The sequence below is a fragment of the Pseudarthrobacter enclensis genome, from assembly GCF_001457025.1.
Lineage (GTDB): Bacteria > Actinomycetota > Actinomycetes > Actinomycetales > Micrococcaceae > Arthrobacter > Arthrobacter enclensis.
Window position 1 is genome coordinate 452,942 of sequence record NZ_KQ758601.1, and the last position, 57,671, is coordinate 510,612.

Sequence of the window (57,671 nt, forward strand, 5' to 3'; positions counted from 1 at the left end):
AGGTGCCGGGGTCCAAAGAGCAGTTCGTCCAGGACGTTGCCGGTGACAAACTGGTGTTCGGGCTCCTGGAACACGGTCCCGATCCGCTCAATCAGCTGCTCCGCTTTCCAGCGGCAGGGATCTATTCCCGCACCGCGGGCCAATGCAGTGGTGGCGGACACCGCGCCGTCCACCGGCTCCAGCAGGCCGGCCAGGGTCAGGGCGAAGGTCGATTTTCCGGCGCCGTTGGGGCCGGTAACAGTGAGCGCCTGCCCTGCCCGGACCTGGGCGGTGATGCCCTCCTGCACGGGAACGGGAGGTATCTTCCGGAAGCCCCTGCGCCGGGGACGCTGCCGGGAGACGGCCAGGGCCTCCGCGGCGAGCAGCAGATCGCCTGTTCCGGGAGGCACGTCGGCGGCCCTTGCCCGGGTGGCCGGAACGTATCCCGGCACCCACACGCCCGCAGAGATCAGCATGCTCCGGGCATCGGCAAGCACCTGGTCCGGCGGACCGTCCAGGAGCACGGCGGGATCTATGTGATTGCCGGGTTGGAGGACCACGATCCGGTCAACCAGGTCCTTCCACACAGATACCCGGTGTTCCACCACCACCAGCGTGGCCCCGGTCTTGTCCAGGCTCCGGGCCACCGCGTCACGGACCTCCAGCACGCCTGCAGGGTCCAGGTTGGCGGTGGGCTCGTCCAGGAGGACAAGCCCGGGCCGCATGGCGAGGATGCCCGCGAGCGCCAGGCGCTGCTTCTGGCCGCCGGACAACGCCGACGTCGGGTGGTCGAGCGGCAGGTGGGAAAGTCCGACGTCGGCCAGCGCCTCGTGCACCCGCGGCCAGATCGCCTCGCGGGGCACGGCGAGGTTTTCCGCGCCGAAGGCGACGTCGTCGCCTACCCGCGACAGGACCACCTGCGTCTCGGGGTCCTGCTGCATGAGGCCGGCACGGCCCCGCTGCCCCCGGGGGGATCCGCCGTCAACCAGCAGCGAACCGGACTCGTCGGACTCGCCTGCCTCGCCGTCGTCGTCCACGTCGCCCAGCACGCCGGCGAGCGCGTGGAGGAGCGTGGACTTACCCGCGCCCGACGGTCCGAGCAGGAGCACGCGCTCCCCCGGGCTGATGTCAAGGTCCAGGGCCTGGACGGCGGGCCTGGTCCGGCCGGCGTGCCGCCAGCCCCAGCCGCGGGCGGTGACTGCCGCAGGCCGCACCGTGTGGGGCGCTGCCGCGTGGGAAGGCGCGGCCATCAGGAGAAGACGGGCTCCGTTGCGGCCTTCCGCGAGGCGAACGGGGCCAGCACGCCGGTCCTGGCCAGGCCGCGGGTGGCAACCCAGGACAGGGCTCCGGCGATGATGGCACCCGAGACCATGGTGAAGACGATGTACGCGAGCTTGTCCCCGCCGGAGTAGGCGATGTTCCAGCCCCAGGGGGCGAAGGAATCGTTCAGGCCGCAGAACAGCCCTGCCGCGGCGCCGGCCAGCAGCGAGACGGGGAGGTTGAACCTGCGGTAGACGAAGATGGCGAAGATGATCTCGGCGCCCAGGCCCTGGACGAACCCGGAGAACAGCACTGATGCACCGTACTGCGAACCCATGAGCAGTTCCCCGGTGGCGGCCACGGTTTCGCAGAACAGCGCAGCGCCGGGCTTGCGGATAATGAGCATGCCCAGGACTGCCGGAATCATCCAGCCGCCGGCCAGCAGGCCGGTGAGGGGCGGATAGGCGGCGTTCATGGGTGCCGAGACGGCCGCAGCCCCCTGGGACCAGGCCCAGAAGATCACGCCGCCGGCGACGGCGATCAGCGCCGCCACGACGATGTCGACAACCCGCCAGGACCTGCCGGCGGTCTTCTTCAGTGATGCAGTGCTCATGTGATCCTCCTGGAAAAACAGGAGGGGAAAGTGTCAGCAGCTTGCGGCCGGTACGCCGCAGCCACGCACTTCGAGAACTCGACTCCCTTGCGCCGGTACTAACCGGATCAGGTTCGAGGGTCTGCGGCTGTCCGCACTCTCAGCGCCCGCCTGCTTTTCCCGGCTGGTGGGCCGGGGCGGTGGCGGCGCTCCCCTGTCGTTGTTTGTGTCGTTGATGATGCTGTGGATGGTGTTGCAGTGCCCTTCCGGGCGTGGTCAAGTTTACACCGGCGGGGAGTAGATTGTGGGCCATGACTGCCAATCCTCCACATGTGACTGAGTTCGACCCGGACTCCGATGCCGCGCAGCCGGAAGGCTCCCTCCAGGCCCTCATGGGCCGCGTCGAGGCCGAAACGCGTGAACTGCAATTCCCGGGCTTTTCGGCGGACGACGCCCTCAACCTCGGTCTCCTGCTGGTGGAGCTGGGCAAGGAACGGAACCTTCCCATTGCGATCGACATCACCAGGGGTGAGCAGGTCCTGTTCCATGTCGCACTGCCGGGCGCCACCCCGGACAACGAGTACTGGGTGCGCGCCAAGCAGCGCACCTCGGCCCGCTACGAGGTCCCGTCGCTGCTGGTGGGGCTGCGGGGAAGGGTCCGGGGCGGCCGGATCGAGGACAACGCCTGGTTTGACCAGTCCCGCTACGCCGCACACGGGGGCGCCTTTCCGGTCTATGTCACCGGCGTGGGCGCCGTGGCCACCGTGACGGTGTCCGGACTGCCGCAGGTGGCGGACCATGACCTGGTGGTGGAGGCGATGCGTGGAGTCCTGGGCCTGCCCGAGGCGGATGACGCGCCACAGTAGCCTGCCTCCTTCAGCCAAGGGGAGGGACGCAAAGGAAGCTTGCTTACTTTTTATTAGTAAACATGCTTACTATGTTGTCCCGGCAACACCCAGGAGCACAGGACATGGCATCAAGCACCCGAACCCGGCGTACGCGTTCGGGGCTGCAGTGGGCGGCGCTCGGGGCAGGCGCCCTGTTCCTGGCCGCGGGCGCCTTGGGGTTCGTCCCCGGCGCAACAAACAACCATCATGCCCTGGAGTTCGCCGGCCCCGGCTCCAAGGCAACACTGCTGGGCATCTTCCAGGTGTCCGTGCTCCACAACGTCCTGCACGGCATCTTTGGACTTGCCGGGGTCCTCGCCTTCAGGGCGCACCGCCATGCCCGCAGCTTTTTCGTGTACGGCGGCGTCGCCTACCTTGCCTTGTGGCTTTTCGGGCTCGTCGCGAGCGACGAAACACCGTTGAACATTCTCCCTGCAAATGACCCGGACAACATCCTGCATCTGGTTCTCGGGCTGGCCATGATTGTCGTGGCCATCGTCCTGTCGCCCCACACGCCGCGGCCCTCCCCTCACAAACAGCATCAAGGAGCATCATGAAACGCCCTGCGCCGAGGGGTCCCCTCAGCACCGCCCTGCTCACCGTCCTGTCCGGCGCTCCCGACGACGCCGCGGAGGACTTGGACATCCTGCACCGCCTGGCTGCTGCCCGCATTGGGGAGACCCCGGACATCATCGACGACGACGATGTCCAGCTGGCCCTCTTCTGCCTCTACGAGCTGCATTACTCCGGCCTCGACGGCGTGGACGACGCCTGGGAATGGGAACCTGAACTCCTCCGCGTACGCCGGCTGCTGGAGGGCCCGTTTGAGGCTGCCCTGCGGTGCGCGGCCGGAGACGCCGCGGAAGGCCTGGAGCTCGATTCGGCAGCAAACAGCGACCAGGTGGCCGATGCCCTGTTCAGGCTGGCAGCGAGCGACGCAGGGCCCAGCGTCTCCCGGTACGTTGCCCGCAAGGCCAGCCTCGAACAGCTCAAGGAGTTCCTGGTCCACAAATCGATCTACCAGCTGAAGGAGGCCGACCCGCACACCTGGGCAATCCCCCGGCTGACCGGCCGCGCCAAGGCAGCAATGGTGGAGATCCAGGCGGACGAGTACGGCGGGGGCCGGCCGGAGCGGATGCACAGCACGCTTTTTGCGCGGACCATGCGCGGCCTGGGCCTGGACGACCGGTACGGAACGTACGTCGACGCCGTGCCTGCACTGTCCCTGGCCGCGGTGAACCTGATGTCGCTGTGCGGACTGAACCGCCGGCTGCGGGGTGCCATCGCCGGCCACCTGGCCATCTACGAAATGACGTCCTCCCAGCCCAACCGCTTCTACGGCAACGGCTTCAGGCGGCACGGCTTCGGACCCGACGTCACCCACTACTTCGATGAGCACGTGGAAGCCGACGCCGTGCACGAACAGATCGCCGGCCGGGACCTTGCAGGAGGCCTCGTCGAAGCAGAGCCCGGGCTGCTGGCCGATGTCATCTTCGGCGCCACGGCCGCCATGGCCATCGATGCCAGGATGTCCGCCCACCTGGTGGGCTCATGGGAGAACGGCCGGTCCTCGTTGCGGACGGCAGGCCCGGCGGCGGCATGATCCACGAAGGGCTGCTGCCCGCCGAATACATCCTGCCGTTGCGCTGGACCGAGGACAGCGGCTTGTCCGAACTGGCCGGCTACCTGGGGAAGCTGGTCACGTGGATACCCGTTGCCGTCATTGACGGTTCGCCCTCCGCCTTGTTCAAGCGTCACCGCGAGCACTTCCCTCCCGGCATCCGGCACATCCGTCCGGCAGCAGGGCCGGCCCACGGCAACGGCAAGGTGGCCGCCGTGCTCACCGGAGTCCGTTCGGCACGGGCGGAACTGCTCATCCTGGCCGATGACGACGTCCGCTACACGCAAAAGTCCCTCGCCGACGTCGTCCATCACCTGGGCAGTGCAGACGTGGTCCGGCCGCAGAACTATTTCGACCCGCTGCCCTGGCACGCCGCGTGGGATACTGCCCGGACACTGATCAACCGCGCCTGGTCAGCCGACTTTCCCGGCACCCTGGGCCTGCGCCGCAGCGCACTGCTGGCCACGGGCGGCTATGAACCCGTCCTTTTCGAGAACCTGGAGCTGATCCGGACCATCCGGGCGGCCGGGGGGCGTGAAAAGATCCTGCCTGACGTGTTCATCGCCCGCAGGCCGCCCAGCGCCCGGCATTTCCTCACACAGCGTGTCCGCCAGGCCTACGATGACTTCGCCCAGCCCGCGCGGCTGCTGGTGGAGCTGGCACTGCTTCCCGCCGTGCTGTCCGCGATGCTGCTGCCCGCAGGCGCCCGGCGGATCATTTTCCCCGCGCTGGCAGTGGCGGCGGTTGCCGTCGCCGAGCTGGGAAGGCAGCGCCACCGTGGCACAGCCGCCTTCCCGCCCCGCACCGCATGGTTTGCCCCCTTGTGGGTGCTGGAACGGGCGGCCTGCGTCTGGGTGGCGCTGTGGTTCCGGCTCCGCGGCGGCGTTCACTACGCCGGCACCCGGATAGCCACGGCGGCCCATTCGACATCCGGACTCCGGCGGCACCACCGCGGAACGCTTCCCGGACCCGGTGCTGCCGCGGCCGCACCCACTATGCCTCGCGCCGGCCACGGCGCCGGACCTGAGAGGAACGCCTGTGAAGCAGGACCAGCCTGAGAGCTCCATTGTGGTTTGCCCGGACGGACCGTTGATCGTCCGGGGGGATTTCGAGATCGTGACGCCATCCGGGCTTCCCGTTCCCCGTGACCGCCAGACGGTGGCGCTGTGCCGGTGCGGCGCGTCCGCCATCAAGCCCTACTGCGACGGCACCCATAAGTTCACGAAGTTCCGCTCCGGACCCGCAGTGCAGGAAGGACCCGCCCCGGAAGACGGTTGACACCTTCCCCCGGTCACGGGAAGGATGAAGAGAAAGCGTTTTCTCGCGTGCCATCCCCCAGTAAGGAGGCCGGGTACCGTGCCCAGCCGGCAAGACCCCATCGACCGTGAGGCGCTCGTGCGGCGCCACAACGTGGAACAGGACTCGCTGGACCCACGGAGCCCGGTGTCCGTCGGGAACGGCGAGTTCTGCTTCACCATGGATCTGAGCGGCCTGCAGTCGCTGCCCTCCCTGTACCCCGTGGCCGCACGCGGGGAACTCACACCCGGGACCCTACTGGGCACCCAGGCGCAGTGGGGCTGGCACTCCATGCCGGTCCAGGAGGAGTACACCCTCGCCGGTTCCACCGTTCTCTACGATTCCCCGCGGGGTCCGGTCCCCTACGTGGACATGGTGGGCGCCATCGTGGACGGCCGGGAAGCAGGATCATCCCCCGCCGAAACCTGGCTGCGTGCCAATCCCCACCGGCTGGACCTGGGCCGGCTCGGGTTCGTCCTGCCGGACCGGGCATCGCCGGCCCTCACCGAGAACGACATTACGGACGCGCACCAGGTACTGGACCTCTGGACGGGGACGGCCACCAGCATCTTTACGCTGCAGGGCAGGCCGGTGAACGTCACCACGGCCTGCCATCCGCAGAGGGATGAGCTGGGCTTCCGGGTCCTCTCCCCTGCACTGGCCGACGGCCTGGCCGTGTCGCTGGCCTTCCCGTACGGCTCAGAGGCGTGGCACGACGCCGCCGACTGGTCCAGGCCCCAGGCGCACTCCACCACGTTGACGGCGGCACCGGCGCCTGACGGCGGCGGGCGGTGCTGGCTGGTCACCCGCACGCTGGACGGTTCGGGATACCAGGTGGCCGTCACCGGTGACGGGCTGCACGTGGAACCTGCGGGCCAGCATGGCGTGCTGATCAGTGCAGCCGACGGCAGGGACACGCTGGACTTCAGCGTCCACTTCATCAGCACCGGACAGGGCGACTGCCTGCCGCGGGGCAACGGAGGCATCGGGAGCGGGCCTGCGGCGGAGCCGCAGCAACCAGGCAGTGGGAGGGGCGGCGCGGCCCCGCCAACCGGGCCGGCCGCCCCGGCAGCCGGCAGCGCCGTCATCGCCGCGTCCCGCTCCGGCTGGCCCGGATTCTGGAAGTCCGGAGGCGCCGTCGACCTTTCCCTCACGGCCGATCCCCGCGCCGCTGAAATCGAGCGCCGGGTGATCCTCTCCCAGTACCTCACGGCCATCAACTGCTCCGGTTCGCTGCCGCCGCAGGAAACGGGCCTGGTATGCAACTCCTGGCGCGGACGCTTCCACCTGGAGATGCACTGGTGGCACGCCGCCCACTTTGCGCTGTGGAACCGGACCTCGCTGCTGCTTCCGGCGCTGCGCTGGTACGCGTCGGTCCTGGAGCCTGCGCGGCAGACGGCGAAGGCCCAAGGGTTCGACGGCGTCCGCTGGCCCAAGCAGGTCGGTCCGGACGGGCGCGAGAGCCCCAGCCCCATCGGCACCTTCCTGATCTGGCAGCAGCCGCACCCTATCCATCTCGCGGAACTGGCGTACCGGGCAGAGCCGTCGAGGGAAGTGCTGGAGGAATTCGCGGAGGTGGTGTTTGAAAGCGCCGAGTTTATGGCAGCGTTCGCGCACCCGACCGAACGGGGTTTCGAGCTGGGGCCGCCGCTTGTTCCGGCGCAGGAGAGCTATGAGTCCATCCGCGGCAGGGCCAGCAACCCCACGTTCGAACTCGCCTACTGGCAGTGGGCGCTGCGGACCGCCAGCACCTGGCGGGAACGGCTGGGGCTGCCGCCGCGGGACACCTGGCTGGCCGTGGCTGACGGGATGGTCCCGCCCAAGGTGCTGGACGGCACCTACGCAGCGATCGACGTCGAGCCTTACACCATCCGCACGGACCACCCGTCCATGCTGTGTGCCCTCGGCGTGCTGCCGCAGACGGACATCATCGATCCGGATATCATGCGCGCCACCCTGGCCAGCGTGAGGATGGACTGGGACTGGGACAGCACCTGGGGGTGGGACTACCCCGTCATGGCCATGGCCGCAGCCCGCCTCGACGATCCGGAGACGGCCGTGGACGCGCTGCTGATGGACGCTGCGAAGAACCTGGTGCTGCCCAACGGCCACAACCGCCAGACGGCATCGCTGCCCCTCTACCTGCCGGGCAACGGCGGGCTGCTCGCCGCGGTCGCCCTCATGGCGGCCGGCTGGGAAGGCGGCCCGCAACGCGACGCCCCCGGTTTCCCGGCCGGCTGGACGGTGGCATGGGAGGGCCTGGTCCCCGCGCCGTAGCCGAATCAGGCCCCTTGGCTGCCCTGAGCCAGTAGGGTGGGTTACGGACCGTTTTACCGCCCGCAAGGAGTACTACGCATGAACTTTCTCATCAAGCTGCTCGGCACCGGCGTCAGCCTCGGCGCCGGCTTTGTTGGCACCAAGCTGGTGAACACCATCTGGGAGAAGACCACCGGCAACAAGCCGCCCACCGGCAAGGACGAGGACGTTCCCACCAGCCTCCGGTCCGCCCTCACCTTCGCGCTGATCTCCGCCTTCGTCAGCACCATCATCCAGGTGCTGGCCAACCGCGGCACCCAGCGCGCCATCACGCGGTTCGCCAAGTCGCAGGACATCGTCTAGCCGCAGCTAGTCCTTCGGCACTCCGCCGTCGTCCGGGCCGTCCTGATGGGCAGCCTGGGCGGCGGCTTTCTGCACCACCGCATCCAGCTCGTCGGAGGTGAGCAACTCCCGGTGCAGGTGCTTGGTGCGGTAGCCGGCCCGGCCCACCATGTGGGCGGACACCGGGACGGTCAGCAGCTGGAAGATCCAGGCCACCACCAGCACCGGCCACACCCACCAGGTGCGCATCTGCAGGCCGATGGAGGCCAGGAGCAGGAACAGCCCCAGCACCTGCGGCTTGGTGGCCGCGTGCATGCGGCTCAGGAGGTCGGGGAAGCGCAGCAGGCCGATGGCGGCACCGAGGGACATCACGGCACCCACCACCATGAACACGGCGGACACCAGGTCGATCCAGCCGTCCACGCTGCCCAGGTCGGGAAACATCAGGTCAGGGTTCACTGGGGTGCTCCCTCCGGTCGGCCACGAAGCGGGCAACGGTCACCGATCCGATGAAGCCGATGACCGAGATGGCCACCACCAGCATCAGATTGTTCAGGTGCCGGTTGACGGCCATGTCGATGCAGAGGGCGGCCCCCAGGATAGCCAGCAGCACGTCGGACGCCAGCACGCGGTCCAGCAATGACGGGCCGCGGGCAATGCGGATAATCGCCCCGCCGGCGGCCAGCGAGAGGATGACGGACGTGGCCACCAGGACGGCGGGCATCATGCGGCGGCCTCCGCCAGGACGGCGTCGAGTTCTTCCTTGGTGCCCATGATCCGGATCAGTCCGGCTTCGATGGCACGGACGTCATTGCGCAGGTTTTCCACGTCCTCGGGTGAGCTGATGTTGATGGCGTGCAGGTACAGCGTGGAGGTGGACCTGTCCACCTCCACCACCAGGGAGCCCGGGATCAGCGAGATCACGTGCCCGGTGGCGGTAACGATGAGGTCCTGGTGGCTCCGGAGCGTCACGGCCACGACGGCGTTGGTGACCTTGGGCCCGCGCGCCACCGCCAGGTACAGGATCTGGAAGCTTGCCACCACCACCCGGAACAGGAACATCAGGGCGAACGGGATGGCATGCCGGATGTTGAACCGGCCGCTGAGTTCAACGGGCGGCAGGTAGAACAGGCGCGCGACGGCGATGGCCAGCAGTGCCCCGAACAGCAGGTTGCCGGGGCTGAAGTCCTGCCAGAGTGCGCCCCACACGATCACCAGCCACACCAGGAGGGGCAGTTCCTGGCGCAGGGAAATACGCTGACGGCTCATTGTCCCCCTCCTGCCGGCGCGGCGGCGGGCGGGACGGTGGTGTCCCCGCCCAGGACAGCCTGGATGTAGGGGGCACGGTCCAGCATGTCAGCCGCAGCCCGGTCGGACAGGCCGAACAGCGGTCCGGCGAACACGGTCAGCGCCATGCCCAGGACCACCAGACCGGCGGTGGATCCCACCATGCTGCGGGGCATCAGGGTGGAACGCACCAGGGTGCTGCTGCCGCCGGTTCCCGCCCGGCTGAGCTCCGGGACGGGCAGCAGGGGCCGGCCGGATCCTGCGGCCACCGGTTCCTGCTCCAGCGCTTCCTCCTCCACCTGCTGCCCGGGCGCGGCCAGCAGGACCGGGTCCGGGTGTTCGGCGTCCGTGGGGCGGCGCCAGAAGGCACGGTTCCAGACCCTCGCCACGGCCAGGAGGGTCAGGAGGCTGGTCACCACGCCGCCGATCACCAAGGCGTACGCCAGCGGGGTGCCCAGCTCCACACCGGCCTGGAGCAGCCCAACCTTGCCCAGGAACCCGGAGAAAGGAGGGATGCCGGCCAGGTTCATCCCGGGAATGAAGAACAACAGGGCCAGCAGCGGGGAGATCTTGGCCAGCCCGCCCAGCCGGTCCACGGAGGAACTTCCGCCACGGCGTTCGATCAGGCCCGTGACCAGGAACAGGCTGGTCTGGATGGTGATGTGGTGGGCCACGTAGAACACCGCGGCCGACAGACCCACCACGGAGGACATGGCCAGGCCGAACACCATGTAGCCGATGTGGCTCACCAAGGTGAAAGAGAGCAGACGTTTGATGTCGCTCTGCGCCAGCGCACCCAGGATGCCCACCACCATGGTCAGCAGCGCCGCAATCATCAACGGCGTATTCAGTGAATCGCCTGGGAACAGCAGGGTCTCGGTGCGGACCATCGCGTAGACGCCTACTTTGGTCAGCAGGCCGGCGAACACGGCCGTGACCGGGGCCGGCGCCGTCGGGTAGGAGTCCGGCAGCCAGAAAGACAGCGGGAAGACTGCGGCTTTGATGCCGAACGCCACCAGCAGCATGACGTGCAGCAGGGTCCGGGTGCCCTGGTCCAGGTCGCCGAGCTTGATGGCGAGGTCCGCCATGTTCACTGTGCCGGTGGCGCCGTACACCATGGCAATGGCGATCAGGAACAGCACCGAGGACACCACGGAGACCACCACGTACGTGACGCCGGCGCGGATGCGGGGGCCGGTGCCGCCCAGGGTCATCAGGACGTAGCTTGCCGTGAGGAGGATTTCGAAGCCGACGTAGAGGTTGAAGAGATCGCCGGAGAGGAACGCGTTGGACACGCCCGCCACCAGGATCAGGTAGGTGGGGTGAAAGATGGACACCGGCGCGTCCTTATCCCCGTCGGCCATGCCCTGGCCCGTGGCGTACACGAGGACGGCCAGGCTGACGGCGGAGGACACCACCAGCATCAGGGACGAGAACTGGTCCACCACCATGACGATGCCCCACGGCGGGATCCATCCGCCGATGCTGACCGCCACGGTGCCGCCGTCCCAGACGGCCGCGAGCAGGAAGCACTCCAGCAGCAGGGTCAGGGACAGCAGCCCGATGCTGACGGCCCGCTGGGCACGGGAGTGCCGGATCAGCATGAAGGTCAGGGCGGCGCCCAGGATGGGAAGTACGACGGCGAGCGGGGCCAGGCTGGCGATGTTCACTGTCCGCCTCCTTCCGGTCCGGGGTTGATGGTTCGGGAGCCGGGCTTTTCCTCTTGCGCGGCGTGCTCGGCGGGCAGTTCCCGGTCGCCGGCCACCACGGTGGCGGTGCCGCCGCGGGTCCTGGCCGCCTCCGGCCCGTCCGTGGGCCTGGCTCCGGTATCGGGGCCCTGGTCCGAGATGTCCTGCCCGTCGCTGCCCAGCATGGTGAGCGGAAACTCGGACGTTTCGGCCGGGATCTCGGCGTCGTCCTCCGCGTCGAAGCTGGGGGTTTCGGCAACACGGAGGTCTTCCACGTCGTCCTGGATCTCGTCCTGGCGTGCCAGCACCCAGGTGCGGTAGATGATGCCCAGCATGAAGGCCGTGACGGCGAAGGAGATGACGATGGAGGTCAGGATCAGCGCCTGCGGCAGCGGATCGTTGTAGTCCCCCGCCGCGGTGTCCTTGGAGAACAGCGGCGCCAGGCCCGCATACCCGCCGGTGGCCAGGATCAAAAGGTTGGTGGCGTTGGCCAGGAGCATGAGTCCCAGCAGGACACGGGTGAGGCTGCGTTCAAGGATCAGGTAGATGCCACAGGCGTACAGGGCGCCCATGACCAGCAGCAGGGCGAGATTGATGCTCATGCCTTGCCTCCTGAAATGGTCTGGGCTGCCATGTCTTCCGTTTCCTCGTCCTCCACGGGCTCGGCGGCCCGCTCCTCGATATGTTCGTCCACTTCGGCCCCGAGGCTGCGCAGCACGTCCAGGACCAGGCCCACCACCACGATGTACACGCCGATGTCGAAGATCGTGGACGTGACGAACTTGATGTCCCCGAACACGGGGAGCCAGAACTGGAGGATGGCGCTCTGGAACACCTGGCCGCCCAGGAAGAGCGGCGCGGCTCCGGATGCCGCTGCCGTGGCCAGACCGATGCCGAGCAGTCCGCCGGCGCTGACCGGGGTGGCCTCGCTCAGTTCGAACCGGCCGCCGGCCAGGTACCGGATGGTGAGGGCGAGCCCTGCCGTCAGGCCGCCCGCGAAGCCGCCGCCCGGCAGGTTGTGGCCCGCGAACAGCAGGTAGAGGGAGAAGATCACCAGGGAGTGGAACACGAGCCGGGTGACCACTTCGAAGATGATGGACCGGCGCTCCGGAGCCAGTGTCCGGCCCGCCACCAGCCAGGCGTCGCGGGCGGCCGTGGCGAACTTCCGGCTGATGGCCAGCGCCGCGCCGTCCCGGGAGCCGGGATCCACCCCGTGGAACCGGCCCACGGTGCCCTCCGCCACGGAGGAGGAGGCGCGGAGCCGGTCGCCGCGGCCCCGGACAAAGATCAGGCTGGCCACACCGGTGGCGGCCAGGGCCAGGACGGTGATCTCGCCGAAGGTGTCCCAGGCGCGGATGTCCACCAAGGTGACGTTGACAATGTTCTGGCCGCCGCCGCCCTCGTAGGCGAGCTGCGGGAACTGCAGCGAAATGGGTGCAGCTACGCGTGCCCCCATCGCGAAGATGGCCGCGAACACCATGGTGGCGCCGAAGGCCGCGCCGATGATGACCCGGACCACCCGGTATTTGCCGCCGGTACGGTCACGCAGCTCGGGCGGGAGGCGGCGCATGCCCAAGACGAAGGCCACCAGGATGATGGTCTCCACCAACATCTGGGTGAGCGCCAGGTCCGGGGCGCCCTGGAGGGCAAACACCAGGGCAATCCCGTAGCCGGTGACTGACACCATCAGCACCGCCAGGAAGCGCTTGTTGGCCTTCACCGCGGCGAGGGCGCCGATGATGATACCGGCGCCGATGACAAGCTGCAGCGGTGACCCGGGATCCACCAGGTAGATGCCGTCGGGGAGCGGGTTCCCGGCGAGGAGGATGGCCGTCAGGGGAAGGACGAACGCCACGGTGAGGATGACCGCGAGGTAGAAGTAGAGCGAACCGCGCTGGGTGCGGCCAGTGATCCAGACGGCCACATCATCCAGGGCGCCGATGGTCAGCTGGTAGGCGCGGTCCGCGTCCACCCAGTCCGGAACCAGCGCCTGGGCGCGGGACACGGCGTTGCGGCCGAAGTACATGGCCGCGCCGAGCACGAACGTGAGCGCCGTGAGCCCCAGGGCGGGCGTCAGGCCGTGCCACAGCGCAAGGTGCCCTGCCTGCTCGGCCGGTGTGCCGGCGTCGACCGCGGTGGAAGCGAATAGCGCCGCGTAGGGCTGGATCCAGGCGTCCACCGGCACCGGCCACAGGCCGTACACGATGGTGAGGAGGCTCAGGATGGCCGGCGCGGCGATGAAGGAGGGCCGCACGGCCTTGAACGGGGTGGGGTCCACGCCTGGCTTGACGGCGAAGGCACCCCACATGAACCGGGCGCTGTAGGCGAAGGTCAGGACCGAACCCACCACGATGCCTGCCAGGACCACCATGCCCCAGGGTCCGGCGTCCGGGTCGCCGGCGTGGTGGACGAAGGCCTCCAGGACGGATTCCTTGGCCACGAACCCCGCCAGGAGCGGGACGCCCGCCATGGACGCGGCACCGACGCCCGCCACGATGCCCAGGGCGCGGGAGGACCGGAAGACGCCGGAGAGCTGGCGGACGTCGCGGGTCCCGGACTGGTGGTCGATGATGCCCACCACCAGGAAGAGGGTTGCCTTGAACAGGCCGTGGGCCAGCAGCATGGCCAGGCCGGCCAGCGCGGCGTCGGGTGTGCCCAGGCCCACCACCATGCTGAGGAAGCCGAGCTGGCTGACGGTGCCGTAGGCGAGGATGAGCTTGATGTCGGTCTGGCGCAGCGCCCGGTAACCGCCGATCAGCATGGTCGCCAGGCCCAGGCCCAGCACCACCGGCTGCCAGTAGGCCGTCTCCGCGAACCCGGGCGCCAGCCGCGCCACCAGGTAGATCCCGGCTTTGACCATCGCGGCGGCGTGCAGGTAGGCGCTGACCGGGGTGGGCGCGGCCATGGCACCGGGCAGCCAGAAGTGGAACGGCACCAGCGCCGACTTGGTGATGGCCCCCACCAGGATGAGGACGACGGCGGCGCTCACCATCGCGCCGGACGGCCCGTTGGCAAGGGCCTGGGCCTGGTCGAGGATGGTGGAGATGCGGTACGTGCCCGCGGCCTGTCCCAGCATGATCAGGCCAACCAGCATGGCAAGGCCGCCGGCTGTGGTGACCATCAGTGCCTGCAGCGCCGAGCGGCGCGCGGCGAGCCTGGTCCGGGCGAACCCGATCAGCAGGTAGGACAGGATGGTGGTCAGTTCCCAGAAAATAAAGAGGAGCAGCAGGTCGTCGGCCACCACCAGGCCGAACATGGCGCCGGCGAATGCCAGCAGCTGGGCTCCGAAGGCGCCGAGGTCCTGGTCCTTCCGCTTGAAGTACCGGGCACAATAGGCCAGCACGAGCGCGCCGACTCCCAGCACCAGCAGGGACATCACCCAGGCCAGCGGGTCCATGCGGAAGGCGAACTCGAGGCGCAGGCCCGGAATCCACGGAATGACCTCGGCCACGGCGCCGCCGGAGTAGACCGGACCATGCTGGAACAGGAGCCAGATGAAGGAAGCTGCCGGAACCGCCGCCAGGGCGTAGAATGCGTTGCGGCCCCAATTCCTGAAGAACAACGGCGCCAGCACAGCCACCGAAAAGTGCACGGCAAGGACTGTGATCACTGGTATCTCCGCAACGTCAGGAATTCGATTGTCAAAAGTTGGAGCAGGCGGCAAAGCGTTGGGTTCGGGAGAGCCCAGTTTATCAAGCCCCGGCGTCCTCCCTGTCGCGTTTTCAGGATGGGCGGGTATCATTCCGCGCCAGTCGGGGCTTTCGTCCGCGTCCTGTTCGCCCTCGGCGGATACGATGCACCTATGAACAGCGCCAGCGCTCCCCGGGCAGTGCAGCCGTCCTCTGAGCTCGCCTCCGGCAACGACGCCTCCAGCAAGGGCAGGATCCTGGCTTGGGCATCCTGGGACTGGGGCTCGGCGGCCTTCAACGCCGTAATGACCACCTTCGTGTTTACCGTGTACCTGACGTCCAACGCCTTCGGCGGCGAGGACCAGGCCTCGGCCGTGCTGGGCGCCGCCCTCGCCGTCGCCGGGTTTGCCATTGCGCTGCTGGCGCCTGTGACCGGGCAGCGCTCTGACGCCGGCGGCCGGCGGAAGCTGTGGCTGGGAGTCAACACGGCTGCCGTCGCCGTCCTCACGGCTTCGTGTTTCTTCGTCTACCCGCAGCCCGAATTCCTGCTGCTCGGCGTCACCCTGATCGCGTTGGGGAACGTGTTCTTCGAATTCGCCGGGGTCAACTACAACGCCATGCTGGCCCAGATCTCCACCCCGCGGAACATCGGAAAGGTCAGCGGCATCGGGTGGGGTGCCGGGTACCTGGGCGGCATCGTGGCCCTGCTCATCGTGCTGCAGCTGTTCGTCCAACCCAGCTTCGACTGGTTTGGCGCGTCCACCGAGGACAGCCTGAACATCCGGCTGGTGGCCGTCTTCTCTGCGCTCTGGTTTTTCGTTTTCGCGCTCCCGGTCCTGTTCGCGGTGCCGGAACTGCCCAAGACGGGGCAGGCGGCCCGGCTGGGGATCGTGGCCAGCTACCGCCTGCTCTTCCGCCGGATCCGCGCCATCTACGCCACCAGTCCGCACACCATCTATTTCCTGCTTGCCAGCGCGGTCTTCCGGGACGGTCTCGCCGCGGTGTTCACGTTCGGTGGGATCATCGCGGCCGGGACCTTCGGATTCGCCCTGCCGCAGGTCATCTTCTTCGCCATCTTCGGCAACATCGTCGCGGCCATTGGTGCGGTCATCGGGGGTTTCCTGGACGACAGGCTCGGCCCCAAGACGGTCATCATCGGCTCGCTGGTCGGCCTGCTGGTGGCCGGAACGGTGATCCTGGTGCTGGGCAACGGGGACTACGTCTTCTTTGGGTTGGAATGGGCGGGCAGCACCACGTTCTGGGTGTTCGGCCTGTTCCTCTGCCTGTTCGTGGGCCCGGCACAGTCGTCCTCGCGGGCGTACCTGGCCCGCCTTGCCCCGCACGGCGAGTCCGGTGAACTCTTCGGCCTGTACGCCACCACCGGCCGGGCCGTCAGCTTTCTGGCGCCGGCGCTTTTCACGCTCTGCATCACCGTCGCCACCCCGCTGGTGGCCGCCGGGCAGGCGCAGCGCTGGGGGATCCTGGGCATCATGGTGGTCCTGCTGGCCGGCCTGCTGGTCTTGCTGCCGGTCAAGTCGCCGGACAAGGCGCCCATCGCCGTCGTGCCCCCTGCCTGACGGCCACCCCGCAGCGGCCCCGGAAGACTAGGCTTTAACCATGAACGTGGACGAAACGAACCTCCCCGGCCTCGGCCTGCGGAAGGACTTCATGACAGCTTCCGGCCGCCGGATCGGCGTCGTCGAGCTGCGCGAGGGCCAGACCGAGCTCATCATCTCCACCTGGGATGACCCCGACACCTGCCAGGCGTCGATTCCGCTGACCAGCGACGAAGCAGCCACCCTGGGCAACCTGCTGGGCGGGCAGCACCTGGCCATGAAGCTCACCGAGGAGCATAAGGACGTGCCGGGCATCGTCACCCGGCAGTTCTCCATCGCCCCCGAGTCCCCGTTCCAGAATCAGCCCATGGGCAAGGCGTGCATCCGCACCCGCTGCGGCGTCTCCATCGTGGCCATCATGCGCGAAGGCGAGGTCCTGCCCTCGCCGGGACCCGACGTCGTACTTCACAGCGGTGACCTGCTGGTCGCCGTGGGAACGCTGGAAGGCCTCGACTCGGCGGCCACCATCTTGCGCCACGGCTGAGTCCTATGGATCCGCTCGCCCTGACCCTCATTGAACTGGGGGCCGTTGTGTTCTGCCTTGGCCTGCTGGCCAGACTGGCCGGACGCATCGGAATGTCGCCCATCCCGCTCTACCTCCTGGGCGGCCTGGCCTTCGGGGCGGGAGGCGTGGTCAAGCTGGAGGGCATGCACGAGTTCTCGCATCTTTCCGGGGAGATCAGCGTCATCCTCCTGCTGCTTATGCTCGGATTGGAATATACGGCGGCGGAGCTGTTCACCGGATTGCGGCGGTCGTGGCAGGCCGGCGCCCTGGACCTTGTCCTGAATTTCCTCCCCGGCGCCGCACTGGCGCTCCTCCTCGGCTGGGGCGGCGTGGGGGCGATGGTCATGGGCGGCATCACCTACATCTCCTCGTCCGGCATCGCTGCGAAGGTCATCACGGACCTGGGCAGGCTGGGCAACCGCGAAACGCCCGTGGTGCTCTCCATCCTGGTGTTCGAGGACCTGGCCATGGCCGTGTACCTGCCCATCCTCACCGCCACCCTGGCCGGGGTCAGTTTCCTGGGCGGGCTCACCACCGTGGCGATCGCCCTGGCCGTGGTCACCGTGGTGCTGATGGTGGCGCTGCGGCACGGACATCACGTTTCCAAGGCCGTGCACAGCGAGAACTCTGAGGTATTCCTCCTGAACGTGCTGGGCGCAGCGCTGCTGGTGGCCGGGCTGGCGTCCGCCATGCAGGTGTCCGCGGCCGTTGGCGCCTTCATGCTGGGCATCGCCATCTCCGGCGCCACCGCCCACAACGCCACCCGCATACTCGAACCGCTGCGCGACCTGTTCGCCGCGATATTCTTCGTGGCCTTCGGACTCAACACCGACCCCTCGTCCATTCCACCGGTCCTGGGCTGGGCCCTGGTGCTGGCGGTTGTGACCGCGGGGACCAAGATGGCAACGGGAATCTGGGCGGCCAAACGGGAAGGCATTGCACGGCCGGGCCGGTTCCGCGCGGGTGCAACGCTGATAGCCCGCGGCGAGTTCTCGATCGTCATCGCCGGGCTGGCCGTGGCGTCCGGGGCGGTCCCGCCCTACCTTGCCGCACTGGCCACCGCCTACGTGCTGCTCATGGCGATGCTCGGGCCGCTCGCAGCCCGCTTCGTCGAACCCGTGGTGAAGGTGGCCTCGCGCCGCCGGCAGGTGCCGGCGCAGGCCTAGCGGCGTCCTAGATGCGGGTGCGGTGGAAGTTCAGGTGGCTGCGGCTGGCAGTTGGCCCGCGCTGCCCCTGGTAGCGGTTGCCGTACTCACCCTGGCCGTAGGGGAACTCCGCGGAGGAGCTCAGCCGGAAGAAGCACAGCTGGCCGATCTTCATGCCCGGCCACAGCTTGATGGGAAGCGTGGCCATGTTGGACAGTTCCAGCGTGACGTGGCCGGAGAACCCGGGGTCGATGAACCCTGCAGTGGAATGCGTCAGGAGGCCCAGGCGGCCCAGCGAGGACTTGCCTTCGAGGCGGGCGGCGATGTCATCCGGGAGGGTGACCGTCTCATAGGTTGAGCCCAGGACGAATTCGCCGGGGTGCAGGATGAAGGCCTCGTCCTCCTCCACTTCCACCAGCCGGGTCAGCTCGGGCTGCTCCTGTGCCGGATCGATGTGCGCGTACTTGTGGTTGTCGAACAGCCGGAAGAACTTGTCAATCCTGACGTCCACGGACGACGGCTGCACCATCGCGGGCTCAAACGGTTCCAGCACGATCCGCTGGGAGTCTATTTCGGCACGAATATCGCGGTCTGAGATCAGCACCGTCCCAAATTACCGTATGCATTATCCACAGCCACATTTTTCCGTTGTTGCTGTAGCCCTGTGGGGCTAATGTTGCCTCAGATACTAGGCGCCGGATGGTCTCCCGGATGGCCCAACAGAGCTGGGGATGTTGTGAATAAAGTTGTCGCGCCCTCTGTGGTTGGCGTGCTGTGCGCGCTGGTGCTCGTTGCCGCGTCGCCCGGCCCGGTGTCCCTGCCGGCCGGGCCCGACCTGCCCGCCGCCTCTGGCCCGTCCCGGGTCTCGCTGGAGGCAGCGGACGCGCACGACGCCGGAACTTCCGTGGGCGGGGACGGTGCCGCCGGATCTCCGCTCACCCCGGCCGTGGACCCGGACATCCGCGCCGCCTCGCCGACGGCCCTGGACGCCGCCGCTCCGGACGCCGCTCCAGCGCCTGCGCCCCTTGCTTCGACCGGCGGTGCCGTTTCGCCGGGCGGCACTGTCCCGGCGGGCAGCACTGCAGCCACCACTGAACCGGCGGCCGCCCAGCCCGCGGCCGAGGTACCGTCCATCCCGCCACTGTGGGCACCCGACGGCGGACTGGGATCCCCGCCGGCCTCAGCCACCGGCCCGGCGCCCTCCACGCCGCAGGCCCCGCGCCCTTCCTCCGAGACGCTGGTCTCCCCCGAAGCGCTCGTCAAGGACAGCAATACGGCCGCCATCCTCACCGTGTTCAACAAGATCAACGAGTACCGCGCTTCCAAGGGCCTTAACCCGGTGAAGTACAACTCCACCGTGGCCGGCATGGCGCAGGAATGGTCGGACAGCATCGCGTCCCGCGAGGTCATTGAACACCGGGCCAGCTTCTGGACGGATCCCCGCGCGCTCAGCCCCAACAACGGCGCGGGCGAGGTCATCGCCATCCGCACGGACAGGGACGCCTCGCAGCTCGTCGAATGGTGGAAGGGCTCCCCCGGGCACAACGCCATGCTCATCGACCCCCGGTTCAACGTCATGGGCGCCGGGATCTCCTACACCAACTCCACCTACCAGATCTGGGGGGTGGTGAACTTCTTCGGCTACACCACCCTCCCGGCCGGCACGGTGGACTCCCCCGGCGGTTCTGCCGGAGGTTCGACCGGGGGCAACCCCTTCCCCCCGGCAACGCCCACCATGTGCGACGCCCCCGTCAAGCACATGCCACCCACCCTGGACCTCAGCGCCGCCTCCATCACCGGACCGGGCGACCTTGTCACCGTCAACGCCTCGGGCCAGCTCCTCAACAGGGCGTCGACGGGCGGGCGCAGCTACGCCGCCGCGAAGGTCATCGGATCGGGCTTCGGCGGAGCCAAGGAAGTCTTCGTCACCGACTGGGACCGCGACGGCGCCTACGACCTCGTCACCCAATGGACCACCGGCAACCTGACCCTCCACCGCGGCATCGCCACCGGAGGCTTCGAGCCCGCCGTCACCCTGGGCTCCGGGGGCTGGCAGTCCCTCACGCTCGCGGTGGGCGGGTGGTGCGCCAACAACAGGATGCCGCAGATCCTCGCGCTGGATACCGGCGGAAACCTGTACCTCTACCCCAACAAGGGCACCGGTGACCTCTCCGCAAGGACCCTCATCTCGGGCGGCATCAGCGCCGCGCGCCTGGCCATGGTGGACTACGACGCCGACGGCTTCCAGGATGTCCTGGCGCTTCGAACCGACGGCTCTGCGCTGCTGTACCGGGGCTGGGGAACCACGGCCCTGCGGTCGGAATCCCGGCCCACCGTCGCCACAGGCTGGCAGGATGTCACCGGCATCAGGGCGCTGAAGAACGTGACAGCCCTGAACTCCACCGGCATTGCCCTGCGCCGCGCCTCGGACACCGTGCAGTACTGGGACCTTTCGGGCGGAAGCCTCGCGTCGCCGACGAACATCACCGGTCCGTGGGCAGGCCAAAGGCTGGCCCAGTAGCGGAACCTAGCTGACGCTCTGCGGCTCCAGGACATCCTTCAGCCGCTCCAGCTGGGCCACTTCGGACCGGAGGCTTCGCTGTGCCATCTTGTTCAGGATCCCGAAGCGGTCCATGAACGCGAACGACCCCTCGGGCCGGACCTCAAGTGCATACCGGAGCCGGGTGCCGTCATTTTCGGTGCTGAGGTAGTACCCGCCGGAGCGGTTGGCCGGGCCGGAAATCACCCGGAACTGGATCTCGGCGCCCGGGCGGGCATGGGTGATCTCGAGTTCGGCCGGGATGCTGAGCCCGGACCTGCCGGCCACCATCTTGCGGTACACCGCGCCCTTGGCGCCGGCGGAGCCCTGCACCAGCTTCACGCTGCGGACCGAGTCACGCCACGCGGGCAGGTTGGTGGCGTCCATCAGGTACAGGTACACAGCCATGGCATCACGCCGGATGAGTACCTCGTGCTCTGCGAATGCCATGGGGCTCTTTCTGTGTCAACGCCGGCTTCCCGCGTTCGCACCTCCCCCTGGCGCCGCGGCTTTCCGGTTCAGGTTAGCCAGCCTGCCAGGCGCCCACCTAGCCAGAGACGGCGACGTTATTGAAGAGTTACTGGATGACGCAGCGGGAGCCGGGACACGGACGGCGCCGGCCACGGGTGGCCGGAGCCGCTGCGTATCTGCGCTAAGCTAAGTTCTGCCCCGCGGAAGCGGCGGCGACGCGGCTGTAGCTCAATGGTAGAGCGCTAGCTTCCCAAGCTTGATACGCGGGTTCGATTCCCGTCAGCCGCTCCAACAATCCTTACCGGCCTGCGCCGGTCCCGCACATCGACCCGGAGGGTCAACGCGGCCTTGCGGGCCAAAACGATTCCGAGCGTCAAGGCTGCCAGAGCCGGAACGCCGCCGGACACCAACAGCGCCGCGTGCGGGTCCGCGTGCTCGGCGATCCACCCCAGCATCGGGCCGCCCAACGCCTGCCCTCCGATCAGCACCATGATGTAAAGGCTCATGACCCGGCCGCGGATGGCCATGTTCGAGCTGATCTGCACCAGCTGGTTGGAGCCCGTGAGGAACATCAGGCACCAGAACCCTGACAGGACCATCACGGCGCCGAACGTGGCCAGCGACGGCGCCAGCGCCGCCAGGCAGAGCGTGGCCCCGTACATTCCGGCGCAGAACACCACGGACCGCAGGCGCAGGTGCCGGCGACGTGTCGAGGCCACCGCACCGATGAGGGCACCGGCGGCCACCAGGGCGTTCAGCATCCCGTATCCCCCGGCACCGATCCGGAAGACGTGGTCGGCGAAGGCAGCAAGGATCACCGGCAGACTCATCGCAAAGACTGCAATGAACCCGGCCATCAGCCATGGCCAGTAGATCGTGGGCTTCCCCAGCGCGTACCGCAGACCCTCCCGTACCATGCCCTTGCTCTTGGGGGCGGGGGCGCTCACATGCAGCTGGTCCTTGCGGAGGATCAGCAGCATGGCCACGGTTGAACAGCAGGCCACAGCGTTGGCCGCGAACGCCCAGCCGGCACCCACTGCCGTGAGGAGCAGGCCCGCCAGCGCCGGGCCGATCAGGCCTCCCAGCTGGAAAGTGGTGGAGTTGACGCTGATGGCATTGCGCAGGTACACCGGTCCCACGAGCTCATTGACGAAGACCTGGCGGGCCGGCTGGTCCAGTACGGTGACCAGACCCAGGACCAGCGCGATCACATAGACGTGCCACACCTCGATGGCTCCGGTGAGGGCAAGGGCGGCAAGCGCGGCGGCCAGGAATGCGGCCACGCTCTGGCACAGGATCAGGATCCTGCGCTTGGCGAACCGGTCAGCGATCATGCCGCCCCACGGTCCCAGGACCAGCGACGGCAGGAACTGCAGCGCCACGGTGATGCCCACCGCCGTGACGGATCCCGACAACTGGAGCACCAGCCAGTCCTGGGCAATGCGCTGCATCCAGATGGCGATCACGGCGATGAAGTGTCCCACCGCGAAGATGCGGAAGTTGGGCACCCTGAGCGAGATGAAGGTGTGCTTCCAGGGCAGCCGTTCCGCCACCACCGGCACCGGCTGGGTGCCCAAGCCGGGGTCCGCGTCGGGCGTGGTAAGTGGTTCCTTCGGTTCCGGGGGCTGCGCGGGCACTGACCCTGCAGAATCGATGACGGGCTGGCTGACGGTTGCCGACGACGGCGGTGGGGGTGCCACAGATTGTCCTCACAGTGGGTGCGGTCCGGGATGCCCTTAACGCTATGGTGGCGCCAGGAGATTATGGAGCCGTATTGTCCCTATAACTCGTATTGCGAACCGCAATACATGCCGCACTGAGCCGATGGAGTCCACCCTTGTTCGAACCAGCACAACTGCGCTCGTTCCTTGCCGTTGCTGAAACATTGAGCTTCACCAAGGCGGCGGACCGGCTGGGCCTGGCGCAGCCAACCATCAGCCAGCACATCAGGAAGCTGGAGACCGCCGCCAAACGGGTGCTCATCACCAGGGACACCCGGGACGTGCGTTTAACTGACAATGGCGATGCGATGGCCGGCTTTGCGCGGAACATTCTCGCCGCCCATGACGCCGCGGCGCGCTACTTCTCCGGCTCCGCCATGCGGGGCCGGCTTAGGTTCGGCACGGCGGACGACCTCGCCATCACCGGCCTTCCCAGGATCCTGCGCGAGTTCCGGCAGATTTACCCGCAGATCAACCTTGAGCTCACGGTGGGGCAAAGCGACCAGCTGTACCGCAAGCTCAACGCCGGCCAGCTGGACCTGGTGTTCGTCAAATGGGTGGCCGGCGCCAAGGACGGAACTGTGGTGCAGCATGACTCCTTTTCCTGGGTGGGACTGGAGCAAACCTCCCTGGAACCGGGGGCGCCTGTTCCACTGATCGCCTACCCCTCTCCCAGCCTCAGCCGCAAACTCGCCATCGACGCCCTGGAGGCCCACGGCCGCACTTGGCGGATCACCTGCACTACGCGCCAGATCAGCGGGGTGCTGGCCGCGGTCCGGGCGGGCATCGGGGTGGCCGTCATGCCGTCGTCGCTGGTGCCCGAGGACCTCAAAATCATCACCCGCCGGTTCGACCTGCCACCGGTCGGGGACGTCGACTTCACCCTGATCCGAAACCCCCTGGCCAACGCAGAGGTCATCGATGCCCTCACGCAGTCGATCGTGGGAAGGACCATCAACCGGCAGGGATAACCGGGCGGAGTCAAGCGCCGCAACGGCAGCCCGTCAAGGCCCTGCAGGGGCCAGGAATCCATTGATGTCAGATCGTTGCATAATCTATGCTGGTGTCTCCAGGGTCAAGCAGCAGGCCGGTTCTACAATACGGGCGCGCCTGAACCACAGGGACCGCCGCCCGGGACAGGCAGCCAATGACGACAGCCAGGAACACCCATCTCAACGCCGCCCACGCGCGCCCGCACACCAGCACGCGCCCGGCCACACGACAGTCCACCCTCGGCAGCGGAATCGCCACAGATTCGGGCTACATCGGAAAACCGACCTGCGACAAATGCCGGACGGACGAGTTCATCTACCTTGAGTCCTACATCCCGCCCACCTACCGGCACGACGGCTCCCTCTCCGCCTTGGGCGAGGTGGCCTACACCTGCACCCGGTGCGAGGACTTCTCGGCACACAGTGTGCCTGTCACCTGGACGCCGCCGGGCTGGTACCTGGGCTAGCGGAGATACAAAAGGTCCGGCGGTTTAGCTTGTGGAAACAAGCACAACCGCCGGACCTTTTTGTTTCTCCCGCGCTAGATCAGCGCATCGGACAGGTGGTTCGGCGTGCCGAACCGGTGGGCGGTGATGCTGACGGCCTGTTCATGCAGGAACGGCAGCAACTCCACGCGTCCGGCCTCGGTCACGGCGTGGGAGTACACCGCGATGTCGGGGCGGCCGTCCGTGGCCTCAGCCAGCGCTGCGGCGTCACCGCCGATCAGGCGGATGCGGGCTCCGGAGAGCTTGCCCGCCGAGGCGAGGCGGGCCGCCGAAGCCAGCCAGCCGGCGTCGGACTCCACCGTCGGTTCGATGTCCAGCCCCAGGAGCACGGCACGCAGCTGGGCGGGAAGTTCGACGGCGGTGGACACCGTGAGCGCAGACCCCGCCAGCACGCCGGCAGCGACGGTCCGCACCAGGTGGGCCAGGGATCCGCCCTCGGAGAGGCGCACGGTGACGGGCAGGCTGCGGTAGCGGAAGATGTTGCGCTCCGCGCTCAGGCCCGAGACGTCCTTGGCGGTGCCGAACTCTTCAGCCCAGGCCTCGGCGTCGGACGCCAGTGCCCGCTGCACGGACTCAAGGTCGGCCGGCTCCAGGCCGGCACCGGCGGCGTTGAGGATCCGGCGGACACCGGGGTGCGTGACGTCAGCCGTGGCGGACGCCTGGGCAGGGGTCCAGTCGCCCAGGCCGGCCAGGTAGTTCGGGCCGCCCGCCTTGGTGCCGGCACCAACCGCCGACTTCTTCCAGCCGCCGAACGGCTGGCGCTGCACAATGGCGCCGGTGATGCCGCGGTTGACGTACAGGTTGCCGGCCTGGATGGAGTCCAGCCAGATCCCGAGCTCCTCGGAGTTGAGCGAGTGCAGGCCCGCGGTGAGGCCGTACTCGATCTGGTTTTGGATGGCGATGGCTTCTTCGAGCGTGTCGGCGGTCATGACTCCCAGGACCGGGCCGAAGAACTCGGTCAGGTGGAAGTAGGAGCCGCGCTTGACGCCGTAGCGCACGCCCGGGCTCCAGAGCTTGCCCGTGTTGTCCAGCTTCCTCGGCTCAACGGCCCAGTTTTCGCCTTCGCCGAGGGTGGTGAGGGCGTTGAGGAGCTTGCCGTTGGCGGGCTCGATGATGGGGCCCATCTGGCTGGTGGGATCCTGCGGGTAGCCCACCTTCAGCGAGGTGACGGCGTCGATCAGCTGGTTGTGGAAGCGCTTGGACTTGGCCACCGAGCCCACCAGGATCACCAGCGATGCTGCCGAGCACTTCTGGCCGGCGTGGCCGAACGCTGAGTAGGCCACGTCCTTGGCGGCGAGGTCCAGGTCCGCGCTGGGGGTGACGATTATGGCGTTCTTGCCGCTGGTTTCGGCCAGCAGGGGCAGGTCCTTGCGGAAGGAGCGGAACAGCTCTGCGGTCTCGTAACCGCCGGTGAGGATGACGCGGTCCACGGCCGGGTGCGAGATGAGCTGCTTGCCGAGCTCCCGCTCACCCAGCTGGACCATGGTGAGGACGTCCTTCGGGACGCCGGCTTCCCACAGGGCTTCGACCATCACGGCGCCGCTGCGGGCGGCCTGTTTGGCGGGCTTGATGACGACGGCGGAGCCGGCGGCGAGTGCCGCGAGGGTGGACCCTGCCGGGATGGCGACCGGGAAGTTCCACGGCGGCGTGACAACGGTGAGTTTCGCCGGGACGAACGTGGCGCCGTCGACCGTGTCCAGCTTCCGTGCGGACTCCGCGTAGTAGTGCGCGAAGTCCACGGCTTCGCTGACTTCGGGATCGCCCTGGTCGATCGTCTTGCCGGTTTCGCTGGCCATGACCTCAAGCAACTCGGCGCGTCGGGCCTCCAGGACATCGCCGGCACGGTGCAGGATGGCCGCGCGTTCGTCGCCGGAGAGCCGGCCCCAGGCCTTGCCCTTGTCCACGGCCTTGTCGATGGCCTTGTTGAGGGCGGCTTCGTCGTTGATGAATGCTGCCTTCACCGAGGCGTTGCCCAGTGTGGAGCCGGGGACGCGCTCCAGGATGGCCCGGCCCCAGTCGCGGTTGGCCGGCAGCGACGGGTCGGTGTCCGGCGTGTTGTCGAAACCGGCGTGCGGCATCGGCACCGGGGGCAGGGTGCGGTCCTGGCGGCGGTTGGGCAGCGGCACGGTGTCATCCAGCGAGTCCAAAGAGGACAGGAAACGCTGCTTTTCACGATCGAACAGGCTCTCGTTCTTGTCCAGTTCGAAGACGGCGGACATGAAGTTCTCCTGGCTGGCGCCCTCCTCCAGGCGGCGGATCAGGTAGGCGATGGCGACGTCGAACTCGGACGGGTGCACCACCGGCGTGTAGAGCAGGAGGGAACCCACGTCCTTCTTGACGGCCTCTGCCTGGCCCTGGGCCATCCCGAGCAGCATCTCGAATTCGATGCCGGACTCTACCCCACGCTGCTTGGCCAGCAGCCAGGCAAACGCGATGTCGAACAGGTTGTGGCCGGCCACGCCGATCCGGATGTTTTGGATCCGCTCGGGGTGCAGGGCGTAGTTGATGACGCTCTTATAGCTGGTGTCCGAGTCCTGTTTGGTCCCCCAGGTGGCCAGCGGCCAGTCGTGCAGCGATGCTTCCACCTGCTCCATGGGCAGGTTGGCGCCCTTGACCACGCGGACCTTGATGCCGGCCCCGCCGTTCGCGCGGCGGTCGGCGGCCCAATCCTGCAGGCGGATCATGGCGGACAGTGCGTCCGGGAGGTAGGCCTGCAGGACGATGCCGGCCTCGAGGTCCTTGAATTCGGGGTTGTCGAGGAGCCGGGTGAAGACCGCGATGGTCATGTCCAGGTCCTTGTACTCTTCCATGTCCAGGTTGATGAACTTGGCCTTGCCTCCGGTGCTGCTGCCCGGGGCCGCGAAGGAATTGGCGAGCCGGAACAGCGGCGTGAGCTTCTCGACGACGTGTTCCACGGCTTCGTCGAAGGCCCAGGCGGAGTGCGGGGCAACGGTGGAGGACACCTTGATGGAGACGTAGTCGACGTCCGGGCGGGCCAGCAGGGTGTGCGTGCCCTCGAGGCGGCGCGAGGCCTCGTGCTCGCCGAGGACTGCCTCGCCGAGCAGGTTGACGTTGAGCTTGATGCCGTCCTTCTTGATCTTGGCGATGGCCGGCCCCAGCTTGGCGTCGGTGGCGTCAACGATCAGGTGGCCCACTATCTCGCGGAGGACTTTGCGGGCAATGGGGATGACGACCTGTGGCAGGGCCGGGGCCATGGTGCCGCCCAGCGCGACGGCGCTGCGCATGTACCAGGGCAGGAAGGCCGGAACCTTGGGTGCCAGCGCCGCGAGGTTGCGGGCGGCGACGTTCAGGTCCTCGGGCCGGACCACGCCGTCCACGAAGCCCACCGTGAAGTCCAGGCCGTTGGGGTCCTTGAGGACGCCGGCCAACTGCTCCGCGGAGGCGTCCACGGGAACCTTGGCGGCCTCGGTCAGCCAGTGGCGGACCAGGGCCACCGCTTCATCGGCAAGGGCCTTGGCCTGGGTGACATTAGCGTCGACGGTCTGCGGTGCGAAGCCGGCAGTCGCCGCCGTTTCCACTGCTGCGTGGGTCATGGTTTTCCTCGTTCTTTCCTGGGGTTGTGAGGAGGTCTTTCCACCAGTATGAGCTTCCACTCACATAAGATAAAGCGATCTTTTCCCACGAATACAGGTTAGAAATACCAATGCTTTCCCGGTGCCTCCAACAGCGCCGGTTAAACGCCGGCGGCAGGCCCTACCCCTCCCCCGTTGCCCTATCAGATCGAGTCCCTAAAACAGGGGTTTAGGGACTCGATCTGATAGGGCAACTTGGGGGCTTGGGGCGGGGCCTGCCGCGTTGGGGTCCCGGCCAGCGCGCCGGGCACAGGCGCGTCAGGCGAGGGGGCGGTGCATCTCCTCGATTTCCTCGTGCCGCGGGCTGTTGGGGTTCATAAGGGAGTTCTTTCGGCCATAGAAGAAGTAGATGGCCAGGCCGATCACCAGCCAGACGCCGAACCGCAGCCACGTTTCCCAGTGCAGCTGGAGCATCAGGAAGGCAGACGCCAGGACACCGAAGGCCGGGACCAGGGGCATCAGCGGCAGCCGGAACGTGCGGGGCGCGTCCGGACGCTTGTAGCGGAAGATGATGACGGACAGGCAGACGACGACGAACGCGGCCAGGATGCCGATGTTGGTCAGGTCCGCGACCTCCTTGATGGGGAACACTCCGGCCAGGAAGGCCGAGGCGATGCCGGCGATCCACGTAACGCGCTGCGGCGTGCCATGGCGGTCGGTCTTGGCGAACCATCCCGGAAGCAGCCCGTCCCGGCTCATGGAGAACCAGACGCGGGTAACGCCAAGGAGGAAGGTCAGCATCACCGTCAGGATGGACAGGACAGCGAAGACGGAAATGATGGTGGCAATGACCGGCAGGCCAACGGACGTGAAGGCGGACGCGAAGCCCGCCTTGGGATCGATGTCCTTGTAGTTCTGCATCCCGGTGAGCACCAGGGTGGCAGCCACGTAGAGCAGCATGGCGATGATGAGCGACAGGATGATCGCCTTGGGCATGTGCTTCTTGCCGTCCTTGGCTTCCTCCGCCGCGGTGCTCATGGCGTCGTAGCCGAACACTGCGAAGAAGACGGTGGCTGAGCCGGCCAGCACCGGGCCGAATCCGGACGGCATGAACGGGTTGTAGTTGTTGGTGTCGATGTAGAAGATGCCCAGCCCGACGATGAAGAGGATCAGGATGATCTTGATGGCCACTGCCACGAGTTCGAACCGGCCGAAGGCTTTGGTGCCGCGGGAGAGGATCCAGGTGACCAGCAGGCAGACCAGGATGGCCGGGATGTTGACGATGCCGCCCTTGCCCTCATCCACCGTGGAGGTCATCCACACCGGCATGTGGATGCCGATGCCGGACAGGAAGGCGTCCAGGTAGCCGGAGATGCCGATGGCCACCACCGCCACGATGGCGATGTATTCGAGCAGCAGGTCCCAGCCGATGAACCAGCCAATGACCTCGCCGAGGGCCACGTAGCCGTAGGTGTAGGCCGAACCCGCGCGCGGGATCATGCCGGCGAATTCCGCATAGGACAGGGCTGCGGCGGCAGAAGCGAGGCCAGCCACCAGGAAGGAAATCAGCACCGCGGGCCCCACTCCCGGGTTGCCTTCGCTTCCGGCGGCCACCAGCCCCGCAAGGGAGAAGATGCCGACACCGATGATGCCGCCCACGCCGATGGCGGTGAGCTGCCAGAGGCCCAAGGACTTGAACAGGCCGCTGTGCTTGTTTTCTTCTTCTATGTCATCGATGGGCTTTCGCCGCATGATGGACTGGCTCATATCTCTACTGCTCATCAGGGACTCCTGGTTGGGGTGCGACCCCGCCGCGGCACGCCAAACATGGTGTGACGGGGGTAACTCAGTTCCAACAGTATGCAAGCCTGTTTGCATTAGATAAAGTGACTACTTCTAACCTATATTCATTAGTTTCAGTTAGGAATTCCCCATGCTCGACGTGCGCCGGCTCAGGCTGCTCCGGGAACTGAGCATCAGGGGAACGCTGGCCGAGGTGGCCGAGGCGCTCCAGTACAGCCCGTCGTCTGTCTCCCAGCAGCTGGCCCTCCTGGAGAAGGAGGTGGGGGTGGAACTCCTCCGGAAAACCGGGCGGCGCGTACAGCTCACCCCGCAGGCAGAGGTCCTGGTGGCACACACCGCGCAGCTGCTGGAAACCATGGAGCAGGCGGAGGCGGACCTCGCGGCGTCGCTGACCACCGTGACCGGGACGGTGCGGATTGCGGTGTTCCAGTCGGCAGCGCTGGCACTGATGCCGGACACGCTGACCCGGATGGCTCAAACCTACCCGGAGGTGCGGATTGAGATGATCCAACGCGAACCGGAGACGGCGCTCCACGAAACCTGGGCGCGCGACTTCGACCTGGTGATCGCCGAGCAGTATCCGGGCCACGCCGCGCCCCGCTACCCGGAGCTGGACCGCGTGAAGCTCACCACCGACGCCATCCGGCTGGCGGTCCCGGCCGGGTCCGATGCCGCCACACCGGTCCGCACGCTCGCGGACACCGCCGAACTCCCCTGGGTCATGGAGCCGCGGGGTGCCGCATCGCGCCACTGGGCGGAGCAGGCCTGCCGCAGCGCCGGCTTCGAGCCTGATGTGCGCTTCGAGACGGCGGACCTGCAGGCGCAGGCGCGGCTGATCGAGTCCGGCAACGCGGTGGCGCTGATGCCGGACCTCGTGTGGACCGGCCGGGGCACCACCGCCCGGCTCCTGGAACTTCCGGGCAAGCCGCACCGCACCATCTTCACCTCGGTCCGCCGGTCCAGCACCCAGCGCCCGGCCATCCTGGCCGCGCGGGAAACCCTGGCTGCCGCTGCCGCAGCCGTGGCGGGCGCCGCAGGAAAATGAACGACGGCGGGTGACCACCCGCCGTCGTCCGCGTACCTTCCTGCCCAACGAGGCTTGGTGCCGCTGCGCGGGGACGGTCCCTGCGCAGGGACGTCCGCTGTCAGCGCGCAGTTAGGCCCGGGCAGCGCGGTGTTCCCTGCGTCACTGCGGGCAGACCGCCCCGGGGCTAAACTGGAGCCGTTATGAATCGAACAATGTTCAAGTCCAAAATCCACCGGGCCACCGTCACCCACGCCGACCTGCACTACGTGGGCTCCGTCACCGTTGACCTGGACCTGCTGGAGGCGGCGGACATCCTGCCGGGCGAGCTTGTCTCGATTGTGGACATCACCAACGGCGCGCGGCTGGAAACGTACACCATCGCCGGCGAGCGTGGTTCCGGAGTCATCGGCATTAACGGTGCGGCTGCCCACCTGATGCACGAGAACGACCTCGTCATCCTCATCACCTATGCGCAGATGACCACCGAGGAAGCCAAGGCCTATGAGCCCAAGGTGGTCCACGTGGACGGGCAGAACCGCATCATCCAGCTGGGGAACGATCCCGCTGAGGGCATCACGCCCGGCATGATGCGACCGCCGTTCGCGCTCAACAACGCCAGCCTGTAACCGGGGCGTGAGTCCCGGGAACTTTCTCCGCTGCCCGCGCCGGGTACCTCCTTGCTAGGGGTACTCGCCGGTTTCTTCGTGGTCTGGTGCATCATCCTGGTGGGCTGGTTCGTCGGGCGGCGGAAAATCCTCGGTGACAACGCCCGGCAGGTGCTCAGTTCCCTCACCTTCTTCGTGGCCAGCCCCGCGCTGCTGTTCGAAACCCTCAGCAAGGCGCGGCTGCAGGAGGTTTTCGCCGCACCGCTGCTCGTCACGGCGGTGGCCGCCATTGCCACCGCGGCGATCTTCTTCACCGTAGTGAAATTCTGGCTGAAGCGTTCGCTGCCGGAAGCGCTGATGTCCTCGATGTCCGCCTCGTTGGCGAACTCGGCCAACCTGGGTATTCCCATCGCGGTATACGTCCTGGGCGACGCAAGTTATGTGGCACCGCTGCTGATCTTCCAGCTGGCGTTCTTCACGCCGCTGTTCCTGATGATCCTGGACTCCAGCACCAGCTCACACCGCACCACGCCGCTCAGCTTCGTGTTCATGATCCTGCGGAACCCCATGATTGTGGGTTCTGCCTTGGGCCTGCTGGTGGCGGGGACGGGGTTCAAGGTCCCCGAACTCGTGCTGGAGCCGATCCACCTCATCGGCGGCGCCGCCATCCCGGCCATGCTGATCGCCTTCGGCATGAGCCTGAACGGAACCAGGCCCCTGCAGGCCTCGACCGGACGGCGGGCGGACACGCTCCTGGCCAGCAGCTTCAAGCTCGCGGTCCAGCCCGCCCTGGCGTACGTGTTCGCGCGCTTTGCCCTTGGCATGGACGGCCACGCCCTCTTCGCGGTGGTGGTCACCTCTGCCCTGCCTACCGCCCAAAATGTATTCGTCGCTGCCAGCCGCTACAAGACCGGCCTGACCGTGGCCAAGGACACCGTCCTGATCACTACAGTGGTGGCTGTTCCGGCAATGATCGGCGTCGCGCTGCTGCTGGCGTAACAACGTGGAATGGGAGACCCTGTGACAACAATTCTTGACACCGTGGTGATCGGCGGCGGAGCCATGGGGTCGGCCGCTGCGTGGGCCCTGTCCCGCCGGGGCCGCCAGGTGACGCTCGTGGAGCAGTTTGGCCCAGGGCACACCATCGGCGCCTCGCACGGCACCACCCGGAACTTCAACCCCGGCTACCACCGGCCCGAGTACGTTGCCATGGTGGCCGAGTCGCTCGACCTGTGGCATGAACTGGAGCAGGACAGCGGCGAAACACTCCTGGCCCCGACCGGCATCGTCACCCACGGCCCCGAGCCCATGCTTCCGGACGCGGCCGCCGCCTTGGTCCAGGCCGGGCTGCGGGCCGAGTTCCTGCACCCGGACGAGGCCGGCGAGCGCTGGCGCGGCATCCGCTTCGACCAGCAGGTCCTCTACATGCCCGACGGCGGCCAGCTCAATCCCGAGGCGGCGCTGCCCGCCTTCCAGCGGCTCGCCGTTGCCCGGGGCGCCGACATCCGGCACCACACCAAGGTGGTGTCCTTCGAGGTGGCGGACGACGGCGTCACGCTGGGCCTCGAGTCGGCCGCCGGCACGGAGGTGGTCACCGCCGCGCAGGTGGTGGTGACGGCCGGCGGCTGGACGGGGAAGCTCCTGGGCGCAGCAGTCGGCAGGCGGCTGCGGATTCCGAAGCTGACGGTCACGCAGGAGCAGCCGGCACATTTCAGGGTTGCGGACCCGGGCGCCGTCTGGCCCGGATTCAACCATTACCCGGGCGGGTCCGACTATGCCGGCTGGTACTCCCCCGTTTACGGCATGCACACTCCCGGCGAAGGCATCAAGGCCGGCTGGCACGGCGTGGGGCCCGTGGTGGACCCGGACCGGCGCTCGTTCCAGCCGGAGCCTGTCCAGCTGGCCGCCCTGCAGGACTATGCCCGGACCTGGCTCCCCGGCGTGGACGCGGACGCGTTCGAGGCCATCAGCTGCACCTACACCACCACCCCGGATGAGGACTTCATCCTGGACCGGATCGGTCCGGTGGTGATCGGTGCCGGTTTCTCCGGGCACGGCTTCAAGTTCACGCCGGTGGTGGGCCGGATCCTGGCTGACCTTGCCACCGGGACCCGTCCGGCGCCGGAGATCTTCAGCGCTTCCCGCTGACAGGTCCCGGCGACGCTACCGGTTGCGGCCCGGTTCCTCCGCCCCGGCGGACGCGGTATCCGCGCCCTGCTCCGTGCCCGCGCCGCGCTCTTCATCGCTGTTCCCGGACGCAGCGGCCCGGGTCTTCGGCATGGCCAGGACGGCGACGACGGTCAGCAGGCCGGCCGCCAGCGCCGCCAGGAACACGGCCCCGGACGCAGCCACCACGGCCTGGCCGTTGCCCTCACCTCCCGGGCTGGCCGAGTAGATCGAGTTGGCCACGGCACCGAACACCGCCACGCCCAGCGCGCTGCCGATGGAGCGGGCGAACATGTTGGTGCTGGTCACCACGCCGCGTTCGTTCCACGGCACACTGGACTGCGCGGCGATCAGCGTGGGCGTGGCCAGCAGGCCCAGGCCGAGTCCGACGACGAAGCAGCTTGCCGCTATCAGGGCCACGTTGGGAACGGCGGACGTCAGGGCAAGGATGGTAAGGCCCGCCACAGTGATGGAGATGCCGATCAGGCCGGTGGCCTTGAAACCGATCCGGAGGTAGAACCGGCCCGCCTGGGAGGCGCTGAGCGGCCAGCCGAGGGTCAGCGCGGCCAGGGCGAGGCCGGCCACGAGGGGTGAGACGGACAGTGCGCCTTCAAGGAAGGTGGGCACGTAGGAGGTCAGCCCGATCATCACCGCGCCCACGCCAAAGGATGCGAGGGCAGTGGTCACCAGCAGCCGGCGCGACACCACCCAGGACGGCAGGATAGGTTCCGGCGCGTGCCGCTCCACCAGGATGAAGGCGACCAGGAGGGCGGCACCTACGCCAAACACACCAAAGCTGACGGGCGAATCCCACGCCCACGCCTCCCCGCCCTGCAGGGCGCCGAGGATCAGCAGTCCGAGTGAGGCCGCCATCAGGGCAGCCCCGGCGTAGTCCACTGTGTGCCGGGCACGCTCCACGTCCTCGTGCAGGGTACGCACCAGCATCCATCCGGCCAGGATGCAGAGCGGGATGTTGACCAGGAAGATGCCGCGCCAGATGCCCAAGGCGGAGAAGGCACCGCCGAGGCTCGGCCCCACCACGGAGGACACTGCCCAGACGCTGGCCAGGTAGCCCTGGACCTTCGCGCGTTCCTCCAGCGAGTAGATGTCCCCGGCGATGGTGATGCTGACCGGCAGGACGGCGCCGGCACCGAGGCCCTGCAGCGCACGGAACGCGATCAGGGCCGGCATGCTCCAGGCGACGCCGCACAGGACGGATCCGAGCAGGAACAGTCCGATGCCGGTCAGGATGATCGGCTTGCGGCCCACCATGTCCGACAGCTTCCCGTAGATGGGCACCGACACGGCCTGGGCCAGCAGGTAGGCGGAGAACAGCCAGGGGAAGGACGAGAACCCGCCCACGTCGCGGACAATCGACGGGACTGCGGTGGCCACGATCGTGGAGTCGATCGCCACCAGTCCGGTGGACAGCATCAGGGCGATCAGGATGGGGCCGCGCTCCGAGCGGAATCCCACCCCTTGGGCGCGGGCGGTCATGATGGGTCTCGATTCAGTTCTGGTTCGCTGTTCCCTCCACTCTAGGTACCCCGGACCGGCGCTGCCTATCGTCCGGCCTGGTGTGCATCCAGGAGCCGGGCGCACCGGATGAACCCCAGGTGCGAGTAAGCCTGCGGGTGGTTGCCCAGGTGCGTCTCGGTTCCGGGATCGTACTCCTCCGGCAGCAGCCCGGTGGGTCCGAACAGGTTCACCAGCTGGTCGAACAGCTCCCAGGCTTCATCGATGCGCCCCACCGCCACGTAGGCTTCGATCAGCCAGGTGGTGCAGATGTGGAAGCCGCCTTCCAGGCCCGGCAGGCCGTCGTCGTACCTGTATCGGAATACCGTGGGGCCCACCCGGAGTTCCCGTTCGACGGCCGTGACAGTATCCAGGAACCGCTGGTCCGCAACGTCCAGCAGGCCGGACAGCCCGATATGCAGGACGGCGGCGTCAAGGTCCGGGCTGTCGTACGCCACTGTGTAGGACTGCGCAGCGTCGTCCCAGCCTTCGGTGAGCACTTCGCTGCGGATGGTGTCGGCGGTGGGAGCCCAGTCCGGGTGCGGTTCCCGGCCGTGCCGGGCCGCCGTCTTCAGGGCCCGGTCAAGGGTGACCCAGCACATCACCTTCGAGTAGACGTGGTGGCGTGCCGGGCGCCGGGCTTCCCAGATGCCGTGGTCCGGTTCATGCCAGCGTGCCAGGACTGCCGATGCCATCTGAACCAGCAGTTCCCAGTGCCCGTCCGCGAGTGTTTCCTCCTGCGCGCTCAGCGAATGGATCAGCTCGGCAACGGGGCCGAAGACGTCCAGCTGGACCTGGTGGTCCGCAGCGTTTCCGATCCGGACCGGTCGCGATCCGGCGTACCCGGGAAGGCTGTCCACCACGGCTTCGGTGGACAGCGGCGCCCCGGTCACCGAATACAGCGGGTGCAGCCACTCGGGGCCGGGTGCATGTTCCAGGATGCGGCCCAGCCAGGCGAGGAATCCTGCAGCCTCCTCGGTGGAGCCCAGGTCCACCAGGGCGTTCACGGTCATGGAGGCGTCCCGCAGCCAGCAGTAGCGGTAGTCCCAGTTCCTGGTCCCGCCGATTCCCTCGGGCAGCGAGGTGGTGGGGGCGGCCAGGACCGCTCCGGTGGGTTCATGGACCAGGGCGCGCAACACCAGCGCGGAGCGGCGCACCAGGGATGGCTTCACAGCGGGCAAAGCCAGCTTCTGCACCCATTGGCGGGCGTGAAGGGCCACCTCTGCCCGCCGGTCCAGTTCCCCAAGCGGGTCCGCCGGGCGGGGTTCGGTGTCCCCGCACCGCAGGTTGAGCACCACGGGCCCGGATTGCAGGTTAACCGAGGCAATGGCTGTGCCGTGCCGGCCATCGGAGGTGATGCTGAAAGCCACACCGGGCGCAAAGAGGATGATAGGTTCCGAGGTGCCCACCAGGTGCAGCTCGTCGCCACGGACCTCCAGGCTGAACGGCGCGTTGGCGTAGTCCGGCCGCGGAGCGAACGTGATCCGGGCGGCGCCCGTGCCGGTCAGGACCCGGACCAGGCTGGTGATTCCTTCCGGCGCCGGTTCGAGGTAATCCGTGACAGTGACATCGGCCCAGCGGGTTTCCACGATCATGGTGCTGTCCACATAGCGCTGGCCCAGGACCTGCGATGCCTTGGCGGGTTCAACGGAAAAGTGGCCGGCGGCGTCACCACCCAGGATGTGGGCGAACACCGAGCCGGAATCGGGCAACGGATGGGTCATCCAGCAGACCTTGGCGTCCGGCGTCAGCAGCGCGGTGGAGGAGCCGTTGCCGAGCATCGTGTGCCGTTCCAGGCCTACGGCGTCCTCGCCGAACAGCCAGGCCCGCCGCAGTTCGAAGAGCAGGGCGAGGACGCGGGCGAAAGCCTCGGGGTCACGGACCCGGTGGCCCGCGGAGGTGTCCCCCGGACCGACCCGAAGTCCCAGGTCGGGGCCGCGGAGGGTGCCGATGGCCAGTTCGTCGCTCTCGGCGTCACCGGCGAACATGGCCGCGCTGGCGCCAAGCCGGGACCGCAGTGCCTCCAGTGCGGCCGCTTTGGAGGGTTCCACCACCGACAGGTCAAGGACCGATCCGTCCACGATGAAGAACAGCCCGTGGGCCCTGGCGATCCCGCGGGCCGCCTCGGTCACGGCTGCCACCACGTCAGGGTGCGCAGGACGGGTGTGGACCGAAACCGCCACGGGCTTACGTTCAATCCAGATGCCTTTGTGGAAGCCCACGGCCTCATTCAGGGCGGCGTTGACCTTCTGCAGGGTGGCCTCGGTGGCGAGGGTCTGGGCGTGGGCGAATCCCATGTCCGTTTCCGCGCCGTGCGACCCCACCAGGTGCACCTCCACCGGGAGCCGCGACACGGCGGCAAGGTCCCGGAGCGAGCGCCCGGAAATGATGGCCGCATGGGTGTTGGGCAGGGCCGCGAGCGCCCGCAGGGCAATGGCCGCACTGCCCAGAGGGAGGATTTCGGTGGAAATGCCCTCGGCGTCGCACAGGGTGCCGCCGTAATTGCAGGCCACCAGCAGGGAGGGAACGCGGGCCAGCACTTTGAGCTCTGCCATGAGGGCGGGCGTCAGCCCGCTGTCCGCCGCGTCCGCCTGGACGAAGCTGCGCAGCACGTCCAGTGGCAGGGACCGGGTGAGCAGGGCGGAATCCGCCACGCTCTGGTTCAAAGGCGTGGGCATCGGGGACCCTTTCGAGCAGGACCAGGCCGGAAATGCAGCCGCCGGATCACCGGCGGACTACCGGTTGGCGCCCCTCCCGGAAATCCTGGCGGATCCCCGGGGGAGCGGTTCCATCGTCATCCCCGGCGGTTTCCCCTGAAAGTCCCCTTCATTGCGTATGTGTAAAAGTCCGGCCGGCGCGTCAGACCCGGGCCAGCCCGGCGGCCGTGGCCAGCAGCTCAACGGACCGCAGCCGCGCCTCCGTGCCGGTGCTCTGGTGGGCCACGATCAGTTCGTCGGCGTTGGCGTGCCGTCCGAAACCGTCAAGGTAGTCCAGGACGGCGTCCGGGGTTCCCACCGCGGAGTAGGTCATCATCTGGGAAACATGCTGCCCCTGCGGGGAGTCCAGGATCATGTCTGCTTCGTCGTCCGTGAATTCGCGGGTGCCGCCGCCGAAGAACAGGGAAACCCGTGCGCGTTTGGTGGCCTGCATCATCTCCTGCGCCTCGGATGCGGAATCGGCGGCGATGACGTTCACGCCGGCGATGACGTGGGGCGCATCCAACTGGGCCGAGGGCTTGAACTCGCGGCGGTAGAGCGCCACGGCGTCCTTCAGCGCGTTGGGGGCGAAGTGCGAGGCGAAGGCGTACGGCAGGCCAAGCTGCGCGGCCAGGCGGGCGCCGAACAGGGAGGACCCCAGGATGTACAGCGGGACGTTGGTGCCCTTGCCCGGCGTGGCCTCCACCCCCTGGATCCGGGTGGGGCCGGTGAGGTAGCCCTGCAGCTCCAGGACGTCCTGCGGGAAGCTGTCGGCGGACATGGGGTCGCGCCGCAGTGCCCGCATGGTGTTCTGGTCGCTGCCGGGCGCCCGGCCCAGTCCCAGGTCGATCCGGCCCGGGTGCAGGGTTTCGAGGGTGCCGAACTGCTCGGCGATGGTCAGTGGCGAGTGGTTGGGCAGCATCACGCCGCCGGCACCCAGGCGGATGGTTTCGGTGTGCGCGGCCACGTGGGCGATCAGGACGCTCGTGGCGGACGAGGCGATGGAGGACATGTTGTGGTGCTCGGCGTACCAGACACGCCGGTACCCCAGCCTCTCGGCGCTTTGCGCCATGGCCACGCTGCCCGCGAAGCTTTCCGCCGCCGTCTGGCCTTTGCCGATGGTTGCTAGGTCAAGGATGGAAAGCGGAAGGGTCACGTCGGGTGCCGGCCTTTCAAAGCGTTGCGGAGGGGAAATCTTGCGGAGTCTGGCCCGCCGGGTCGCGGCAGGCACAAAGGACATAACGACGGCGGCCCGCGGCTTATTTCTGTGATCTGCGGAATACGCAGCACACTGATGATGTTGCCGCCCCTATGAGCCCAGAGACGAAGAGCACAGAGACAACGAACCAGCTGGAGCTGTCCGACACCATCGACCTCAAGGACCTGGGAACCGTGCACCGGCTCGGCTTCGGTGCCATGCGCATCGTCGGCGACGGCGTGTGGGGTGAGCCCGCGGACCGAGAAGCGGCGCGCGCGGTGGTGCGCCGCGCCGTCGAACTCGGTGTCGACTTCATCGACACCGCGGATTCCTATGGCCCCAACATCAGCGAGGAAATCATCGCCGAAGCCCTGCATCCGTACCAGGAGGGGCTGAAGATCGCCACGAAGGTGGGCTTCGCGCGGACCGGACCCAACAAGTGGGTACCCGTTGGCCGGCCCGAGTACCTCCGCCAGCAGACGGAGCTGAGCCTGCGCAAGCTCAAAGTGGACAGCATCGACCTGCTGCAGCTGCACCGCATCGACCCCAAGGTGGATCCGGAGGAGCAGTTCGGCGTGCTGCGCGAGCTCCAGGACGAGGGCAAGGTCCAGGCACTGGGGCTGTCGCAGGTGAGCGTGGCCGAGCTCGAAGCCGCCGGCAGGCACTTCACGGTGTCCACCGTACAGAACCGCTACAACCTGACGGACCGCAGCTCAGAGGACGTGCTGCGGTACTCGGAGGAGAACGGCATCGGCTTCATTCCGTGGGCCCCGATCTCTGCCGGCGAGCTGGCCCGGCCGGGTGGTCCGCTGGATGAGGCGGCAAAGCGGCTGGGGGCCACCACCTCGCAGGTGGCGCTGGCATGGCTGCTCCGCCGCTCCCCCGTGATGATGCCCATCCCCGGCACGGGGTCCGGCAGCCACCTGGAGGAAAACCTGGCGGCTGCGGGACTCAGGCTCGATGACGACACGTACGCTGGGCTGGAGGCCGCCGGCAGGTAGCGGCGGCGTCCCAGGCAGTATCCCAGCACCACGACAGGCAGGAGAACAGCATGGCCAACGTTTTGATGGTTGTCTCGGCAGCCGATTCCCTCACCATGAAGGACGGCAGTGAACACCCCACAGGTTTTTGGGCCGAAGAGCTGGTGGTCTCCCACCAGACCCTGACCGATGCCGGGCATACGGTCCACATCGCCACCCCCGGCGGGGCCAAGCCCACGGTGGACCAGGTCAGCCTGGCACCGGATGCGGCCGGAGGCGAGGAACGCGCGGAGGGCTTCCGGGACTACCTGGCCAAAATCGGCGGCGAGCTGTCGCAGCCGCTGGTGCTCGCCGACGTCGACATCCCGGGCTACGACGCCGTGGTGATGCCCGGCGGCCACGGGCCCATGTCCGACCTCTACAAGGATGCGGACCTGGGCAGGCTGCTGGTGGCAGCGGACGGCGCCGGCAAGGTCATTGCGCCGTTCTGCCACGGCCCCGCGGGGCTGCTCAGCGCAACGTCCGACGACGGGACGTTCGCTTTCGCTGGCCGCCGCCTGACAGTCTTCAGCAACGAAGAGGAACTCAACGGCGGTACCGGCGAGAACACGCCATGGCTGGTGGAGGACGCGCTGAAGGAGAAGGGCGCCGAGGTGGACAACGCCGCCGCCTGGACGTCGCATGTGGTCCGCGACGGCAACCTCATCACCGGGCAGAATCCTCAGTCCAGCGAGGACGTGGCCAAGGAAGTCATCAACGCCCTGGGCTGACAATCCAGTTCCAGTGCTCGATCGAAGCAAGCACAAGTGAGGGGCCCGGCCGTGGTGGCCGGGCCCCTCATTGGCGCACGTCATTGGGCGCCGCTTTCCACACCGCTACACGGCGCAGCCTCCCAGCGCGATGGTGCCGTCGATGGCGGCGATCTGGTTCATGACCGTTCCGAGCTGGGCCGTCAGTGCCTTGACCGCATCTTTCTGGGTCTGGATGGCAACCTGGTTGGCGCCCTTCTTGGCCGTCAACTCCAACAACTTCGCGTTAGCTGCCACGAGCTGAGTGTCCAGCCCGTTCAACTGGGCCTGCAGCGCCGCCAGGTTTGCTTCGGCGGCGGTGATTTCGCCGTTGAGCTTGTTCAGCTGCTCCAGGAGCGGCGCCACCCGCGTCTGCAGGGACAGGATCTCCGCCTCCTTGGCACCGATCAGGGCGTTGACGCCGCTGACCTGTTCGGCAAGGCTGCCGGCCAGCTGGTTCAGGGAAGCAACCTCACCCTCCTTGGCGGCCACGGCTTTGTTCGCCTGGTCAAGGGTTGCCTGGAGTCCCGGCAGCTGGTCCTGCAGCGCTGACACTGCAGTTTTCCCGGCGTCCACGGCGGCGTTGGCGGCTGTGAGCTGGTCCTGGGCTGAGGCCAGGGCTTTCTCTTTGTCTGCCAGGACTGCCTGCTGATCAGAGATTTCCTTCTGAGCTGCTTCCACGTTGGACGTCAGGCCGGGGAGCGCAGCCTCAAGGCCCGCCACCACCTTTTGCTGGGCGTCCACGGCGGCCCCTGCCTCGGCTGCGGAGGTTTCGAGACCCGGGAGCTGGGCCTGCAGGGCGGAGATGTCGGCCTGCTTGGCCGTGACCGCCGCGTTGGCCTGGGTGACCGCGTCCTGCAGGGCCGGGATTTGGCCCTTGAGGGTGGCGATGTCGGTTTCCTTGGCGGTGACGGCGGTGTTGGCCGCGGTCAGGGCGGCCTGCAGCGGGGCTGCCTGCTGCTGGAGGGCGCTGCTTTCCTGCTGCTTGGCGACGAGCTGGGTGTTCAGGGTGTTCACCTGGCTGTTGAGGGTGGCCAGGTTGCCCTGCAGGCCGGAGATCTGGGCGGTCTTGTCCGTGATCTGGTTGGTGACGCTGGTCAATTCGGCCTGTTTGGCGGTCCGTTGCTCCTCCAGGTTCCGCTTCTTGATTGAGTTGCCGTTAATCGCGTCGATCTGGCTGGTCAGGGAGGCGATCTCCGTCTCCAGGGTTGTCTTCCTGGAGTCCAACGCCGGCAGCTCGTTTTGGAGTGTGGCGAGCTGTGCCGTCTTGGTGGCGATCTCCGCGTTCTTCGCGGTGACCTGGCCCTGGAGGCTGAGGATTTCGGCGTTGACGGCGGTGATCTTCGCCGTGTTGTCATCCACCGCCTTTTGAGCTGCCGCGGCATCGGCCTGCAGCTTGGCGAGGTCGGCCTGGGCCGCAGTGATGGCGGCGTTCTTGGCGTCCAGGGTGGACTGCGCAGTGGCTGCAGCGGCCTGCAGCGTGGCAAGTTCTCCCTGGGCAGCGGCGATCTGTGCCTTCTTGGACTCCACAGCAGCGTTGGCTGCTGACGCCGTCCCCTCCAGCTCGGTGAGCGTCTTCTGCGCCCCAGCCACCTTGTCCTTTTGTGCCTGCAGCGCGTCGGCGGCCACGCTCCCTGCAGCTTCCAGGGCCTTCAGGTCGTCTTCGGCCGCAGCCACCTCCTGCTCCGCTGCCGCCACTGCGCCGGCGGCCAGCTTGGCTTGGGACTCCAAGGCGGCAAGGTCCGTTTCGGCCTGCCGAATCTGTGCTTCCTTGGCGGCGACGTCGGATGCTGCCGCAGCAGCCGCCTGCTTGAGGGACTCAAGTTCGGCCTCCGCGGCGGCGAGCGCCTGGCTGTTGGCATCCTGCCGGGACTTCAACTCCGCGGCCGTGTGGCGCAGGTCCGTTGCGGCGGATTCGGCTGCGGCCTGTTCCTTCTCCAGCGAGGCCACCTCGGCGGCCAGGGCGTCCCGGGATCCGGTCAGGCTGGACATCGCCCCCTGGGCTTCGGCAACAGCCACCTTTGTCCGGGTGATCTCCGCCGTGATATCGGCGATGGCGGCCTCGGCGGCAGCCGCTTCCTGAGTCAGTTGGACGTCCTGTTTGTCCAGCTGCAGGAGCTGCTGATTTGTCGCTGCAATGGACGCGTTCAGGTCGGCCGCCTGGGACTGCAGCTTGTCCCGTTCCGCCTGCAGGGCCGCGATGGCGTCCGCGTTCTTCCTTGCGGCCGCCTTCAGCAGGTTCTCCTGTACGGTGCCCCGGTGCGCCATCTGATTCACCACGCCGTTGCAGATTCCCGTGGTGCCGGCCGGCGCGGCGGTTGCCGGCTGGACCAGCACCAGGCTGGTGGTCAGCAGGCCGGGGAGGACGACGGCGGCGGCAAGGCGGCGCCGAAGAACGGACGGGGTGGGGGAAGTGCGCATGTGTGCTCCTGTTGAGACCTGTGCGGCGGCCGCCGTTGGCCGCCCGGTCATCCCACGGTAGGGGGCCCGCCCGGGGGAGAACACGCGTAATCGGCCACCTGACTTCGCCGCCAAGGTACTCGTTTTCCGGAGCCGCGGAAGGCAAGGACTACTTGGTTTTCAGCCGTCGGGAGGCCCGGATTGTGACAGCAGCGGTCCTCCGGTGACTTGCCGTTACCCCCTGTCTCGCCCCGTTGCGGGGGCCTTTGATTCTGCCTGCGACGCTCCCGGATAGTTGCTGCAACGCGCATCATCCACCGCATCCACCACCCCGTCCAAGGAGGACAACCATGGCTCCCCTCAAGCCGAAACCGGCCGTCATCGCTGCGCTGGCGGCGTCCCTGCTGGGCCTCGCGGCGTGCGCCGATCCGGGCGCATCGGCGGCGACGGCACCGACGTCGGAAGCAACCGCCACCGCGGCCGGCAAGACGTTCAACCTGTCCCCCGAGCAGGACCGGTTCAAGGTCGACGCCTACCAGCCCGCCGCGGCTCAGGTTCCCGACGCCATCAAGGCCGATGGCAAGCTGACGGTGGTGACCACTGGTGGCACGGCCCCGCTGAGCACGTTCGCCTCTGACAACAAGACCCTCATTGGCAGCGAAGTGGACATCGCCTACGCCGTGGGCGAATCCCTGGGCCTGCAGGTCGAGGTCCTACCGGTGGCCTGGGCTGACTGGCCGCTGGGCATCGAGTCGGCCAAGTACGAGGCCGTCCTCTCGAACGTCACCGTCACCGAGGCGCGGAAGGAGAAGTTCGACTTCGCCACCTACCGCAACGACCTGCTGGGCTTCTACGCCAAGAGTGACTCGGACATCACCGAGGTCAAGGAGGCCAAGGACGTGGCCGGCAAGCGCGTCATCGTCGGTTCCGGTACTAACCAGGAGGCGATCCTGGTGCGCTGGGACGAGGAAAACAAGAAGAACGGGCTTAAGCCGGTGGAATTCCAGTATTACGACGACGACTCAGCCTCCACGCTCGCCATCCAGTCCGGCCGCGCGGACCTGACCTTCGGTCCCAACGCCGGCGCTGCCTACAAGGCGGCAAAGGACGGGAAGACCAAGCAGGTGGGCACCCTGGAGGGCGGTTGGCCCCTGAAGGCCGAGATTGCCTTCACCACCAAGAAAGGCAACGGCCTGGCCGTAGCAGCGCAGACCGCCCTGAACCACCTGATCGACGACGGCACCTATGCCAAAATCCTGGACCGCTGGGGCCTGTCCTCCGAGGCAATCCCCAGGTCCGAACTGAACCCGGCAGGCCTTCCCAAGAAGTAACGGCCTGCCGACGAATGGATCCCCGCCCGGGTGCTGGACATCGGGGCGGGGATCCTTCGCGTCCGGGCACCGTAGCGCAGCGGGCCAGCCGTGCCTAGGCTGGGGCTGTGGACCGCAAAGGGCCACTCAGCCTGGCGTTGCAAGGAGTTCCGTGGCAGACCTTCTCCCCGAATACCTGACCTTCGACTACCGTTGCCGGTTCCGCGGCGTGCCGGGCGTCCACCATGACCCGGAGGACTACCCGCTTGTCTGGACGGTGGAGGTCTCAGGCCGCGCCTGGGACAACGAGGACGACGGCGGCGACGGTGCGGAAGTGTCCGTGGGCCGGGCTCAGCTGTACGTTGTCCCGAGCGCCGGGATCATCGACCTCTTCCTGACCCTGGATGCGGTGAACCAGGACGTGGCCGGCGTCGGGGAGATGCTCGCGATCAACCGCCCGGACCTGGTCAAGGACCTGGGCCTGGGCGGGGACCTGCTGATCCTTTCCGCCCTGCACGTGGCCCCGGCGTTCCGGGGAAACAAGCTGGGGCACACCATCCTCAAAGCCATCCTGAGCAGCATCGGCCGGTCCGCGTCCAAAGTGGTCCTGGAGGCAACCCCGGCTGCCGCACCCGACGGCCCTGAAGCGGGAACCCCCGCGCATGACGCAGCAAAGGAGTCCCTGCGGCGTTACTGGAAGAGCTTCGGCTTCCAGCCCGCCCACGGCGACTACATGGTGTTCGACGATATGGCCGACGTCGTCGACTGACGCCGGAAGTGGCTGCCCGTCACCAGGCGGCCCCAGGCTCATAGGACCCCGCGCTCCATTCACGGCCCTGGGGGTCCAGGACCCGGCAGCGGCGGGAACCCCACTCGGTGTCCTCCGGTTCGATGACCGGTCTTGCACCAGCGGCAAGGGCCCTGGCGAAGAATGCGTCGACGTCGTCCAGGTAAAGGTAGAGGCCCTGTCCCGTGGACCGGCCCACCAGGGGCGCCCGCTGGTAGTCCGCATCATCGCCGGCCACCATGAGGACAGCGTCTCCCATCCGGACCTCTGAGTGGACCACGGTTCCATCCGGACCGTCCTGGCGCCTGACGACGTCGAACCCCACAGCCTGCAGCCAGTCGAGCGCAGCCGGCGCATCGGGGTAGCTCAGGTACGCGAAAAGCCGCGGTTCCATGCAGTGATGTTACGGCTGCGCCGCCGATCACGTCACCCCCGCGTCCACCACAGGACGGGGAAAGTGCGTTGCCGGGAGGTTTGGCAATAGTCTGGCCAGATGGGGACCAACACCGTGAACTCAGGCGAGCAGCTCGACAGGCAGTCCCGCATCCTCGAAGCTGCCCTCGACCTGCTCTCCCGGCACGGCATTGCCGGCGTGAGCATGCGGTCGGTGGCCCGGGAGGCAGGTGTCGCACTGGGCCTGGTCAACTACTACTACGACGACAAGACGAGCCTGATCCGGGCCGCCCTGCACCGTGTTGATGAGCATGACCTCCTGTTGGTGACCCCGGATCCGGAGTTATCCCCCGACGAACAACTGCGTACGGCCCTGCGCCGGGTGGCAGGCGCTGACCTGCTCACCACCAAGTACCTATCCTTGCGCCTGCACCTCTGGGCGCTGGCCCGGGCGGACGAGGGCTATGCAGAGATTAACGCGGCCGCCTTCGACAGGTACATCGACGGCTTGGCCGCGCTTGTCTCCAACGCCATGCCTACCCTTTCCTGGGACGAGTGCCGGGACCGGGCGTCGGACATCGTGGTCATCCAGAACGGGATGTGGCTGACGTCCCTGCTCGGCGTCGACAGCGAATCCATCGAGCGAAGCATCGCCCGCACGGAGGAGATCGCCTTCGCCCCCGCCCGCACCGGCGGCTAAACCCCTCACGTCACGAAGGACTGCCCGACCGTCACATTTGAACGAGCGTTCAAAGAAGTATTGAACAGTCGTTCAACATGCATTACTGTCCTTCTATGACTTACGCCACACCCGGCCGGGGTCCCGCTGCAAGCGTCCGGCTGTACGCTTTCCGCCCCGAGCCCCACTAGAGGATCTCCCGGCTGCCGCCCGGGTCCTGGCGGCAGCCGGGTCCCCTGCGGCAGGCACCCAGCCCCCGTTCCGCAGACAAGCGCCATCACCACCTACGCCGAAGACGCGGCACCGACCCCACGATCCACCCACAGGCAGACGCCGCATCACCGGCGCCGCTCCGCCCTACCGGCTTCACGCCATTGGCCGCCACCGGTGCACGCCCCGGCCGGCCCCAAGGCCACCCACCAAGCGCCATGACCCACCACAAGGGAGACCCATGACAGCAACAGCATCCACCCTCTTCATCAACGGCTCCTGGGAAGCAGCCGCCTCCGGCGCCGTCCGGGAAATCCGGAACCCGGCGGACGGCGAACTGGTCGCCACAGTGTCGGAGGGCGGCAGGGAGGACGCCGAACGCGCCATCGCCGCCGCCCGGGCAGCCTTCGACTCCGGAGTCTGGTCAAGCGTTCCGGCGCCGGAGCGCGGCACGTTCCTCCTCAAGGTCGCCGCCGGGCTGCGCGAACACCGGGAAAAGTTTGCCCGCGCCGAATCGCTGGACACCGGCAAGAGGATGGTCGAGAGCCGCATCGATATTGATGACATCGCCGCCTGCTTTGAATACTTCGGCAGGCTCGCGGGGCAGCAGCCCGGCCGGGTGGTGGACGCCGGGAATCCGGACGTCGTCAGCAGGATTGTCTACGAACCCGTGGGCGTGTGCGGCCTGATCACGCCGTGGAACTACCCGCTGCTCCAGGCCGCCTGGAAGATCGCCCCCGCCCTGGCGGCCGGCTGCACCTTCGTCCTCAAGCCGGCCGAACTGACCCCGTCCACCAGCATCCTCTGCCTCCAGCTCATGAAGGACCTGGGACTGCCCGACGGCGTCGCCAACCTTCTCACCGGGCCCGGCACCCAGGTCGGCGCACCGCTGTCCGAACACCCCGACGTCGACCTCGTCTCCTTCACCGGCGGCCTGGAAACCGGCAAGCGCATTGCCGCCGCCGCAGCCGGGACCGTCAAGAAGATCGCGCTGGAGCTCGGCGGGAAGAACCCGAACGTCATTTTCGCCGACGCCGACTTCGACGCCGCCGTGGACAACGCCCTCAACGGCGCGTTCGTGCATTCCGGGCAGGTCTGCTCCGCCGGCGCCCGCCTGGTGGTGGAGGAATCCATCGCCGAGCGTTTCGTGGATGAACTGGTCCGCCGCGCCGAAGCCATCCGCCTGGGCGGCCCCTTCGACGACAACGCCGAAACCGGCCCGCTCATCTCCGCCGAACACCGCGCCAAGGTCCACGAATACGTCCAGCGCGGCATCGCCGAGGGCGCCCGGCTGCGGACCGGCGGCTCGGCGCCTTCCGGGGAGAAGTACGACGCCGGGTTCTACTACCGGCCCACCATCCTGGACCAGGTGCAGCGCGGCATGTCCGTGGTCACCGATGAAGCGTTCGGTCCGGTGGTCACCGTGGAAACCTTCCGCACCGAAGACGAAGCCGTCGCCATCGCCAACGACACCATTTACGGCCTGGCCGGTGCCGTCTGGACCCAGGACGCCGGGAAGGCCCAGCGCGTTGCAGGCAGGCTCCGGCACGGCACCATCTGGATCAACGACTACCACCCCTACCTCCCCCAGGCCGAGTGGGGCGGCTTCGGCCAGTCCGGCGTCGGCCGCGAGCTGGGCCCCACGGGCCTGGCCGAATACCAGGAAGCCAAGCACATCTACCAGAACACCAGCCCGCAGGTCACCGGCTGGTTCGCTGACCACAGCAAGGAGAACTAGATGCACTACGACAACATCGAGGACGCCGAGGACCGCGCGTTCGACTACGTGGTGATCGGCGGCGGCTCCGCCGGGGCCGCCGTGGCAGCCCGGCTCAGCGAGGATCCGGAGGTGACCGTGGCCCTCATCGAGGCGGGTCCGGACGACCGGAACATCCCCGAGATCCTGCAGCTGGACCGCTGGATGGAGCTGCTGGAATCCGGCTACGACTGGGACTACCCCATCGAGCCGCAGGAAAACGGCAACTCCTTCATGCGGCACGCCCGCGCCAAGGTGATGGGCGGCTGCTCCAGCCACAACTCCTGCATCGCCTTCTGGGCACCGCGCGAGGACCTGGACGAATGGGAATCAAAGTACGGCGCCACCGGCTGGAATGCCGCCAACGCCTGGCCGCTGTACAAGCGGCTGGAAACCAACGAGGACGCCGGCCCGGACGCACCGCACCACGGGGACTCGGGCCCCGTGCACCTGATGAACGTACCCCCGGCGGATCCTGCCGGCGTCGCCCTCCTGGATGCCTGCGAACAGGCGGGCATCCCGCGCGCAAAGTTCAACACCGGCACCACCGTGGTCAACGGCGCCAACTTCTTCCAGATCAACCGCCGCGCGGACGGCACCCGGTCCTCCAGCTCCGTCTCCTACATCCACCCCATCGTGGACCGCCCCAACTTCACCCTGCTGACCGGCCTGCGCGCCCGCCAGCTGGTCTTCGACGCGGACAAGCGCTGCACCGGTGTGGACGTGGTGGACGGCGCGTTCGGCCGGACGCACCGGCTCACCGCGCACCGTGAGGTCGTTGTGTCCACCGGCGCCATCGACTCCCCCAAGCTGCTCATGCTCTCCGGCATCGGCCCGGCAGACCACCTCGCCGCACACGGCATCGAGGTCCTGGTGGACTCGCCCGGCGTCGGCGAAAACCTGCAGGACCACCCGGAGGGCGTGGTGCAGTTCGAGGCCAAGCAGCCCATGGTGCAGGCCTCCACCCAGTGGTGGGAAATCGGCATCTTCACCCCTACGGAGGACGGGCTGGACCGCCCGGACCTGATGATGCACTACGGCTCGGTCCCGTTCGACATGAACACCCTGCGGCACGGCTACCCCACTACCGAGAACGGCTTCAGCCTTACCCCGAACGTCACCCATGCCCGGTCCCGCGGCACGGTCCGGCTGCGCAGCCGCGATTTCCGGGACAAGCCCATGGTTGATCCGCGCTACTTCACCGACCCCGACGGCCATGACATGCGCGTCATGGTGGCCGGCATCCGCAAGGCCCGCGAGATCGCCGCGCAGCCCGCCATGGCCGAATGGGCCGGCCGCGAACTCTCGCCGGGCGCCGGGGCCCAGACCGACGAAGAGCTGCAGGACTACATCCGCAAGACCCACAACACCGTCTACCACCCCGTGGGCACCGTCCGGATGGGAGCGCCCGACGACGGCATGTCCCCTTTGGACCCCCAGTTGCGGGTCAAAGGCGTCACCGGCCTCCGGGTCGCCGACGCGTCCGTCATGCCTGAGCACGTCACGGTCAACCCCAACATCACCGTGATGATGATCGGCGAACGCTGTGCAGACCTCATCAAGGCGGACCGCGCCGGCGCCGACGCCCGGGAAGACAAGGAGCTCAGCACCTCCCTCGCCTGAACGGCGGAAAGCCGGGGGCCGCGTTCCCAACAGCGCCGGCCCCCGCAGAACGTTATCCCGCCGCACCCCAGGGCGGCCGTTCCCATCGTGCTTTTCTGATCTAGGAGTCCATAGTGGAACCCAGCAAGAGTATTGATTCAAGCGGCATGGACGAATTCGGCTACACCCAGACGCTGGACCGCAGCATCGGCAAGTTCGCCAGCTTCGCCGCAGGTGTCAGCTACATCTCCATCCTCACCGGTGTCTTCCAGCTGTTCTATTTCGGTTTCTCCATGGCCGGTCCCGCGTATGCGTGGTCCTGGCCCATCGTCTTCGTCGGCCAGCTGATGGTGGCGCTCTGCTTCGCCGAGCTGGCCGGCCGCTACCCGGTGGCCGGTTCGGTCTACAACTGGGCCAAGCGGCTCGCGTCCGGGACTTCCTCCTGGCTGGCGGGCTGGCTGCTGATGCTGTCCTCGATCATGGCCCTCGGATCCGTGGCCCTGGCGCTGCAGATCACGCTGCCGCAGCTGTGGTCCGGCTTCCAGTTCGTCGGCGACGGCACCGGCCCGTTCGACTTCGCCATGAATGGCGTGGTGCTGGCCACCATCATGATCACCATCTCCACCCTCATCAATGCGTTCGGCGTGAAGTTGATGACCCGGATCAACAGCATCGGCGTCTTCGTGGAACTGATCGCCGCGGTGTTGCTGATCCTCGCCCTGGGCTGGCACGTGGTCCGCGGCCCGGAGGTCTTCTTCGACACTGCCGGCTTTGGCGAGGGCCATGACCTGGGCTTCTTCGGCGTCTTCCTGATCGGCGCCATGGCCTCCGGGTACGTCATGTACGGCTTCGACACCGCCAGTTCATTGGGAGAGGAGACGAAAGACCCCAAGCGGACGGCCCCCAAGGCCATCCTCCGGGCGGTCACGGCATCCTTCCTCCTGGGCGGCCTGATCCTGCTGTTCGGCATCCTCGCGGCGCCGGACCTCACCGACCCGAAGGTGGGATCGGCTGACGGCGGGCTGCAGCACATCGTGCTCAGCGTCCTGGGCGGCCCGTTCGGCAAGGCCTTCCTGGTCTGCATCGTGGTGGCGGTGGTGGTGTGCACCCTCGCCGTCCACGCTGCAGCGATCCGGATGATGTTTGCCATGGCCCGGGACAACAATTTGCCGTTCAGCCGGCAGCTCAGCAAGGTGGACCCGGTGCGCCGCACCCCCACCGTGGCCGCCATCGTCATTGGCGTCCTGGCTGTGGTCCCTCTGCTCATCAACGTGATGCAGCCGGCCATCTTCACCATCCTGTCCAGCATCAGCATCGTGCTGATCTACCTGTCCTACCTGCTGGTGACGGTTCCCCTGCTGCGCAAGCGGTTCCAGCGGAAATGGCCCATCCGGGACGCCGAGGGGTCCGAGGCAGGGTTCAGCATGGGCAAATGGGGACTGCCGGTGAACATCCTGGCCGTCCTGTGGGGCGGTGCCATGACACTGAACCTCATTTGGCCGCGCCAGGAGATCTACAACTCCGTACCGCCCTTCGAGTGGTACCTGCAGTGGGGCGGCGTCATCTTCGTTGCTGCCGTCACCGTGGGCGGCGCCCTGCTCTACCGGCTGAAGATCCGGCACCAGACCGGCGTGCTGGCCGAGCACGCCGCCGCCGTGGCGGCGCATCCTTCCTCCGGTCCGGCCGGGGAGGCTGCTCAGCAGCCTGCCCAGGGCGCTGAGCCGTCCCGCTCCCCGGCGTCTCCGGACCTCGTGGATGAAGCGGTCAAGGTGCCCTAGCGGACACATCATTACCCGGCCACGGCGCCGGGGAAGGGCCGACGGCGGCACGCACCGCCGTCGGCCCTTTCCTGCTGCCCGGCGCAGGCCGGAACGGGCCCGTACCGGGTGCGCGGAGAGACCTCTTGGCCCCCTTCCGCAGGGCGGCTAAACCGCTTTGCGGGCACAGCTTTCGGGCCGCGAAAAGCCCGCTGATCTGCACTGTTCCAGATGACGTGCGTAACAGCTTGACAGCACGCGTGGCATACGTCACGCTGTTGCACATAATGATTGTTGTTGCGTAAGACGCACGCGAAAGGCCCGAAGATGGAGACGCTCCCAAGCATCATCCGCAGGACATTTCCCAGCGCCTCGCCGTTCTCCTGAACGAGTAACTTCAAACCCAGACGACGCCGGTTGACTCCACCAACGCCGTAGTCCCCAAAAGCCACATTGATCCAGCCCTCCGGGAGAAAAAATGACTGCTCCAGTGAACGTGCCCCTCAACTCACGCGGAAAACTCGCTGCGACTTTGCCTGCAGAGCAGCTGGCAGAGATCTCTGCGCTGTTCGAGTTCCGGCGCACGGGCTACTCCCTCGACGCCCCCTTCTACACCGATCCCACGATCTTCAAGCTCGACATAGAGGCCATCTTCGGCCAGCACTGGATCTTTGCCGGCAGCGTCGCCGAGCTTCCGGAGCCGGGCGATTACATCACTGTCGACTACGGCCCCTACTCCCTGATCGTGCTGCGCAACGACGACGGCGGCGTCAACGTCCTGCACAACGTGTGCCGCCACCGCGGCGCCCGCGTCCTGACCGAATCCACCGGTTCCACCGGCAACCTGGTCTGCGGCTACCACTCCTGGACCTACTCCCCCGAGGGCAACCTGATCCACGCCTCCGCTCCCGGCGAGGCCAAGTTCGACAAGAACTGCTTCGCCCTCAAGAAGGCCCACAGCCGCGAGGTTGCCGGACTCATCTTCGTCTGCATCGCCGACGAACCGCCCACGGACTTCGATGAGACCTCGAAGATCTTCGAGCCCTACCTGGCACCGCACGACCTGTCCAAGACGAAGATTGCCTACCAGCAGAACATCATCGAAGAGGGCAACTGGAAGCTCGTCATGGAGAACAACCGTGAGTGCTACCACTGTGACGGGCACCCGGAACTCGCCTGCTCCCTCTTCCCCACCTGGGGCCTGACGGAAGGCCTGATCCCCACCCACCTCGAGGAGGTCTGGGAACGCAACAAGGAAGCACAGTCCTCGCTCGAGGAGCGGTGCCGCCGCTACGGCCTCCCCTACGAGGTGGTCGAGGAACTGGACACCCGCATCGCCGGTATCCGGATCTCCCGGGAATCCCTGGACGGCGAAGGCGAATCGTTCTCGGCCGACGGGCGCAGGCTCTCCAAGAAGCTGCTCGGCGACCTGCGGGACTTCCGCCTGGGCCGCTGCTCCATGCACCTGCAGCCCAACAGCTGGTTCCACTTCCAGAGTGACCACGTCATCACCTTCGGCGTGTTCCCCATCAACGAACACCAGACCCTGGTCCGCACCACCTGGCTGGTAGCTGACGACGCCGTGGAAGGCGTCGACTACGACCGCGAGAAGCTGACCTACACCTGGGAGCAGACCAACATCCAGGACAAGGCGTTCGTGGAACTCTGCCAGCAGGGTGCAGCCAGCCCCGCCTACGAGCCCGGTCCGTACATGAAGAGCGAATACCAGGTGGAGGCCTTCATCAACTGGTACGTGCAGCGGGTGCAGGAGCACTTGGCATGATTGACGTTGCCCTGACTGAGACGCCCGTCCAGGAACCGCAGCGCATCCGCGGCCTTGAAATGCCGTGGAACCGGGTCATGGGCAGCCTCGAAGGACCTGCCAGCGCAGCCAAGGCCCTGGGTCCGTGGCATCCGCAGGAGTTCATGGCCGAATGCGTCGAGACCGTTCCCGAAGCCGGCGGCATGATGACGTTCGTGTTCCGCCGGTGCGACGGGGCTCCCCTGGCGTTCCGCGCGGGCCAGTACGTGAACATTGCCTTCCCGGTGAACGGCGAAGACCAGGAGCCGGTGGACCGCAGCTACTCGCTGTCCAGTTCCCCCACGGAACCGTGGACCTTCAGCGTCACCGTTAAGAAGGACCCCGGCGGGCTGGTTTCCCCGTGGGTGCACGAGAACGTCCGGCCGGGCACCGTCCTGGACATGCTGGGCCCGGTGGGGGCATTCCACCTGCCTGATGCTGACCGGCGCGCACGGTACCTCTTCCTGGCGGCCGGCGCCGGCATCACGCCGATCATGTCGATGCTGCGGACCATCCACGACCTGCCCGGAACGGCCGACGTAGTGGTTCTGTACCACGGCGCGGAAGCCGGAGGTTTCGCCTTCCACCGGGAGCTGGCCTACATCGCTTCCGTGGACTCGCGCGTCAAGGTCTTCTATGCCCTGGGCGACCGCGGCATGCCCGAGGCGTGGGAAGGCTTCAAGGGGCGGTTGTCCGCGGCGATGATCGACGAGGTGGCGCCTGATGCCAACGGCCGGCAGGTGTACGCCTGTGGGCCCGAGGGGTACCTGAACACGGCCACCGAGCTGCTCAAGAAGGTGGGTGTCGACGACACGTCCATCTACATGGAGTTTTTCTCCGGCGACCGGCAGACCCTCCTGGAATACCAGGCGGAGCTCGCCCTCGCGGCGGACATCGCCGAGGAGATCGCAGAGGAAATCGCGGAGTCCGCCGAGGACTACTTCGAAAGCCAGCCCGCAGCCTTCGGGATCTACGAGCCCGGCTACGACGAGGACGGAACCCTGCAGGCCACCGGGATGCCGCTGGTGGCCGCGGACGGGGAAGCCCCCGCCGCAGCGGAAGCCGCGCCGGAAACCGCGGCCCCGGATGCGTCCAGCTTCGACACCGTGGGAACCGGCAGCCTCACCCTGTCCTTCATGCGCACCGGGATCAACGTGCGGATCGACCCGGACCTGCCCATCCTTGAGGTGGCACAGCGTGCGGGCGTCCGGATCGGCGCCAACTGCAAGGAGGGCATGTGCGGCTCCTGCAAGGTGGTCAAGCTGTCCGGCGAGATCGACATGAACCACCAGGGTGGAATCCGCAAGCGGGAAATCGATGCCGGCAAGTTCCTTCCCTGCTGCTCCACCGCGCGCACCGACATGGTGATCGACGCCTAGCCGTTCCCCGGAGCGGCGGGCGCCCCGCGCAGCCCCAAGATTCACGCAAGTGAGAACAAGAACCACACGGAAGGTCTGATGCAGCCAGCGTCAGGCCTTCCGTGGCAATCAACGCCAACCATAGGAGCCATGCCCATGTCAGGTAACAAAGCCGTTGCGTACAAGGAGCCCGGAGTCGTCGAGATCATCGACACCCCGTATCCTTCGTTTGAACTGAAGGCCGGCCCCGGCGTCAATCCCGTCAACGTTGGCCGGAAGGTCCCGCACGGGGTCATCGTGCGCACCGTGAGCACCAACATCTGCGGCTCGGACCAGCACATGGTCCGGGGGCGCACCACCGCTCCGGCCGGGCTCGTCCTGGGCCACGAAATCACCGGCGAAGTCATCGAGACCGGACCCGACGTCGAGTTCATCACGGTCGGGGACATCGTCTCCGTCCCCTTCAACATCTCCTGCGGCCGCTGCCGCAACTGCAAGGAACGCAAGACCGGCATCTGCCTGAACGTGAACCCGGACCGTCCCGGCTCAGCCTACGGCTACGTGGACATGGGCGGCTGGGTGGGCGGCCAGGCCGAGTACGTGCTGGTCCCCTACGCGGACTGGAACCTGCTGCGCTTCCCGGACCGGGACCAGGCGCTGGAGAAGATCATGGACCTGACCATGCTCTCGGACATCCTGCCCACCGGCTTCCACGGCGCCGTCACGGCCGGGGTGGGCGTCGGATCCACCGTGTACGTTGCCGGCGCAGGACCCGTGGGCCTCGCCGCCGCCGCCAGCGCCCAGCTGCTAGGCGCCGCGGTAGTCATCGTCGGCGACCTCAACGAGGACCGCCTGGCCCAGGCCCGGTCCTTCGGCTGCGAAACCGTCAACGTGGCCAACGGCGACCCCGCCGACCAGATCGAGCAGATCCTCGGTGTCCGGGAAGTCGACTCCGGCATCGACGCCGTCGGCTTTGAAGCCCGCGGACACGGACACGGCGCCCAGGAAGCACCGGCCACCGTGCTTAACTCGCTGATGGACCTCACCACCGCCGGCGGCTCCGTAGGCATCCCCGGCCTCTACGTCACCGGCGACCCGGGCGCCGCGGATGAGGCGGCCAAGAAGGGCAGCCTGTCCCTCTCGCTGGGCACCGGCTGGGCCAAGTCCCTGTCCTTCGCCACGGGCCAGTGCCCGGTGATGAAGTACAACCGGCAGCTCATGATGGCCATCCTGCACGACCGGATCCACATCGCCAAGGCCGTCAACGCCACCGCCATCTCGCTGGAGGACGCACCCCGGGGCTACGCCGAATTCGACGCCGGCGCCGCCACGAAGTACGTCCTGGACCCGAACGGCTACCTCAGCAGCAACTAAGCCCCCGCGGCTTAGGCCACACCCACCCAAGGAAGGGCCGACGACGGCGCACACGCGCCGCCGTCGGCCCTTCTTAGGTCCTCAATGGGCCAAGCGTCACTGGCGCGCTGAGTCAGGCCCACTGCTCCCACACGGTCAGCTGCAGCCGGACGGTGCCCGCCGGGTCATCCGTGGACCCCGCTCCGGCAAAGGCAACGCCCGGCGAGGGGTCGACGACGGCACTGTCCTGCCCGCCGCCGTCGACCCTTCCCCAAAGGCCTGTGATGCGCATCAGGCGCGGACCGCCCCGGCAGCCTCATCGGACGAACGCACCGGCGCGTCCAGCCCCAGGTTTTCGCGCAGGGTGCTGCCGCCGTACTCCGTGGGGTACACGCCGCGTTCCTGCAGCTCCGGCACCAAGTGGTTGACGATGTCATCGAGCCCGGTGGGAACCAGCCACGGCGAAATGTTGAACCCGTCCACCGCACCCGTCCGGGCGTATTCGGCCAGGTGGTCCGCAACGGCCGTATAGGAGCCGGTGAACGTGGCATCGATCCGGGCCGTCTTCGAGGTGACGAACTGGCGGATCGACAACCCCTTGTCCTTCGCCTCGGCCCGCCACTGATCCGCCAGCTGGCGGGCCTTCGCACCGTGGAAGCCGCTGCCGCGGGTCTCGGAGGTCTCCTCCACCACGGGGTCGATCTCCGGCAGCGGTCCGTCCGGATCGTAGGCGGACAGCTCACGGCCCCAGAACTGCTCCAGGTACGCGATGGCCTGCTGCGGGCCGATCTGCAGGCTCCGCACCCATTCCTTCTTCTCCGCAGCTTCCTGGGCAGTGGCAGCAAGGATGAACTCGCTGGCGGGCATGATCTGCACGGCGTTCGCGCCGCGGCCCGCTGCCACCGAACGCTCCACCAGGTCCTTGCGGAACTCCACGGCGTCGTCGAACTTCGGGTGCGCGGAGAAGATCACGTCCGCCTGGCGGGCGGCGAAGTTCCGGCCCTCGGGCGAGTCGCCGGCCTGGAACAGCACCGGCCGGTACTGGGCGCTGCGCGGCAGCCGCGGAGTCACGTCCACCGTGTAGTGCTGGCCTTCGTGAAGCACGCGGCGGGCCGGGCCGGCGGGGGTCTCCCAGGAGTCCCAGATCCGTTTTGCCGTCTCCACGAACGCCTCGGCGTGCCTGTACCGGTCGGCATGGTCAAGGTAGCCGCCGCGGCGGAAGTTGGCGCCGGTCCACGCGTTGTCAGTGGTCACGATGTTCCATGCGGCGCGGCCGCCGGAGATCAGGTCCAGCGAGGCGAGGCGGTGGGCCAGGTCAGCGGGATCGTTGTAGGTGGTGTTCTGGGTGGCCACCAGGCCGATGTTGCGGGTGACGGAGGCGAGCGCGGCGAGCATGGTCTGCGCGTCCGGGCGGCCCACCACGTCCAGGGCGTGCGGGCGGCCCAGGTGCTCGCGCAGGCGAAGCCCTTCGCCCAGGAAGAACGCGGCGAACAGCCCCCGTTCGGCGGTCTGGGCGATCCGGCGGAACGATTCGAAGTCCGTCTGCGAGCCCGATTCAGCCGCCTTCCAGATCGTCCCGGAGTTCACGCCCTGGAAGAAGACGCCGAACTGGATCTGGCCGG

Annotated in this window: 49 protein-coding genes, 1 tRNA gene and 1 riboswitch (2 of these 51 running past the window's edge); of the genes, 30 read left to right on the forward strand and 20 right to left on the reverse strand. The window is 67.6% G+C overall.

Features of this window, described 5'->3' with window-relative positions:
- Both AS031_RS10100 and AS031_RS10105 read right to left on the reverse strand, forming a co-directional pair.
- Window positions 1–1,229, reverse strand: the 5' portion of a protein-coding gene (locus AS031_RS10100) for an ABC transporter ATP-binding protein (protein ID WP_058267996.1). Its footprint begins 322 nt before the window's first position; 1,229 of the gene's 1,551 nt are visible here — the first part of the coding sequence; it begins with the start codon at window positions 1,227–1,229; its stop codon lies beyond the left edge, outside the window.
- Entirely contained in the window at window positions 1,229–1,852 is a 624-nt protein-coding gene (locus AS031_RS10105) for an ECF transporter S component (protein WP_058267997.1), read from the reverse strand. The genes AS031_RS10100 and AS031_RS10105 overlap by 1 nt, the downstream gene beginning before the upstream one ends.
- A 66-nt stretch (window positions 1,853–1,918) precedes the next feature.
- Window positions 1,919–2,057, reverse strand: a riboswitch (TPP riboswitch).
- An 85-nt stretch (window positions 2,058–2,142) separates the two neighbouring features.
- Here AS031_RS10105 and AS031_RS10110 point away from each other — a divergent pair.
- From AS031_RS10110 to AS031_RS10140, 7 genes are all read left to right on the forward strand, one after another.
- A complete protein-coding gene (locus AS031_RS10110; RefSeq protein WP_058267998.1) occupies window positions 2,143–2,697 on the forward strand; it encodes a heme-degrading domain-containing protein in 555 nt (184 codons plus the stop codon).
- Between the two features lie 104 nt (window positions 2,698–2,801).
- A complete protein-coding gene (locus AS031_RS10115) occupies window positions 2,802–3,275 on the forward strand; it encodes a DUF4383 domain-containing protein (protein ID WP_058267999.1) in 474 nt (157 codons plus the stop codon).
- Entirely contained in the window at window positions 3,272–4,321 is a 1,050-nt protein-coding gene (locus AS031_RS10120) for an iron-containing redox enzyme family protein (protein ID WP_058268000.1), read from the forward strand. The genes AS031_RS10115 and AS031_RS10120 overlap by 4 nt, the downstream gene beginning before the upstream one ends.
- Window positions 4,270–5,397, forward strand: coding sequence for a glycosyltransferase family 2 protein (locus AS031_RS10125; protein ID WP_074446949.1), 1,128 nt, complete (start codon window positions 4,270–4,272; stop codon window positions 5,395–5,397). Before AS031_RS10120 ends, AS031_RS10125 begins: the two co-directional genes overlap by 52 nt.
- Window positions 5,378–5,617, forward strand: coding sequence for a CDGSH iron-sulfur domain-containing protein (locus AS031_RS10130; RefSeq protein WP_058268001.1), 240 nt, complete (start codon window positions 5,378–5,380; stop codon window positions 5,615–5,617). Before AS031_RS10125 ends, AS031_RS10130 begins: the two co-directional genes overlap by 20 nt.
- A 24-nt stretch (window positions 5,618–5,641) precedes the next feature.
- Complete coding sequence (locus tag AS031_RS10135) at window positions 5,642–7,912, forward strand: hypothetical protein (protein WP_371325981.1); 2,271 nt, start codon at window positions 5,642–5,644, stop codon at window positions 7,910–7,912.
- A 78-nt stretch (window positions 7,913–7,990) separates the two neighbouring features.
- Window positions 7,991–8,254 carry a DUF4235 domain-containing protein gene (locus tag AS031_RS10140; protein WP_058268003.1) on the forward strand — a complete coding sequence of 88 codons (264 nt, stop codon included), beginning with the start codon at window positions 7,991–7,993 and terminating at the stop codon, window positions 8,252–8,254.
- Window positions 8,255–8,260: 6 nt separating this feature from the next.
- On the opposite strand, the gene mnhG is transcribed toward AS031_RS10140, so the two are convergent.
- Genes mnhG through AS031_RS10170 form a run of 6 tightly spaced genes read right to left on the reverse strand, consistent with a single transcriptional unit; the run spans window position 8,261 to window position 14,818 of the window.
- Window positions 8,261–8,677, reverse strand: coding sequence for a monovalent cation/H(+) antiporter subunit G (mnhG, locus tag AS031_RS10145; protein ID WP_058268093.1), 417 nt, complete (start codon window positions 8,675–8,677; stop codon window positions 8,261–8,263).
- Between the two features lie 4 nt (window positions 8,678–8,681).
- Window positions 8,682–8,960: an MrpF/PhaF family protein gene (locus AS031_RS10150; protein ID WP_058268004.1), complete on the reverse strand. Its 279-nt coding sequence runs from the start codon at window positions 8,958–8,960 to the stop codon at window positions 8,682–8,684.
- Window positions 8,957–9,502, reverse strand: coding sequence for a Na+/H+ antiporter subunit E (locus AS031_RS10155; protein WP_058268005.1), 546 nt, complete (start codon window positions 9,500–9,502; stop codon window positions 8,957–8,959). The genes AS031_RS10150 and AS031_RS10155 overlap by 4 nt, the downstream gene beginning before the upstream one ends.
- Window positions 9,499–11,190, reverse strand: a complete 1,692-nt coding sequence (locus tag AS031_RS10160) for a Na+/H+ antiporter subunit D (protein ID WP_058268006.1) — start codon at window positions 11,188–11,190, stop codon at window positions 9,499–9,501. Before AS031_RS10160 ends, AS031_RS10155 begins: the two co-directional genes overlap by 4 nt.
- The gene (locus tag AS031_RS10165) at window positions 11,187–11,810 is read right to left on the reverse strand and encodes a Na(+)/H(+) antiporter subunit C (RefSeq protein ID WP_058268007.1); all 624 of its coding nucleotides are present in this window, start codon (window positions 11,808–11,810) and stop codon (window positions 11,187–11,189) included. The genes AS031_RS10160 and AS031_RS10165 overlap by 4 nt, the downstream gene beginning before the upstream one ends.
- Window positions 11,807–14,818, reverse strand: a complete 3,012-nt coding sequence (locus AS031_RS10170; protein ID WP_058268008.1) for a Na+/H+ antiporter subunit A — start codon at window positions 14,816–14,818, stop codon at window positions 11,807–11,809. Before AS031_RS10170 ends, AS031_RS10165 begins: the two co-directional genes overlap by 4 nt.
- A gap of 192 nt (window positions 14,819–15,010) precedes the next feature.
- On the opposite strand from AS031_RS10170, the gene AS031_RS10175 reads away from it, so the two are divergent.
- The 3 genes from AS031_RS10175 to AS031_RS10185 are packed head-to-tail and all read left to right on the forward strand — an operon-like array spanning window position 15,011 to window position 18,124.
- Window positions 15,011–16,414 (forward strand): MFS transporter, encoded by a 1,404-nt coding sequence (locus AS031_RS10175; RefSeq protein WP_058268009.1) that lies wholly within the window; start codon window positions 15,011–15,013, stop codon window positions 16,412–16,414.
- Between the two features lie 40 nt (window positions 16,415–16,454).
- Complete coding sequence (locus AS031_RS10180; RefSeq protein ID WP_058268010.1) at window positions 16,455–16,937, forward strand: cation:proton antiporter regulatory subunit; 483 nt, start codon at window positions 16,455–16,457, stop codon at window positions 16,935–16,937.
- Between the two features lie 5 nt (window positions 16,938–16,942).
- The gene (locus AS031_RS10185; RefSeq protein WP_058268011.1) at window positions 16,943–18,124 is read left to right on the forward strand and encodes a cation:proton antiporter; all 1,182 of its coding nucleotides are present in this window, start codon (window positions 16,943–16,945) and stop codon (window positions 18,122–18,124) included.
- A 7-nt stretch (window positions 18,125–18,131) separates the two neighbouring features.
- Here the strand turns inward: AS031_RS10185 and dcd are convergent, their stop codons facing one another.
- Window positions 18,132–18,707: a dCTP deaminase gene (gene dcd, locus AS031_RS10190; protein ID WP_058268012.1), complete on the reverse strand. Its 576-nt coding sequence runs from the start codon at window positions 18,705–18,707 to the stop codon at window positions 18,132–18,134.
- A gap of 132 nt (window positions 18,708–18,839) precedes the next feature.
- Between dcd and AS031_RS19485 the strand changes: the two genes are divergently transcribed.
- Entirely contained in the window at window positions 18,840–20,624 is a 1,785-nt protein-coding gene (locus tag AS031_RS19485; protein WP_228379609.1) for a CAP domain-containing protein, read from the forward strand.
- Between the two features lie 6 nt (window positions 20,625–20,630).
- On the opposite strand, the gene AS031_RS10200 is transcribed toward AS031_RS19485, so the two are convergent.
- Window positions 20,631–21,092, reverse strand: a complete 462-nt coding sequence (locus AS031_RS10200; RefSeq protein WP_058268013.1) for an SRPBCC family protein — start codon at window positions 21,090–21,092, stop codon at window positions 20,631–20,633.
- A gap of 238 nt (window positions 21,093–21,330) precedes the next feature.
- Here AS031_RS10200 and AS031_RS10205 point away from each other — a divergent pair.
- Window positions 21,331–21,404: transfer RNA gene (locus AS031_RS10205), tRNA-Gly, on the forward strand.
- On the opposite strand, the gene AS031_RS19490 is transcribed toward AS031_RS10205, so the two are convergent.
- Window positions 21,356–22,813 carry an MFS transporter gene (locus tag AS031_RS19490; RefSeq protein ID WP_074446955.1) on the reverse strand — a complete coding sequence of 486 codons (1,458 nt, stop codon included), beginning with the start codon at window positions 22,811–22,813 and terminating at the stop codon, window positions 21,356–21,358. The genes AS031_RS10205 and AS031_RS19490 overlap by 49 nt on opposite strands.
- 137 nt (window positions 22,814–22,950) lie before the next feature.
- Here AS031_RS19490 and AS031_RS10225 point away from each other — a divergent pair, with 137 nt between their 5' ends.
- Entirely contained in the window at window positions 22,951–23,805 is an 855-nt protein-coding gene (locus AS031_RS10225) for a LysR family transcriptional regulator (protein ID WP_058268017.1), read from the forward strand.
- Window positions 23,806–23,981: 176 nt separating this feature from the next.
- Complete coding sequence (locus AS031_RS10230) at window positions 23,982–24,293, forward strand: hypothetical protein (protein ID WP_058268018.1); 312 nt, start codon at window positions 23,982–23,984, stop codon at window positions 24,291–24,293.
- A 74-nt stretch (window positions 24,294–24,367) separates the two neighbouring features.
- Here the strand turns inward: AS031_RS10230 and AS031_RS10235 are convergent, their stop codons facing one another.
- Both AS031_RS10235 and AS031_RS10240 read right to left on the reverse strand, forming a co-directional pair.
- Window positions 24,368–27,886, reverse strand: a complete 3,519-nt coding sequence (locus AS031_RS10235) for a bifunctional proline dehydrogenase/L-glutamate gamma-semialdehyde dehydrogenase (RefSeq protein ID WP_058268019.1) — start codon at window positions 27,884–27,886, stop codon at window positions 24,368–24,370.
- 297 nt (window positions 27,887–28,183) lie between these two features.
- Complete coding sequence (locus AS031_RS10240) at window positions 28,184–29,647, reverse strand: amino acid permease (RefSeq protein ID WP_058268020.1); 1,464 nt, start codon at window positions 29,645–29,647, stop codon at window positions 28,184–28,186.
- Window positions 29,648–29,798: 151 nt separating this feature from the next.
- Here AS031_RS10240 and AS031_RS10245 point away from each other — a divergent pair, with 151 nt between their 5' ends.
- The 4 genes from AS031_RS10245 to AS031_RS10260 all read left to right on the forward strand — a co-directional run bounded on the left by AS031_RS10245 (window position 29,799) and on the right by AS031_RS10260 (window position 33,448).
- A complete protein-coding gene (locus AS031_RS10245; RefSeq protein WP_058268021.1) occupies window positions 29,799–30,713 on the forward strand; it encodes a LysR family transcriptional regulator in 915 nt (304 codons plus the stop codon).
- Between the two features lie 182 nt (window positions 30,714–30,895).
- Window positions 30,896–31,321: an aspartate 1-decarboxylase gene (gene panD, locus AS031_RS10250; protein ID WP_176716531.1), complete on the forward strand. Its 426-nt coding sequence runs from the start codon at window positions 30,896–30,898 to the stop codon at window positions 31,319–31,321.
- Between the two features lie 51 nt (window positions 31,322–31,372).
- On the forward strand, window positions 31,373–32,299 hold the full coding sequence (locus AS031_RS10255) for an AEC family transporter (protein ID WP_058268023.1): 927 nt from the start codon (window positions 31,373–31,375) through the stop codon (window positions 32,297–32,299).
- Between the two features lie 21 nt (window positions 32,300–32,320).
- The gene (locus AS031_RS10260; protein WP_082641988.1) at window positions 32,321–33,448 is read left to right on the forward strand and encodes an FAD-dependent oxidoreductase; all 1,128 of its coding nucleotides are present in this window, start codon (window positions 32,321–32,323) and stop codon (window positions 33,446–33,448) included.
- Between the two features lie 15 nt (window positions 33,449–33,463).
- On the opposite strand, the gene AS031_RS10265 is transcribed toward AS031_RS10260, so the two are convergent.
- Window positions 33,464–34,963 carry an MFS transporter gene (locus tag AS031_RS10265; protein ID WP_228379610.1) on the reverse strand — a complete coding sequence of 500 codons (1,500 nt, stop codon included), beginning with the start codon at window positions 34,961–34,963 and terminating at the stop codon, window positions 33,464–33,466.
- A gap of 65 nt (window positions 34,964–35,028) precedes the next feature.
- Window positions 35,029–37,659 (reverse strand): trehalase-like domain-containing protein, encoded by a 2,631-nt coding sequence (locus tag AS031_RS10270; protein ID WP_058268025.1) that lies wholly within the window; start codon window positions 37,657–37,659, stop codon window positions 35,029–35,031.
- Here AS031_RS10270 and AS031_RS19945 point away from each other — a divergent pair.
- Window positions 37,613–37,798 (forward strand): hypothetical protein, encoded by a 186-nt coding sequence (locus AS031_RS19945; protein WP_169793872.1) that lies wholly within the window; start codon window positions 37,613–37,615, stop codon window positions 37,796–37,798. The genes AS031_RS10270 and AS031_RS19945 overlap by 47 nt on opposite strands.
- A 42-nt stretch (window positions 37,799–37,840) precedes the next feature.
- Here AS031_RS19945 and AS031_RS10275 read toward each other — a convergent pair whose 3' ends face one another.
- Window positions 37,841–38,833, reverse strand: a complete 993-nt coding sequence (locus AS031_RS10275) for an LLM class flavin-dependent oxidoreductase (RefSeq protein ID WP_058268096.1) — start codon at window positions 38,831–38,833, stop codon at window positions 37,841–37,843.
- A 155-nt stretch (window positions 38,834–38,988) separates the two neighbouring features.
- On the opposite strand from AS031_RS10275, the gene AS031_RS10280 reads away from it, so the two are divergent.
- Both AS031_RS10280 and AS031_RS10285 read left to right on the forward strand, forming a co-directional pair.
- Window positions 38,989–39,876, forward strand: a complete 888-nt coding sequence (locus AS031_RS10280) for an aldo/keto reductase (protein ID WP_058268026.1) — start codon at window positions 38,989–38,991, stop codon at window positions 39,874–39,876.
- Window positions 39,877–39,926: 50 nt separating this feature from the next.
- Complete coding sequence (locus AS031_RS10285) at window positions 39,927–40,625, forward strand: type 1 glutamine amidotransferase domain-containing protein (RefSeq protein ID WP_058268027.1); 699 nt, start codon at window positions 39,927–39,929, stop codon at window positions 40,623–40,625.
- Window positions 40,626–40,730: 105 nt separating this feature from the next.
- On the opposite strand, the gene AS031_RS10290 is transcribed toward AS031_RS10285, so the two are convergent.
- A complete protein-coding gene (locus AS031_RS10290) occupies window positions 40,731–43,064 on the reverse strand; it encodes a coiled-coil domain-containing protein (protein ID WP_058268028.1) in 2,334 nt (777 codons plus the stop codon).
- Between the two features lie 329 nt (window positions 43,065–43,393).
- Here AS031_RS10290 and AS031_RS10295 point away from each other — a divergent pair, with 329 nt between their 5' ends.
- On the forward strand, window positions 43,394–44,374 hold the full coding sequence (locus AS031_RS10295) for an ABC transporter substrate-binding protein (RefSeq protein WP_058268029.1): 981 nt from the start codon (window positions 43,394–43,396) through the stop codon (window positions 44,372–44,374).
- Window positions 44,375–44,525: 151 nt separating this feature from the next.
- Window positions 44,526–45,122, forward strand: a complete 597-nt coding sequence (locus AS031_RS10300; protein ID WP_058268030.1) for a hypothetical protein — start codon at window positions 44,526–44,528, stop codon at window positions 45,120–45,122.
- A 19-nt stretch (window positions 45,123–45,141) separates the two neighbouring features.
- On the opposite strand, the gene AS031_RS10305 is transcribed toward AS031_RS10300, so the two are convergent.
- Entirely contained in the window at window positions 45,142–45,534 is a 393-nt protein-coding gene (locus AS031_RS10305; RefSeq protein WP_058268031.1) for a VOC family protein, read from the reverse strand.
- Window positions 45,535–45,633: 99 nt separating this feature from the next.
- On the opposite strand from AS031_RS10305, the gene AS031_RS10310 reads away from it, so the two are divergent.
- The 7 genes from AS031_RS10310 (at window position 45,634) to fdhA (ending at window position 56,070) form a co-directional block, all read left to right on the forward strand.
- On the forward strand, window positions 45,634–46,233 hold the full coding sequence (locus AS031_RS10310) for a TetR/AcrR family transcriptional regulator (RefSeq protein WP_058268032.1): 600 nt from the start codon (window positions 45,634–45,636) through the stop codon (window positions 46,231–46,233).
- 430 nt (window positions 46,234–46,663) lie between these two features.
- Entirely contained in the window at window positions 46,664–48,160 is a 1,497-nt protein-coding gene (locus AS031_RS10315; protein WP_058268033.1) for an aldehyde dehydrogenase family protein, read from the forward strand.
- Window positions 48,161–49,801, forward strand: a complete 1,641-nt coding sequence (locus AS031_RS10320) for a GMC family oxidoreductase (RefSeq protein ID WP_058268034.1) — start codon at window positions 48,161–48,163, stop codon at window positions 49,799–49,801.
- A 146-nt stretch (window positions 49,802–49,947) separates the two neighbouring features.
- Window positions 49,948–51,558 (forward strand): APC family permease, encoded by a 1,611-nt coding sequence (locus AS031_RS10325; RefSeq protein WP_058268035.1) that lies wholly within the window; start codon window positions 49,948–49,950, stop codon window positions 51,556–51,558.
- Between the two features lie 457 nt (window positions 51,559–52,015).
- On the forward strand, window positions 52,016–53,320 hold the full coding sequence (locus AS031_RS10330; RefSeq protein ID WP_058268036.1) for an aromatic ring-hydroxylating oxygenase subunit alpha: 1,305 nt from the start codon (window positions 52,016–52,018) through the stop codon (window positions 53,318–53,320).
- The gene (locus tag AS031_RS10335; RefSeq protein ID WP_058268037.1) at window positions 53,317–54,717 is read left to right on the forward strand and encodes a ferredoxin reductase; all 1,401 of its coding nucleotides are present in this window, start codon (window positions 53,317–53,319) and stop codon (window positions 54,715–54,717) included. The genes AS031_RS10330 and AS031_RS10335 overlap by 4 nt, the downstream gene beginning before the upstream one ends.
- Before the next feature lie 135 nt (window positions 54,718–54,852).
- A complete protein-coding gene (fdhA, locus tag AS031_RS10340; protein WP_058268038.1) occupies window positions 54,853–56,070 on the forward strand; it encodes a formaldehyde dehydrogenase, glutathione-independent in 1,218 nt (405 codons plus the stop codon).
- Between the two features lie 112 nt (window positions 56,071–56,182).
- On the opposite strand, the gene AS031_RS20025 is transcribed toward fdhA, so the two are convergent.
- On the reverse strand, window positions 56,183–56,341 hold the full coding sequence (locus AS031_RS20025; RefSeq protein WP_169793875.1) for a hypothetical protein: 159 nt from the start codon (window positions 56,339–56,341) through the stop codon (window positions 56,183–56,185).
- Window positions 56,341–57,671, reverse strand: the 3' portion of a protein-coding gene (locus tag AS031_RS10345; RefSeq protein ID WP_058268039.1) for an NtaA/DmoA family FMN-dependent monooxygenase. 43 nt of this gene lie beyond the right edge of the window; the window shows 1,331 of its 1,374 coding nt (coding positions 44–1,374); its start codon lies beyond the right edge, outside the window; it ends in the stop codon at window positions 56,341–56,343. The genes AS031_RS20025 and AS031_RS10345 overlap by 1 nt, the downstream gene beginning before the upstream one ends.

Bases quoted from the DNA above. Each gene is read 5' to 3' on its own strand.
- AS031_RS10125 (WP_074446949.1), top strand. From the start codon at position 4,270: ATGGGAGAACGGCCGGTCCTCGTTGCGGACGGCAGGCCCGGCGGCGGC.
- AS031_RS10325 (WP_058268035.1), top strand. From the start codon at position 49,948: ATGGACGAATTCGGCTACACCCAGACGCTGGACCGCAGCATCGGCAAG.
- AS031_RS10310 (WP_058268032.1), top strand. From the start codon at position 45,634: ATGGGGACCAACACCGTGAACTCAGGCGAGCAGCTCGACAGGCAGTCC.
- AS031_RS20025 (WP_169793875.1), bottom strand. From the start codon at position 56,341: ATGCGCATCACAGGCCTTTGGGGAAGGGTCGACGGCGGCGGGCAGGAC.
- mnhG (WP_058268093.1), bottom strand. From the start codon at position 8,677: ATGTTTCCCGACCTGGGCAGCGTGGACGGCTGGATCGACCTGGTGTCC.
- AS031_RS10175 (WP_058268009.1), top strand. From the start codon at position 15,011: ATGAACAGCGCCAGCGCTCCCCGGGCAGTGCAGCCGTCCTCTGAGCTC.
- AS031_RS10120 (WP_058268000.1), top strand. From the start codon at position 3,272: ATGAAACGCCCTGCGCCGAGGGGTCCCCTCAGCACCGCCCTGCTCACC.
- AS031_RS10265 (WP_228379610.1), bottom strand. From the start codon at position 34,963: ATGACCGCCCGCGCCCAAGGGGTGGGATTCCGCTCGGAGCGCGGCCCC.
- AS031_RS10315 (WP_058268033.1), top strand. From the start codon at position 46,664: ATGACAGCAACAGCATCCACCCTCTTCATCAACGGCTCCTGGGAAGCA.
- AS031_RS10165 (WP_058268007.1), bottom strand. From the start codon at position 11,810: ATGAGCATCAATCTCGCCCTGCTGCTGGTCATGGGCGCCCTGTACGCC.
- AS031_RS10150 (WP_058268004.1), bottom strand. From the start codon at position 8,960: ATGATGCCCGCCGTCCTGGTGGCCACGTCCGTCATCCTCTCGCTGGCC.
- AS031_RS10115 (WP_058267999.1), top strand. From the start codon at position 2,802: ATGGCATCAAGCACCCGAACCCGGCGTACGCGTTCGGGGCTGCAGTGG.
- AS031_RS10330 (WP_058268036.1), top strand. From the start codon at position 52,016: ATGACTGCTCCAGTGAACGTGCCCCTCAACTCACGCGGAAAACTCGCT.
- AS031_RS10280 (WP_058268026.1), top strand. From the start codon at position 38,989: ATGAGCCCAGAGACGAAGAGCACAGAGACAACGAACCAGCTGGAGCTG.
- AS031_RS10335 (WP_058268037.1), top strand. From the start codon at position 53,317: ATGATTGACGTTGCCCTGACTGAGACGCCCGTCCAGGAACCGCAGCGC.
- AS031_RS10230 (WP_058268018.1), top strand. From the start codon at position 23,982: ATGACGACAGCCAGGAACACCCATCTCAACGCCGCCCACGCGCGCCCG.
- AS031_RS10245 (WP_058268021.1), top strand. From the start codon at position 29,799: ATGCTCGACGTGCGCCGGCTCAGGCTGCTCCGGGAACTGAGCATCAGG.
- AS031_RS10135 (WP_371325981.1), top strand. From the start codon at position 5,642: ATGAAGAGAAAGCGTTTTCTCGCGTGCCATCCCCCAGTAAGGAGGCCG.
- AS031_RS10180 (WP_058268010.1), top strand. From the start codon at position 16,455: ATGAACGTGGACGAAACGAACCTCCCCGGCCTCGGCCTGCGGAAGGAC.
- AS031_RS10105 (WP_058267997.1), bottom strand. From the start codon at position 1,852: ATGAGCACTGCATCACTGAAGAAGACCGCCGGCAGGTCCTGGCGGGTT.
- panD (WP_176716531.1), top strand. From the start codon at position 30,896: ATGAATCGAACAATGTTCAAGTCCAAAATCCACCGGGCCACCGTCACC.
- fdhA (WP_058268038.1), top strand. From the start codon at position 54,853: ATGTCAGGTAACAAAGCCGTTGCGTACAAGGAGCCCGGAGTCGTCGAG.
- AS031_RS10270 (WP_058268025.1), bottom strand. From the start codon at position 37,659: ATGCCCACGCCTTTGAACCAGAGCGTGGCGGATTCCGCCCTGCTCACC.
- AS031_RS10240 (WP_058268020.1), bottom strand. From the start codon at position 29,647: ATGAGCAGTAGAGATATGAGCCAGTCCATCATGCGGCGAAAGCCCATC.
- AS031_RS10185 (WP_058268011.1), top strand. From the start codon at position 16,943: ATGGATCCGCTCGCCCTGACCCTCATTGAACTGGGGGCCGTTGTGTTC.
- AS031_RS10155 (WP_058268005.1), bottom strand. From the start codon at position 9,502: ATGAGCCGTCAGCGTATTTCCCTGCGCCAGGAACTGCCCCTCCTGGTG.
- AS031_RS10295 (WP_058268029.1), top strand. From the start codon at position 43,394: ATGGCTCCCCTCAAGCCGAAACCGGCCGTCATCGCTGCGCTGGCGGCG.
- AS031_RS10140 (WP_058268003.1), top strand. From the start codon at position 7,991: ATGAACTTTCTCATCAAGCTGCTCGGCACCGGCGTCAGCCTCGGCGCC.
- AS031_RS10200 (WP_058268013.1), bottom strand. From the start codon at position 21,092: ATGGCATTCGCAGAGCACGAGGTACTCATCCGGCGTGATGCCATGGCT.
- AS031_RS10290 (WP_058268028.1), bottom strand. From the start codon at position 43,064: ATGCGCACTTCCCCCACCCCGTCCGTTCTTCGGCGCCGCCTTGCCGCC.
- AS031_RS10235 (WP_058268019.1), bottom strand. From the start codon at position 27,886: ATGACCCACGCAGCAGTGGAAACGGCGGCGACTGCCGGCTTCGCACCG.
- AS031_RS10305 (WP_058268031.1), bottom strand. From the start codon at position 45,534: ATGGAACCGCGGCTTTTCGCGTACCTGAGCTACCCCGATGCGCCGGCT.
- AS031_RS10285 (WP_058268027.1), top strand. From the start codon at position 39,927: ATGGCCAACGTTTTGATGGTTGTCTCGGCAGCCGATTCCCTCACCATG.
- AS031_RS10320 (WP_058268034.1), top strand. From the start codon at position 48,161: ATGCACTACGACAACATCGAGGACGCCGAGGACCGCGCGTTCGACTAC.
- AS031_RS10110 (WP_058267998.1), top strand. From the start codon at position 2,143: ATGACTGCCAATCCTCCACATGTGACTGAGTTCGACCCGGACTCCGAT.